Consider the following 57,671-nt stretch of genomic DNA (forward strand, 5'->3'; position numbering starts at 1 on the left):
AATGCTTCGCCCTAATTCCAGAAGAAACCGGGTTTCTGTGAAAATATATGCTTTATACCGAGAAATTGATGAAGAAACCCGGTTTCTGAAAAACCGAAATTTTATCCCGGAATGCTTCGCCCTAATTCCATTGGTATATCTGTAGGGGCGCAAGCATTCCGGCGAATAATTTATGGGTAAAAACCCGAAATTTTATCCCGGAATGCTTCGCCCTACGGTGGTTCAGTGATCAGAAAACCGCTGTAACTGCCGGTAAGGGCGAAGCATTCGGATATAAATATTTACTGTCAAAACCCAGAATTAACTGCCCGTAGGCGAAGCCTTCTCGAAGAGTATGCTTCGCCCCTACATACAGACAGCCTGCCCCCGTGAAGACGGGGGCAGGGAAAGGAAATTGTTGATTTTCTCCAGAAATTTTGCCCCGACTAACGCACCCTACCCACTAATCTATAATCAATTAAAATCTGCTGGCATTTATTGAAAATTCTAAGTGATTAGACTAGGATGTTGAAGACCAATTAACAGAAACAGGAATATCCCATCTTTCTAATGTACTTTCAATGCTAGGTACAGTGTATGGGTTACTGAACAAACGCCGGATTTCTTGTCTAATAAGACTATCTTCTTCTGAAGTTAATTTTTTTTGCTGGAGATAATGCTTTCCGATATGGTATAATCTATCAGTACCTAATCGCTTGGCTAAACAAATTGTTACTGCCACATTAAACCTAAGCTCTGAAGAATTGGAAGATATTTTACTCTGGTCGAACACCATAAAAAATATAGCTCCTATCGCTACCGAACAAAATTGCGATACTTCATCATTTTTATTGTAGCTAAACAAACCTTTTGGCATTTTACCCTCTGCTGAGTTTTGTGGTTAATCTAATAGTCGAAATGTCAAGGCTCAATGAAGCTAATGGTAATTGAAGCCCCCGGATAATCATTTAAAGCTTTTTGAAGACCCTGCTTCATCTCTTCTCGACCAATAGCCATATCAAGGTCACGCAGGAATGTATCATCACCAGCATTTTCTAATTGGCTACCAAGTCCGCTCAAGCTTAGGAATACACCGTTTTCAACTGCATACTTTTGGCGCTTCATTTGACGCAACATTTCTTGTGTTTCTGTTTTTTCAAGAAACTCAAGCGTTTCAAAAAAATCAGGATAAGATTCTAGAACCTTCGTTTTATCTTTGGCTGGCAATAAATCAAAAGCAGACTTTATTTTAGCTGGATCAAGTTCATATACATCCGCACAGCCCGCGCTAAGTATCTCATTATACAGGGCATCAGACTCTTGCTTATCTTTGTATTTTTGACAGGATTGGTAGAACTTATATGCCTTGGACCCGATATTTAAAATTTGCCAAACAGTTAAATGAACTTCCATAAAATTTTCTCCTATTATCAGTACCAAAATTTCAGGATACTACTATCACCCAACCGAGAGCGTCAAGATTGTTGTTGAAGCAAGGGACGAATTTATGCGGGGATAGGGACTATTGCGACTACATTAACTTTTTGCTAGGGTGGATCATTGCGGTGACAAAATTGGTATTTTTACGGATATTTACAAATCCCCGATGTTCGCACAATTTACAGACCTAAAAATGTGTCCGTATATGGAGATTGTTAACTTGAAATATAAATTAAAAATATAAATTTTGCTCCGCAAGGACTCAGCTTACCAACTAATACCAAATCCGGTTCTTCTAGTAGGGGCGAGCAAGCGAATCGCCCCTACGATAATCCCCTAAAACACTTGTGGATTCCCGCATTCGCGGGAATGACAGATGGCTTTATAAACGGGTTTTGGCAACCGTATTTGGTATAAAAGTCTTACTATAGCAAGAGTACATTAATCCCTTAACTTCTGTCAGTCGGAAAAATCGGGCATTTTTTTCCGACAACCGGATCGGAAATGTCGGAAATGTCGGTCAGGAAAGTGGATCCTATAGTACGGGGGGTTTATTCCCAGGCAAGATTTATCTGTAAAAATGAGGAAATGTCGGAAATGTCGGAAAAATCGGATATAATAGCCAAAACCGTTATCCTCATTGACCTATGGAAATTACGGAAGTGTTGAAGTTGGCAGATGATCTAGTTTTTACTCAGACGGGAAAGCATCTGGACTATCTGCAAGAAACGATACTGCAAGGCACTTTGAATGGTCAGACTTATTCGGAAATTGCAGAAGGGACTTATGCTGGTGAAGGTCATGTGAGAGATCGGGGGGCAGAACTTTGGAATATTCTCTCGAAAGGGTTGGGGAAAGAGGTTAGTAAGGCAAATTTTAAAGCGATATTAGAGAAAGTAAATTTTTGTACTTATTCAGCTATTCTAAGTGATAATGCAACAGTTACTAACTTAAATATTTGTTCAGAACATCATCAGCGATCATCGCCCACAAATTTCCCAAAACCCCAGGCAACTGAAAATGAACCGCATCTAGACTTAGATACAGCCCCAGAAATTTTCAACTTTTACGGCAGAACCATAGAACTCGCGAAGCTGGAAGAGTGGATTATTAAAGAACGTTCTCGTTTGGTGGCACTTTTCGGATTTGGTGGCATTGGTAAAACAACTTTGGCGCTACGTTTGGTTGAGCAAATTAAACCTCAGTTTGAATATGTCATCTATCGCAATCTGCATTTTTATGCTAATTTGAATGATATCCTGGTCAATTTGCTGACTATTTTTTCCCCGAATAGTCAGATGTGCGATCGCCCCGAAATGCAACTTTCACAACTGATTAAATATTTGCGTCAGTATCGCTGTTTGATTGTCATCGATGATTGGCAAATCCTGTTCCATAAGGGAAAAGTGGCCGGTGAAGATTGGTCGGTTTATGAACATTATCGGCTATTTTTCAAGACGATCGCGGATGTCACCCATCAAAGTTGTATCGTGGCGATCGCCAATGAAAAACCCTTGGCGATCGACTGTTGGGAAAAACAAAATTCTCCGGTGCGATCGCTGGTATTGTCAGGTTTAGGTGAAGCAGCCAAAGAAATATTACAAGCGCACAATTTATCGGATCCAGATAAGTGGGAAAAGTTAATTGATCTGTATCACGGAAATCCGCTGTGGCTAGAGTTAACCGCTACTGAAATCCGAGAATTATTTGCTGGTCGAGTAGCGGAATTTTTAGCATATCAAACTCCAATTTTATGGGAACCGTTGCAGGTGCAGTTAGACCAAGAGTTGCAAAATTTGACCTTAACCGAACAGTCGGTGATGTGCGAACTCGCTATGACCAGAGACCCGATAAATTTGCCAGAACTATTAAAGCTGACCAAATTATCCCCTGCGGATTTGTTGACTGCGATTAAATCCCTAGGTAGGCGCTTTTTTGTGGAAATTAAACCAGGAGACGAAACAACAGAATTTATCCTCAATCCGGTGTTAAGAGAATATGTGAAAAATAGGCAATGAGATAGAATAGAAACCCGGTTTTTTTCGCTAATAACACGGGCGTTACGCCCATGTCCTCACCTTTTGGTAGGGTGTGTTAGGCGGTGACAAAATTGGAATTTTTACCAAGATTTACCAATCCGCAGTAACGCACCTTTCTGTTTTTCAATGGTGCGTTACGGCGGAGCGGGTAATTGTTAATTGGAACCCTAAATTTTTATCCGCCTAACGCACCCTACCAAATTGCTGGGGACAAGAAACCGGGTTTCTTGGGTCAACCTTTGCCACCCCACCGGCCCCTACATAGAAACCCGGTTTCTAACCTCTCCAGGCTTCCCACCGCCCCAGGGACAAGAAACCGGGTAACTTCCACGAAACCCGGTTTCTGCCGATCGCCCAAAAGTAATAGATGGATGCAATATTGTTTTATTTTTTTGTTATAATCAAATACCCATAAATGGATCCAAAAACATCACTATAACTTGTTATTAGTTATTCGTTATTGGTTATTAGCCATTGGTTATTGATTTATCGTTAAATAACAAATAATCAATAATCAATAACAAAGCAACAACAGACAAAGGACAAAGGACAAAATGACTGAAGTACAAAAAACTACTAACGAGTTTCAGGGACAACGTTGGTTAGTCGAAGAACGAGATGCTTGTGGAGTGGGCTTTGTGGCTGACTCTAAAGGCGTGGCCAGCCATAATATTATTGTAGAAGCTTTGCCCGCCCTTGCTTGTATGGAACATCGCGGCGGTTGCAGTGCCGATCGCGACTCTGGAGATGGTTCGGGAATTCTCACGGCAATTCCTTGGGAACTGTTGGCCCAAGACACCGCTTTGACAGAAGAAACTCGTTCGCTGATTGCCAACCAACGGCAACATATCGGTGTGGGGATGGTATTTTTGCCCCTGGATAGTGCCGATCGCGCTTTGGCTGTTGATGTCACCGAGAAAGTTTTGGTCAAAGAAGGATTTCAGGTGCTTGGGTGGCGGGTGGTGCCCGTGAAACAAGAAGTGCTGGGAATCCAAGCCAGAGAAACCGAACCGATGATTTCTCAATTGCTGGTATTCCATCCCACGCAAACCGGGGATGAACTGGAACGGTCTTTATATTTAGCCCGTCGGGTGGTGGGCGATGCCTTAAATCAAACCGGGGTAATTTCTTGGGCGAATAACTATTATATGTGTTCGTTTTCCTGCCGCACGATTGTCTATAAAGGCATGGTACGCGGCGCGATCTTAGGCGAGTTTTATCAGGATTTGACCAATCCCGCTTATAAGAGTTCGTTTGCCGTATTCCACCGCCGCTTTAGCACCAACACAATGCCCCGCTGGCCCTTGGCGCAACCGATGCGCTTGTTGGGACATAATGGCGAAATCAATACCCTGCTGGGCAATATGAACTGGATGACCGCACGGCAGGCGAATTTGTCCCATGAATGTTGGGGCGATCGCATTTCTGATTTGATGCCATTTGTTCGCACCGATAATAGTGATTCGGCAAATTTAGATAATGTGTTTGAGTTGCTGGTGCGATCGCAACGTAGCCCTGCGGAAGCGATTATGATGCTGGTGCCCGAAGCGTTTCGGAATCAGCCCGACTTGGCCGATCACCCAGAAATTGTCGATTTTTATGATTACAATGCCGGGGTGATGGAAGCTTGGGATGGCCCGGCTTTGTTAGTGTTTAGCGATGGTAAGCAGGTAGGTGCCAGCTTAGACCGGAATGGTTTACGCCCTGCCCGATATGCGATTACTCGTTCTGGCTTGGTGGTGGTTTCCTCGGAAGCTGGGGTAGTGCCTTTGGTTGAGTCGGAAATTGTGGAAAAAGGACGCCTCGGCCCCGGTCAAATGATGGTGGTAGACCTGGAAAGTGGGGAAGTTCTCCATAATTGGGACATTAAGCAGCGCGTTGCCCAAGCCCGACCCTATAAGGAGTGGTTGCAAAGTCGCTTTGTGTTTGAACGTCATGGCCATTTACCAGCCCCTCAATTAGATGAGTCAACTTTGCTGCGATCGCAAGTTGCATTTGGCTATTCCACGGAAGATGTGGAAATGATGATTCAGGCAATGGCGGAAACCGGGAAAGAAGCCACATTTTGTATGGGCAATGATACCCCGTTGGCGGTTTTGTCCGATAAGCCTTATTTGCTTTACGACTATTTTAAGCAACGGTTTGCCCAAGTTACTAACCCGGCGATCGACCCATTGCGGGAAAGTTTGGTCATGTCCCTAGAAGTTTATCTAGGGGGACATCGCAATTTATTAGAAGAAGATGCCGCCCATGCCAAACAGTTGCAATTAATGTCACCAATTCTCAATGAACCGGAATTAGAAAATTTAATTTCTACCGGCAATGGGCATGGCATTAACGTGGCGCGGATATCGACTTTGTATGAGATCGTTACAGGTTCCGATGATTTAGCTAATGCTTTAGCAGCATTGAAAAAATCCGTTTCTGAAGCGGTAGCCGCCGGAACTAAGATTATCATTTTGAGCGATCGCCAGAAACCGGGTTTCTCTGAAAAACCCGGTTTCTCCGAAATCAGTGCCAATATTACATATATTCCGCCGTTGTTGGCAGTGGGCACCGTTCAATACCATTTAATCCGGGAAGGTTTACGCACTCAAGCTTCAATTGTGGTGGAAACTGCCCAATGTTGGACTACCCATCATTTTGCTTGTTTAATTGGTTATGGCGCATCCGCAGTTTGTCCTTATTTAGCATTAGAAACGGTGCGGCATTGGTGGTCTAATTCTAAGACCCAAAAGATGATGGAACGAGGCCAAATTGAGGCAATTTCCTTAGAAAAAGCTCAAGAAAATTATTGCAAAGCCGTAGAAGCTGGCTTATTAAAAATTCTCTCAAAAATGGGAATTTCTTTATTAGCCAGTTACAAAGGAGCGCAAATTTTCGAGGCAATTGGTATTGGCGAAGATTTGTTAAATATCGCCTTTGAAGGCACGGTTTCCCGCATTGGCGGCTTGTCTGTAGCTGATGTGGCACGGGAAGTTATGGCATTTCACGGCAAAGCTTTTCCTGAAACCCGGTTTCTTGGAGAAACCGGGTTTCTTGGAGAAACCGGGGCTCTCAAAAAACTGGAAAATTTTGGCTTTGTCCAACATCGTCCCAGTGGGGAATATCATGCCAATAATCCCGATTTAGCTAAGTTATTGCATCAGGCTGTTAAAACTAACGAATTTGACCATTATCAGCTTTATCAGGAATATCTGAAAAATAGTCCGATTGTGAATCTACGGGATTTGTTAGATTTGCAAGGCGATCGCCCATCTATTGATATTGCCGAAGTGGAACCCGTGGAAGAAATTGTCAAACGGTTCTGCACTGGGGGAATGTCTCTGGGGGCACTTTCTCCCGAAGCCCACGAAACTCTGGCGATCGCCATGAACCGGATGGGTGGTAAGTCCAACTCTGGGGAAGGAGGCGAAGATCCCTGGCGGTTTGGGGTGATTAATGATGTGGATGAAAACGGACAATCCCCTTCTCGGCCATATTTGCGGGGTCTACGCAACGGTGACACCGCCTCTTCTGCCATTAAACAAATCGCTTCCGGTCGCTTTGGGGTCACACCAGAATACCTGATGAGCGGTAAGCAACTGGAAATTAAAGTGGCTCAAGGGGCAAAACCGGGAGAAGGCGGTCAATTGCCCGGTAAAAAAGTCAGTCCCTATATCGCCATGTTGCGGAAATCTAAGCCCGGAGTGCCGTTGATTTCCCCACCGCCCCACCACGATATCTACAGTATTGAGGATTTGGCTCAGTTAATTTTTGACTTGCACCAAATTAATCCCCAAGCTAAGGTATCGGTGAAATTAGTGGCGGAAATTGGGATTGGCACGATCGCTGCTGGGGTGGCAAAAGCCAACGCAGATATTATTCAAATTTCCGGCCATGACGGAGGTACGGGCGCTTCGCCGTTGAGTTCCATCAAACACGCGGGGGTTCCCTGGGAGTTGGGCTTAACGGAAGTCCACCGGACCCTGATGCAGAATAAGCTGCGCGATCGCGTCCTATTGCGGGCTGACGGTGGCATGAAATGCGGCATGGATGTAATGATGGCCGCCTTAATGGGCGCTGAAGAATACGGCTTTGGGTCCATTGCCATGATTGCGGAAGGCTGCATTATGGCGCGGATTTGCCATATGAACTCTTGCCCGGTGGGTGTGACAACCCAGCAGGAGAAACTCCGCAAGCGGTTTAGTGGAATGCCCGAGCACGTGGTCAATTTCTTCTATTTTGTGGCGGAAGAAGTGCGGCAACTATTGGCGCGGTTGGGCTATCGTTCCTTAAATGAGGTCATCGGTCGCGCCGATCTCTTAACCCCCCGTCAAGGGTTGCAGTTAGCCAAGACTAAGACCATTAACCTGAATTCCCTGCTGAATTTGCCCGATACGCGGGAAAACCGCGATTGGTTAAATCATCCCGAAGTCCATACCAATGGGCCAGTGTTGGATGATGAGTTATTAGCCTGTCCAGAAATTTCCGAGGCGATATTGCATCCGCAACGCTTCGCGATCGCCAATCATGGCACTGCGGACAAAACCGTCAAAATTATCAACACCGATCGCTCTGTCGGCGCCCGCGTTTCCGGTCAAATTGCCAGCAAATACGGCAATACCGGCTTCAGCGGTCAAATTGTCCTCCGGTTTAGCGGGTCTGCGGGTCAAAGTTTTGGTGCCTTTAACATCTCTGGCATGACTTTAATCCTGGAAGGGGAAGCCAATGACTATGTGGGTAAAGGCATGAATGGCGGTGAAATCATCATCAAGCCCTCACCAGAAGCCACCTTTAATCCCTCAGAAAACGTGATTATCGGCAACACTTGCCTGTACGGGGCGACCGGCGGCACTTTATTCGCTTATGGTCAAGCGGGCGAACGGTTTGCGGTGCGGAATTCCCTGGGTAAAGCAGTCATTGAAGGGGCTGGCGACCACTGCTGTGAATATATGACCGGCGGTGTGATTGTTTGCTTGGGCAAAGTAGGTCGCAACGTGGGCGCTGGGATGACCGGCGGATTGGCCTATTTCTTTGATGAAGATGGTTCATTCCCGGAAAAAGTTAATCCAGAAATTGTCAAAATTCAACGGATTAGTTCTGTTGTTGGGGAACGACAATTAAAAGAATTAATTGAAGCCCACGCCCAACGGACTGGTTCCAAGTTAGCCCAGAAATTATTAGCAGATTGGGAAAATACCTTGGCTAAATTCTGGCAAGTAGTGCCTCCTTCTGAGGAAAATTCCCCAGAAGTGAATGCTCAAATTCAACCACAACCAGTAGAAATGGTCTAGGGTTGCATCTAGCAAAAAAGCCACGGGTGTCAACCCGTGGCTACTAGAACCAAGTCCGCTCAGAGGCGGCATAAACCAATCATAGAACCAACCGCTATAAATATATACTGAGATGCAGTTTTTTCTTATGGTGGCTGGTTTGTGCGTACCGCACTCCTGACGAGTTAGCCATAACAATTATTAATTAACAATTAACAATTGACAATTGACAATTGACAATTATTAATTAAACAAAATTATCAATTATCAATTGACAATTATCAATTATTCCCTCTTCTCTACACTCTACACCCTATTCTCCGCTCCTTAAAAAATATCTAACTGTTCGATCGGCAGTAATTCCTCCACCGGGACTTCTTTTTTTATCGCACCTTTGCGTAAACCTACGGCAATTTTATACCATTTACAAAAATTCATCCAACAGCCCCTAACATTCGTAGGGTGGGCAGTGGTAGGGTGTGTTAGGCGGCAAAAAGTTATCAAAAAAACCAACAATCTTTTTATCCGCAGTAACGCACCAATTTGATTTTTTATCCAGTGGGGCAGGCATGGGAACACTGCCCCTACAAATCTTTTCTTTTTTGCTGCCAAAACATCATCACTTGCACGAATAAAACCAAAAACCAAAGCACCATTAACCCCATTGATTGACCGGGGGGCGCTTCTGCTTGGCTAACTTGCGGCTGATAAGATTGAAAATGAGGGTCTAACCCCATTACCGTTTCAATCTTTTCAGTGGCATCTAAAATAACTCTATTTTTGCCGGTACTTTCATAGTTGTCTTGCGCGTTCATAATTTTCTGCCTTCTATTAACGCTTAAATTTATTCCTTGATTTCATCCTAAACAGGCAATCCAGAAACGCCAAGATGTACGAAAATAATTTTCCAAACATTTAATCACATAGTTTCACCCTAAATTGACAAAAAATTACAGCATATAATAGGTAATTACAGGAAATAACAACAAATAACAGCAAATGATAACCTTGCCAAAAGACTGGCCAATTTCCTATTTTTTGGGCTAACATATAAATTAACGGGTTTAGAGGCACATCAATGAGCTTACAGCAAGATTTTATGCAGTCAATCGCCGATACAGTTTTTGGCGAAACCTTTAAAGAAGAGAAACCCACGGAAAAACGCTGCTTTTTGCATCGGTTTGACCCAGAAAATCAGTTTAGTAAAAATAAAGAAATTGCCAAGTCAATCAAGGAAGATATGAAAGGTGGCTACTGCCTCGAGACAATGGCGAGGACGCTGCGAGAAACCATCAACGCCCTGGTTAATCAGTATGAAGCGGAAATAAAAACTGACGGAATTAATCCTGAAAGCTGGATAAACCGAAAGCCAGGAGAAAAAGGTGCATGGCCAGAAGTTTATGATTGGCTGTGGAATCATCAATATCTGCGATGGCTTGAGGCGAATAGCTGGCAAATTTTGCAAGACCAAGCTAAATCAACCGCGAATTGGCTCAATTTTAAAACAACTGAGGAAATCGCTGCTTTACCAGAAAATAAATGCCCCAGCTTGCGACTGCCACCACCGGAAACAAAACCCACGATTTCGGCCAATAAGCATTTATGGATGGTGGTTGATTTAGATTGTGCGAATGCTCAATTACTTTTATTGAATCGCAGCGAACAGGGGAAATGTTTACTTTGTCCTTCTTTTGGCTATGCGAAGAATGCGGCAATTCAAAAACCGCCGATTTTGCTGCCTCAAGAAGATTCTTGGGCGGGTCAAACGCAGCAAAAGTTTATATTTAACGAATTGGGACAGGAGGAATTTTTAGCCATTGTCTTGGATCAGCCGTTGGATTTACCGTGGTTGACTCCCCGCCAAGAGGAGGCGATTCCACAATGGACGGCTGAACGGATTAAAGAGTTATTTGAGAAGTTGGAACAGCAAGACAATTGGCAAGTGTTTTATCAAAGTTTTGAGGTGGTAAATGTAGAAGCTTGCGACTAGAAACCGGGTTTCTCGAAGAAACCCGGTTTCTGAAACTCACTATTATCATAAAAATATGAAAGAATCATAGTAAACAGCCATGAAATATCTGAACCTAGAGACAAACAATCCTGACCTCACGGCAATTATTGATGAAATTGCTGCTAACCAGTCTGAAGTGATTATTACTCGCAAGGGTTTGCCAGTTGCGCGGATTGTTCCCTATTCGATTTCTGAGACACCGAACAAAAATTATCCTTTGCGAGGTATGCCAATTAAAATTTCTGATGATTTTGATGAACCGATGCCGGAACTGTGGGATGCTTGCGATCGCCAGATATTCGCCGGGGAATAAATTCCCCTCAAAGCTGAAGTCGGTTAAAACCGACTGAAACCTGTCAAAAATTACAGTCCTCTTTAGAGGACTTTAGCTATTAGCCGGTGGTTTTGAACCACCGGCGGTTCCGGGAACATTAATCTTTTTATTTTTAGCAAGTTTAGTCAGAAATTTCTCAACATCGGGTTCCAGATAAATGGGATAATGGCCGTAGGGACACGGCATTGCCGTGTCCGACTCCGGGGCAAATTGGGAAAGATTATATTCTGATTTCATAAGTTCCTCTGTTGATAAGATTGTGTTTCGATGAACGCTAGATAGCAGGACACGGCAATGCCGTGTCCCTACAAAAATGATAATCGCAAAAAAGGAAGGAAAACAAAAATGGACGAAGAACGCATGGACGCTTATTACCAACTGATTCAAGAATGGCGAGACTCTTTTCCGGTGAAAATTCCGCAAATTTTCACCGCAAATTTAGAGTTACTCAACCCCGTACTGTTGGAAAGAATAATTGAAGTTGCCCAATTATTTAATAATATCCGCAACCAAAAAAATATATCTGACTTTTTAACTAACCTTGCGTTGCAACTGGGGGGATGGCTTGGGAGTGCGCCGCAGCCAATGGAAATCAGAAAACAGACAGCGGATATTTTATTCAATTGGGGCAATCAGCAATATAACATTAGCGAGTTTATTGTTGCTTTTCATTGCTGGTATCAATGTCTAATGATTTATCTAGTTATTCAAGACCGCAAAGGGGAAGCCGCTTGTCTGGGAAATTTAGGAAATGCCTACCACTCTTTAGGGCAATATGAACAAGCCATTACTTTCCACGAACAGTCTTTAGTCATTAGTCAGGAAATTAAAAATCGCGAATTAGAAGCCATTTGTCTGGAAAATTTAGGAAATGCCTACTATTTTCTGGGACAATATGAACGAGCTATTGATTTTTATCAACCGTCTTTAGCCATTAGTCGGGAAATTAAATTCCGCCTTGGGGAAGCCAATTCTCTGAAAAGTTTATGCTTGGCTTACCACTCATTGAGACAATATGAACAAGCCATTAATTTTCACCAACAGTATTTAGCCATTAGTCGGGAAATTAAAGACCGCCAAGGGGAAGCAAATGCTCTGAGCAATTTAGGCTTGGCTTACAAATTGTTAAAAAAATATGAACCGGCCATTGATTTTCACCAAAAGTCTTTAGCCATTAGTCGAGAAATTAAGGACCGCCGTGGAGAAGCGATGACTCTGGGAAATTTAGGCGAGACTTATCGCTATTTGGGACAATATGAACGAGCGATTGATTTTCAGCAACAGTCTTTAGCTATTAGTCGAGAAATTAAAGACCGTCAAGGAGAAGCGATTTCTCTGGGAAATTTAGGCAGTGCTTATGGCTCTTGGAGACAATATGAACGAGCCATTGAGTTTCACCAACAGCATTTAGCCATTAGTCAGGAAATTAAATATCGACTTGGGGAAGCGATTGCTCTGGGAAATTTAGGCAGTGCTTACTACTATTTGGAAAAATATGAACAAGCGATTGATTTTCAGCAACAGTCTTTAGAGATTAGCCGGAAAATTAAAGACCGAGAAGGAGAAGAGAATTCTTTGAGAACTTTAGGCGATGCTTACAATTCTCTAAAACAATATGAAAAAGCAATTGGCTTCTACGAACAGTGTTTAGTCATTAAACAAGAAAGTAAAGACCGCCGTGGAGAAGCGATTTTCTTGGGAAAGTTAGGCAGTGCTTACTCTTCTCTGAGACAATATGAAAAAGCAATTGGCTTCTACGAACAGTGTTTAGTCATTAAACAAGAAATTAAAGACCGCCGTGGAGAAGCGATTTTTTTGGGAAAGTTAGGCAGTGCTTACTCTTCTCTGAGACAATATGAACGAGCAATTAAATTCTACGAACAGTCTTTAGTCATTAGTCGGGAAATCAAAAACCGACAAGAGGAAATTGCTTCTCTTGGAAATTTAGGCAATGCTTACAACTATCTAGGACAATATGAACAAGCAATTGGCTTCTACGAACAGTCTTTAGTCATTGCTAAGGAACTCAAAAATGAGGAATGGAAAGCAAAATCTCTAGAAAGTTTAGGCAGTGCTTACAACTCTATTGGACAACATGAAAAAGCGATTGAAGTCTACAACAATTCTTTAGAAATTAGTCGAAATATTAAGAACAGAAAACAGGAAGTTTTTTCTCTACTAAATTTAGGCAGTGCTTACCTCGGTTTGAGAGAATATGACCAAGCCATCAAATTTTACACAGAGTCTTTAAAAATTAGTCGAGTTCTCAAATACCGCGACAGAGAAGCCAATTCTCTGGGAAATTTAGGCAGTGCTTACTCCTGTTTGGGACAACATGAAAAAGCGATCGCCTTGCAAGAAAAATCTTTAGTCATTAATCGGGAAATCAAAGACCGCAAAGAAGAAGCTGCTTGTCTGAACGGTTTAGGCAATGCCTACTATTCTCTAGACCAATATGAAAAAGCAATTGACTTCTACAAAAAGTCTTTAGTCATTACTCAGGAAATCAAAGACCCCCAAGGGGAAGCTGGTTCTCTAAATAACATCGGCAATGTTTACCGCGATTTGCAGCAACCAGAGAAAGCCATTGAAAATTATCGAGACTGCCTCAAAATTGCCACTCCCAAAACCATGCCAGAGGAATGTTCCACCACCGGTCGCAACCTGGGCGATATCGGCTTTTTCCAAGGCAACTGGCATCTCGCTTTAGAAGGATACGAACCTGCCTTAGAAGCCGTGGAACAACTCCGCAAAGGGTCAACCACCGACAAACGGCGCCAAGAAATTATTGCCGATGCTTTCTCGGTTTACGCCAATGCGGTGCAATGCTACATCAACCTGAAACAATACGACAAAGCCGTAGAAACCGCAGAACGTTCCCGTGCTCGCCACCTCGCGGACTTATTTGCCAGCAAAGACCTCTACCCCCAAGGCGAAATTCCCCCGGAAGTGGAGGAATACTATCGCTTGCAACAGCAAAGTAGCCGTTTGCAATCTTTTAATAATGACGACATGAACAATAATGACGACATGAAAGGATTTGCCCCCACTCTTCAACCTGCCCCCAACAGTGAGGCAACTTTGGAAAAAATTAAACAATTAGAAGCCAAAAAGCAACAAGCATGGCGGAAAATTCGCAGCCAAGACCCAGTTTTGGCCGGTCAATTGCAACCCAACCCCCTGAATTTTCAGGATATGCAAAAGTTAATTGACGATAGGGAAACCGCGATGCTCAATTTTTATACCACTCGCGAACATACCCACATTTTTATCTTGCGGCAAAATCAACCGCCCCAAGTCCATACTTGCGAAGGTGAAGGTCTGGAGACGTTGCAAAATTGGATAATTGAGAACTGGTTAAAACCTTATGTAAAAAATCGCCCGGTATGGCAACAGAAAATGAGCGAATTTCTGCCGCAACTTGCCCAACGCTTGCAAATTAACCACCTGATTTCTGAATATCTCGCGGACATTAAGGAACTAATTATCATCCCTCACTTGTCTCTGCATCAAATTCCCTTTGCTGCTTTACCTTTAAATAATGTGCCGATTCCCCAAAGTGAGAGAACTGCTGATAAAACACGGGGGTTATTCCTTGATTTGAATCAACCCTTAAACACCTCTGCCAAAACTCCACCCCCACAACCGGAATATCTCAGCGATAAATTCCGCATTCGCATCGTTCCCAGTAGCCAAATCCTGAATTATTGCCACCAACGGGGCAACCTGAAACCCGCGAAAATGGGCATCGTGGAAAATGCTACGGGCGACCTGGTTTTTACTGGCTACGAATGCGAAACTCTGGCAACCATGCACCATGTCGAGCCAAATTATCGCCTAAAATATCAGCAAGCCACTGTTAGCAACTATCAAACTTTACTCAATCAAGTGCAAGTGCTGCATTCCAGCCATCATGCCAGTTATCAACTAGATAATTCCCTGGAGTCAAAGCTGCTATTATTCGATGGCAATATTACTCTCGGTCGCCTGTTTACCTGGAGATTTAAGCAACTTTCGGAAATATTCCTTTCTTGCTGCGAAACCAATTTAACCCTAACCCAAATTACCGATGACCCTCTGAGTATTGCCAGTGGCTTTCTCTGTGCCGGGGCGCGAAATGTGGTCAGTACCTTGTGGGCAGTGGATGATTTGGCTACGGCTTTATTTTGTATTTTATATTATGAGGAAAAACAGCATCATAGCCGGTCAGAAGCACTGCGCCAAGCTCAATTTAAATTACGCACCATGACCGGGAATGAATTAAAGGCTAATTATCAGGAGAAGTTAGAGGCTTATTTGGAACGGCAACAATGGGGTGAAGATAAAGCGGAAAAGGTGAATCAGCGGCGATTGCGATTAGATTTGCTTTGCCGGGAAACTTTGCCGTTTGTCAGTCCCCATTATTGGTCGGGGTTTGTGTCTCAGGGTATGGCGTAGGAGAAGTGTAGGGTGTGTTAGGCGCGAAACAATCTTCAACTTAAAACGACGATTTTAAATCGCGCCGTAACGCACCAAATCACATCAGTTTAAACTGATTTGTGGATATTTTTATGCCGATAATTTGGTGCGTTACGGCGGACTTAGAGATTGTTTTTTTTGACGAAATATTATCGCCGCCTAACACACCCAAGAAAGCAACCAAGAAACCGGGTTTCTATGACAATGTTGGTGGGGTGGCAGAGATGGTATAAAGAAACCCGGTTTCTAAATCCCAAGGTGTAGGGTCTGTTAGGCGCGAAACAATATTCAACTTAAAACGACGATTTTAAATCGCGCCGTAACGCACCAAATCACATCAGTTTAAACTGATTTGTGGATATTTTTATGCCGATAATTTGGTGCGTTACGGCGGACTTAGAGATTGTTTGTTTTTTACGAAATATTATCGCCGCCTAACACACCCTACCAATCAAAAATTTTTCCAGTAGTTTTATCTATCATCCACCGTTATCTTGTTTAGAGGAAAATGGTGCGATCGATAAAACATCTATAGTTAATTAGGACAGGGCAATGCCTTTAATTAGGACACGGCATTGCCGTGTCCCTACGGGCTTTACCAATTAAAAAATATCCAACTGTTCGAGCGGCGGTAATTCCTCCACCGGGACTTCTTTTTTTATCGCCCCTTTGCGTAAACCTACGGCAATTTTACTATGTTTTTCAATTTGCCCCATGACTTGTCGGGAACAAGTAATTTTCTCATTACCTAATTAGTAGGGGCGAACGGCCGTTCGCCCCTACTTAAGGATTTCTATATTTCTAGGAACTGGAAGGGGCTTGCCATCTTGACGATATTCTTCTACTAAAAGCTCCAGAACCTCTTGAGCATTTTTCAATGCTTCTTCATAAGTTTCCCCATGAGTATGAAATTTTTGAGAGGGAAATTCAGGCAAACTAACTAGATAGCAATTATCTTCATCAGACCATTGAATTACAATCGTGTAAGGTAAATTCATTTGTAGGGTGTAGGGTGTAGGGTGTAGGGTGTAGGGTGTAGGGAGCGGGGGAGCAGGGGAGCAGGGGAGCGGGGGAAAGTGAAAAGTGATGCATTCGTAGGGGCGAATGGCCATTCGCCCCTACAAGTTAAAAAAATATCACTATTCACTATTCACTATTCACTATTCACTATTCACTCTCCCCTCTGCCGACGGCGGGCCCCTCTGCCCCTCTGCCGACGGCGGGTCCCCCGCACCAGAAGCTCCGCTCCTTAAAAAATATCCAACTGTTCGAGCGGCGGTAATTCCTCCACCGGGACTTCTTTTTTTATCGCCCCTTTGCGTAAACCTACGGCAATTTTACTATGTTTTTCAATTTGCCCCATGACTTGTCGGGCACGGGAGATAACCGAAGCAGGTAAACCCGCTAACCGGGCCGCTTCAATCCCATAAGAACGGTCTGCCCCACCAGGATGAACTTGGTGTAAGAATACTATTTTATCCGCTAATTCTTTCACCGTGACTTGATAGTTAGCCACATTGGGTAAAATTGAAGCCAGTTCGTTTAATTCATGGTAATGGGTGGCAAAAATTGTCCGCGATCCAATGTCATTTGCCAGATATTCTGCCACTGCCCAAGCAATCGAAAGTCCGTCAAAGGTGGCGGTGCCTCGGCCAATTTCATCTAATAAAACTAAGGAGGTTTCTGTGGCATGGTTGAGAATGTTGGCGGTTTCATTCATTTCTACCATAAAGGTAGATTGTCCCGTGGCTAAATCATCCACAGCCCCAACACGGGTAAATATGCGATCGCATATTCCTAATTTAGCATAACTAGCGGGGACAAAACTGCCCACTTGGGCTAACAATTGAATTAATCCCACCTGGCGTAAATAACAACTTTTTCCGCTGGCATTCGGGCCAGTTAAAATAATCAAATCTGGGCGATTAAATCGGGTTTCAGACTTTCCCGCTTCTGGGACATCTGACCCTAAACGGGCAGAATTGGGGACAAAGAAACCAGCGGGAAGACTTTTTTCAACTACGGGATGTCGGCCATCAATAATAGTCAATTCTCGCCCGGTAATCATTTCTGGACGGCAATATCCTTGTTCTTGGGCAATTTGAGCAAAACCACATAAAACATCGATCGCTGCCACTGCTTTGGCTACTTTTATAATTAAATGAGTATGTGCGGAAACTTCCGATCGCAGCCCCACAAAAATATCATATTCTAACTGATTTAAATCATCACGGGCGGTGAGAATTCTCGCCTCTCGTTCTTTTAATTCAGGGGTAATATAACGCTCTTCATTGGTGAGGGTTTGCCGCCGAATATAATTATTCGGGGCTTGGTCAGTTTTAGCCTTAGAAATACTGATATAATAGCCAAAGGTTTTATTAAAACCGACTTTTAAAGTAGGAATTCCCGTGCGTTCTCGTTCTGATACTTCTAAATTGGCAATCCATTGTTGATCGCCCTCTGCCTGCGATCGCATATTATCCAATTCAGGATTTACCCCCGCACGAATTAACCCCCCTTCCTTAATATGAATTGGGGGCGACTCCACCAAATGAGTCCGCAGTCTTTCCGCCAAAGTTTCTAACTCTTGGGGGACTTCTTGTAATGTCCGCAAATAAGCACTACGACCTTTAGCCGCTAACTGCGCGATCGCTGGTAATTTTGACAAAGAATCCGCCAAAGAGATCAACTCACGAGCATTTGCTGTCCCGGAACCAGCCCGCACCGTTAATCGTTCTAAATCGTAAATATAGCGTAACTGTTCTTGCAATGTTTCCCGCAATTCTCGCTTTTCAATTAACTCTTGAATCGTCTCTTGGCGGGCATGAATTCCTTTTAATTGCAGCAATGGTTGCAATACCCAACGGCGCAAAGCCCGCCCCCCCATTGCGGTGACGGTTTGATCGATCGCCCATAACAAAGACCCATGAAAAGTCGCATCTCTAACCGTTTGAGTAATTTCTAAATTGCGGCGACTTTGACTATCTAAAATTAGATAATCGGTGATAGTATAAGTTCTAACGGGTTGCAGGGGGATGGAATTTTTTTGAGTCTTATCCCCAGAATCATACTCAAAAGTATTTTCCAAATATTCCAACAATCCCCCCGCAGCGCGAACCGCCAACGGCAAATTTTCACAGCCCAATCCTTCTAAACTTTTTAAATAAAACCGCTGCATCAATTTCTGTCTGGCTTCGTGAATGCCAAAAGCTTTCTGCGATCGCAAAGAATAGCAAAACGACGAAGGCAAACCGGGGGGCAAATGTTCCGACCTTTCTCCCGGACGCAACAACACCCCAATATCCGGGGCATTAGTGGGAACTAATATTTCCGACGGTTGCAAACGCATCAATTCCTGATACAAATTATCCTGATTATCCCCTTGGGTGGTAAAGAATTCCCCCGTAGAAATATCCGCATAAGCCAGACCCCAGTTCTTTTTCACAATCACCACCGCCGCCAAAAAATTATTTCGACGGGCATGAAGCATCCCTTCTTCCACCAAAGTGCCCGGAGTCAAAACGCGGGTAATTTGTCGTTCCACCAACCGCCGACCATCAGCCACCGCGTCTGCCGCATCTTCTACTTGGTCGCAAACCGCCACCGCAAACCCTTTTTCTACCAGCATTTGGGCATAACGTTCCAAAGCATGATGGGGCACCCCGGTCATGGGCACCCGACCAATATCCCCCGCTTGCTTACTGGTCAGCACCAGTTCCAGTTGTTCGGAAATCGTAATCGCATCCTGAAAAAAGGTTTCAAAAAAATCGCCCACCCGATACAGCAACAAAGCATGGGGATATTTATCCTTCATTTCCACATAATGCAGATACATCTGACTTAACTTGCTGCGATCGACTTCGCGATAATCTGCATTCGCGGGCATTTTTCTGTCCGAAGGGTTGGCTTTGCTGTCATTGGGCTTGCTGGGGATAGATGCAGTCATGGATATTTTACTGATACTTACTGATACTGATTTTCCTTAAAAGACTTTACCGCACTTTTCCTCTGTACAGACGTAGCAACACCTGATATATTACCAGGACTTACGGATAAACCCTAAATCTGTGGGGTTTATTCGCGCTCTCTACCGTACATAGAGGGCTTGATATTAAATAATGCGTAAGTCCTGATTACGTCTCTACATACTCTAATGTAGAGGTTAACAGGGGTTGGCCTCTACAAGTCTGCATTTTTATTAGACCTATTGTTTTGATCAATCCATTACCACTTGTTAGTTTTTACTATTTCAACACTTGGACAAATGGATAATTCACAATCTTAGAATCTACCGTCAATAAGGGACATTTATGAATCTGGGCAGTAGCCACAATAATTTGGTCGGCTGGGTCATTATGAAATCCTTTTAACTGCGTTGCCTGCACGACAATGGGTAAGGTTAATTCTAGTAGTTGAACTCCCGGATAAGCTAATGCCATATTCAGCCATTCATCCAAAGAATAAGCCAATTTTAAACGATTTTTTTCGACTAATTTAGCGACTTCCCAGCAAGAAAAAATACTCACCCCTAGTCCATCCGGTTGATGAGTAATGATGATCTGTCGCAGTTGGTCTGTGAGATGCGAGTTATTGTCTACCAACCAGATCCAAATATGAGTATCTAAAACAATCATTTCAACACTTCCCAATCTTCAGTAGGTACAGCCGGTTCAAATGGATCGTCATATTGAAGCACTGTCCCTTCTAATGGGTACTCATATTTTTCTGACTGGGATAATTTTTGCTCTTTTGGTTGTTTTAAGACAATGATTTCCACCTTGTCCCCAGCGTGAAAGGGTAAACCCGTCAGGACGAGTTTGCCATCTTCGGTAAATGTTGCAGCTAATTTATGAGCATTCATGGGTTATCTTTGATAATTTACTGGAAATTACGAATTAAGTCTTGTCGTTGAATTGATCCAAATGGGAGCATTACTTTATAGAAGTGCGAAATTTCCATCTACCTCTATTCTAAAGGGCGATCGCTCAGTTCAGGGGGGAAATTATCCCACCAGATGCGGTAGGGTGTGTTAGCGGGTCAACAAACGTGCCAAAGCCCGCCCCCGTGAAGACAGAGATCCAGTTCAATATTGCTGCCCCGTAACGCACCAAGAACTTTTAATTCTGCGATCGCCACTGTCTCTTCAGAATTAAAAGTTCTTGGTTGCGCTGCCGAAGGCGATCGCCTGCCTCTAAGCGGTCAGGGCGGCGTTGCATTCGCGTTTTTATCCGATCGACTGCTTTATCAACATTGTTGCGCGAATGCTTCGCCCCTACAGTCATTTCTCCGCAAAAAAACATAAATTCTTTGTGTCCTCTGTGCCTCTGTGGTAAAAATTTACATAACAATCATTCCTTCAATTAGAGTTAATTGCGATCGCACATAAAGTCAGGAGTAAAGCGATCGAGATTATCCCACCAGTCCGAGCCAATATTTTTGCTGGTTGTTGTCGGTGGTTCTGGTTGTGGGCGACGTTGAATAAAACAGATAAAGTCTAAGGCTTCTTTCATCAGTTCTTCGGGAAGGGTTTCCAGTTCTTGAATCAGTTGATCTTTAGTAGTCATCATGGCAAGGGATAGTTAAAGGAATCATTTGTTAATTATTTTAACCGGCACCCCCGCACAAGAAGCGCCTCTTACCCTGACCCCTGAGCCTGTGGAATGGCCGAAAGGCCAGCACCCCCGCACAAGAAGCTCCTCTGCATCATTTAGGCGATCGCGAAAAATTTTGTGCAATAATCAAAAATCTATATCAATTCATCACTTTATATCTATGGAAGCAAAAGTCAAGCCAGACTGGGCTGGTGAAGATTTACTCTCTCGGTTTGTCAATCTCCTGATTCAAATTAAACCCATTTACGGTCTGATGAAACAGCAAGCCAGACAGGTACTCATTAAAACAGCGGAGAAAAAGGGTATTCCCTGGCGAGAAAATTGCCAAAAGCTAGATAACTCAGAGACTAAGGCACTTTTAGAGCAAATCACCAATCCAGAGATTAGCTATCCCGACTATTACCAGGTGCCATTTCATGCTTACGATCGAGGCAACCTCTGCTGGCAAGCGGCTTTTGAGGCGACTTCCGCTACCCAGTCAATGGCTTTGCGAGTTTGGCCAGAAGAAAATATCTCTTGGCAAACAGCCCAAGAACGATTACGCTCTAGTTTCCACCAGGTTTTGGGACAATATAGCCCCAACCATGTCCAAGATGTCTTAGATATTGGTTGTTCCGTTGGAATGTCTACTTTGCCCCTGCACCGTTATTTTTGCCAACAACAAAACCAGAAAATTAGAACAGTGGGGTTAGATTTATCTCCTTATATGTTGTCCGTGGCAAAAATCCAGGATTCTCAGGGAGAAATTGCCGAATGGATACATGGTCTAGCGGAAAAAACCCCGTTTGGCGATAATTCCTTTGATGTGGTGACACTCCAATTTGTTTTGCATGAACTGCCCGGTCATGCGACTGAGGAAATTTTCCGGGAAGTATTGCGAATTTTGCGACCGGGTGGCTGTTTGGGCATTGTCGATAATAATCCGCGATCGCCAGTCATTCAAAACTTACCTCCAGCCCTATTTGTCTTGATGAAAAGCACCGAACCTTGGAGTGATGACTATTACACCTTTGATGTAGAAGCTGCCCTGCAAAAAGTCGGCTTTGACTACAAAACCACCGTCGCCACGGATCCACGTCATCGCACCATCATTGGCATCAAGCCAATGAGCCCATAGGGGCTTTTGCCGCAGGGGAGCGGAGGAGCGGAGGGGATGAGGTTCGGGAGAAGCTTTTGGTGATGAGGAGCTTTTGGTGATGTAGGGGCGCAATGCTTGCGCCCCAGCCCCCCAGCCCCCCAGCACCAGAAGCTCCCCCACTCCCCCGCACCAGAAGCTCCCCCGCACCAGAAGCTCCCCCCGCTCCCCCCGCTCCCCCACATCATTGAGTCGGTGATAAAATAAAATATCTTTAGGAGATGCAGAAATTTTGATACAATAATTTATAATTGTTTAATAATTGATATGAAAATCTTTAGAAGAATTGTCACCTCTAAAGTATTTTCTATGAATTCCTATCAGTGCTGGTGACAACAGCCACACTGATCGTCTCTGAAGCCCACTTGAGAGATAACCCTTATGGGTTGTAACACCTAGTTTAAATTATGAAGAAAGACCTCGCTCGTTACCGAAATATCGGCATTTTTGCCCACGTTGATGCTGGCAAGACCACGACAACTGAACGCATCCTGAAACTCACTGGAAAAATTCACAAAATTGGTGAGGTGCATGAAGGTGCTGCTACCACAGACTTTATGGAACAGGAGCAAGAGCGGGGAATTACCATTCAGTCTGCTGCCACCAGTTGCTTCTGGAAGGATCATCAACTGAATGTTATTGATACTCCAGGTCACGTTGATTTCACCATTGAAGTGTATCGCTCGCTGAAAGTGCTTGATGGTGGGATTGGTGTGTTCTGCGGCTCTGGTGGTGTGGAACCTCAGTCCGAAACGAACTGGCGCTATGCTAATGATTCTAAAGTTGCTCGGATTATTTATGTCAATAAGCTAGATCGTACCGGGGCTGACTTCTTCAATGTAGTCAAACAGGTTAAAGATATTCTGAAGGCTACACCGTTAGTGATGGTACTCCCCATTGGTGTTGAAACTGAATTTAAAGGGGTTGTGGATCTGCTGACTCGGAAAGCTTGGATTTGGGATGATTCTGGCGATCCGATGAACTACACCATCGAAGATGTGCCAGCGGATATGGTGGATGATGTGGAAGCTTACCGCGAACAGTTGATTGAAAAAGCGGTTGAGCAAGACGATGCCCTGATGGAAAAATATCTCGAAGGAGAAGAATTATCCATCGAAGAAATTAAGTCATGTATCCGTAAAGGCACTCACGACATGGCCTTTTTCCCCACCTATTGCGGCTCTTCTTTTAAAAATAAAGGGGTGCAGTTGGTGCTCGATGCTGTGGTTGACTATTTGCCTGCTCCCAATGAAGTGAAGCCACAACCAGAAATGGATTTGGAAGGTCACGAAACCGGAAAATTCGCGATCGTCGATCCAGACAAACCATTGCGGGCTTTGGCTTTCAAAATCATGGACGATCGCTATGGCGCCTTAACCTTTACTCGGATCTATTCCGGTACGTTAAGCAAGGGCATGACTGTGCTGAATACTGCCACCGGCAAGACTGAGCGGATCGGACGGTTGGTGGAAATGCACGCCAATGACCGCGAAGAAATTGAATCAGCCCAAGCTGGGGATATTGTGGCGATCGTCGGCATGAAGAATGTGCAGACAGGTCATACCCTTTGCGATCCCAAAGATCCCGCTACCTTAGAACCAATGGTTTTCCCTGATCCGGTGATCTCCATCGCCGTTAAACCCAAGCAAAAAGGTGGGGATGAAAAAATGATCGCGGCACTGACCAGACTGGTGCAAGAAGACCCCTCATTCCATGTGGAAACGGATCAAGACAGCGGTGAAACCATTATTAAAGGAATGGGAGAACTGCACCTGGATATTAAGGTTGATATCCTGAAGCGGACTTATGGGGTTGAGGTGGAAGTTGGTAAGCCTCAAGTGGCTTATCGTGAATCCATTACTAAGATGATTCAAGATAGCTACACCCACAAGAAACAGTCCGGCGGTTCCGGTCAGTTCGGCAGAATTGATTATGTGATTGAACCGGGTGAACCGGGCAGCGGCTTCCAGTTTGAGTCCAAAGTCACAGGTGGCAGTGTTCCCAGAGAATATTGGCCTGCTGTGGAAAAAGGATTTAAACAAAGCATTGATAAAGGTGTCTTGGCTGGGTTCCCCTGTGTGGATCTCAAAGTCAGTTTGACTGATGGTGGATATCACCCAGTTGACTCCTCGGCGATCGCCTTTGAAATTGCGGCGAAAGCTGGCTATCGTCAATCGATTCCCAAAGCAGGCCCACAGTTGCTTGAGCCCATTATGAATGTGGACGTATTTACTCCCGAAGATAATATGGGCGACGTGATTGGGGATTTGAACCGGCGTCGGGGCATCATTAAGTCTCAGACTAAATCCCTCATGGGTGTTCGCGTCAAAGCGGATATTCCTTTGAGTGAAATGTTTGGTTATATCGGGGACTTACGGACGATGACTTCCGGTCGCGGTCAGTTCTCGATGGAATTTTCTCACTATGCTCCTTGTCCTAATAATATTGCGGAGCAAGTGATTAAGGAAACTAAAGAACGCGAACTGGCTATGGCCAAGTAGCAATTAGTTTTCGCCTAAGAAAAGACACGGGCTTTCGCCGTGTCTTTTTTTTGTTTTAGAATCCCGCGTCGAACTAAATAAAAATCGACGAAAACAAAAGAATAAAAGACACAGAAACCCAGAAAACCAAAACTCCGCGATCGCGATCGCCTTTCACAGGTGACGCGGATCATCCCCACCCGCGCTCAAATTGTTAATCTAGAAGGTGAGCAAAAATACTTAACTAAATCATCCCTGCTTCAGCGATATGAAATATCACATCACTGAGACAGGGATAGAGCAGAGATAGGAATAATTTCTACCAAATTTAGCCCAAAAAATTCGGCAAATTGCTGGACTAATGATGATATCTAGTGGTTTTATGATTTGGGCTTTTTTGTTGGATAGATAGTTAGATATATAAGTTATTATGGCCGATTTATTTGTCAATATGGCCAGAAAGGAAGTTTGTATGAAACGATATGTGCTGCGAGGATTAAAGGCGATCGCGCAACTGTTAGGTTATAGCTATTGTGGCTTGCTGATTGCCTATTTTATCCTGAGAGGTTTATTTTGGGATCGCCTTTGGATTGTCGCTTTCCTGAGTAGCTTAATTCCTTGGCTATTCTTGCCCATATTCCTCCTGCCATTAGTGGGATTTATCCCCCGCAAACAAAAATGGTTTTCTATTGGCTCATCCATTGCTTGCCTAATATTAATTGGTTGGCTGCATCATCATTATTTTTCCCCAGAATCAGCCCAATTCAAGTCAAATAGCTATGATGCACTGAGGATTAAAGTTTTATCCCTCAACGCCACTTGGTATCATACCACAAAAGAGGCTTTAGGTGAATTAATTTACCGGGAAATACCTGATATTATTTGTTTACAAGAAACCGTTTCCGAAAATACTAAAAAATTATTTCCCTATATCCAATCATCCTATCCCTATAATTTTTTTTCACCTCACTTAGCGATATTTAGTCGCTATCCTATTGAGACTAAAGAAAAAATTAACTTAGCTAATCATAAAGAATTTCAGCAACGGGTGATTTTGAACATAAACCAACAACCTGTGGTGTTATATAATATGCAAACCACCGCCCCTTGGATTCGTCCTCAGAAGATTTGGCCGGGGCTGAATATTCCGGTTTATCAATATGGCGATCGCACCGCCCAAATCCAAGATTTTATCCAACGCATCGAAACAGAAACTCTGCCGGTAATTGCAGCCGGAGACTTTAATTTTACCGACCAATCTCAAGACTATTCCTTAGTAGCCAGCGGACTGAAAGATGCTTTTAACATCTCTGGTTTTAGCTTTGGATTTACCTGGCCGCACGGTTGGCCATTAAGTGATTTAATTAAAGTCACCAACTGGAAATTAACGGTTCCTTTATTCCGCATAGATTATATTTGGTATTCTCCCCATTGGCAATCTCATTCTAGCCATGTGTTAAAACCTGTGGGTTCAGAACATCTGCCCATTGCCACTAAGCTAACTTTACTCACTCCCAGAGAAATCTCGAAAAAATCATAAATAACCAAGTAACCAAAGACTATGAACAATAAACGTGAAATATTAGATTACCTATTCCAAACGGGTCAAATTGACATTAAACGAAGCAAAATATTTCACCTAGATTTATCTCCCATGCCTCCATCTTTTTTTGACTTTGACCGAGTTGAAGGGATGATGTTAGGGTTGGCGATCGGCGATGCTTTGGGTGTGACCACAGAAGGAATGCTGCCCCGATATCGCCACACGATTTCCGGTTCCTTTCAACGCACCCAACAACAAATTGATAAGTCTCATCAGAGAAATATTCGGGACTATGCTAACCAACCCTTGCAGAAACCAAATAATCATTATTGGGAAATTCGCGATTATTTGCCTAACAAATATGCGAATAATCAGTGTATTGGTATACCATCAGATGATACCCAAATGGCTTTCTGGACTTTGGAACAAGCGATCGCTGATGGGGGATTTAATCCAGAAAACCTCGCAGAACGATTTAACCAAAATCGCATCTTTGGCATCGGTTCTACGGTGAGAAAATTTCTGATTAATTACCAATGTCATCAACCTTGGTTTGAATGTGGGATTAAGTCCGCTGGCAATGGGGCTTTAATGCGGATTGCCCCGATGCTAATTCCCCATTTAAAATTCGGTAAATCTGACCTTTGGGTGGATACGGCATTGTCAGCGATGTTAACTCACAATGACTCTGGATCCATTGCGGCTTGCTTATCGTTTATCTATATGCTTTGGCAGCTTTTAACGATGAAAACCCCGCCTAAACCTGAGTGGTGGTTGAATACTTATATAGAAATTGCTCGTGATTTGGAAATTGACAGTAGTTATTGTTTCCGGGGCGGCGCTTTTCTGAATTATCAGGGGTCTATTTGGCAGTTCTTGGATGAACAAGTCCGCGAGGCTTATCGGCAAAATCTTTCGGTGATTGATGCTTGTAATCAATGGTATTCTGGGGCTTATCTCCTGGAAACTGTTCCCACGGTTATTTATATTTTAATGAAACATGGGGATAATCCAGAAGAAGCGATTGTGAGAGCGGTGAATGATACTGTTGATAATGATACGGTAGCGGCAATTGTTGGGGCAGCAGTTGGGGCTTTACACGGGAAAGATCGACTGCCGCAACGGTGGATCGCTAATTTATCCGGTCGGACTAAAGAAAATGATGATGGGCGGGTCTTTGAGTTGTTAAAAATGGCGCGAAAAGTTTGGTGGGATTCGACGATCCCAAATCCGTCGATGAATGTGTTAGTCAAGACGGCTCAACTTCTAGCAGCAAAACCCTCTAAATTATCAGAAAAAACCCCGGAAGTTCAGCCGCCATTATCCCAGGATTTAACGGCGAAAGCGCCGGAAAAAACTATCTCAGAATCAGCCCAAAATACCGAGGATGCGGCGTTAGGTTGTTTCCTCGGCGCGGTGGTTGGGGATGCTGCCGGTGGAGTGTTGGAATTTATCAATCGGTCAGCGACCCCAGAAGAAGTTGATCGGGCGATGAGAATGTGTGGCGGTGGTATTTGGAACCTCACCCCAGGACAAGTTACAGATGATACGGAATTAGCGATTTGTTTAGCGCGGGCTTTGTGCCTTAGTCCGACTTTTGACCGAGAAAATATTGCCCGCAGTTATGCGAAATGGATCGAGTCTGAGCCCTTTGATATGGGTTTAACCACTTATCGGTCTTTGGGCTGTTTTGCTCAAAGTCCTACCTGGCGAGAAATTTGCCAAAAACAAGGTTATGCAGCGGGAATGAGTCAGGCAGCAGCTAAGTTTTGTATGGAGTCAAAAGCGAATGGCAGTTTGATGAGAATTGCCCCTTTGGGGATTTGGGGATATCGATTAGATGATGCAGAATTAGCCCAGTATGCTCAAGAAGATTGTCGGTTATCTCATCCTCATCCAACTTGTTGTGATGCGGTGGCTTGTTATACGATCGCGATCGCTTCTTTAATCCGCGAACCAGGCGATCGGCAAACTGCTTTTGAACGGGCAGAACGTTGGGCGATTTCTTATGCGAATGCGGAGGTACGCGGTTGGTTAGAAAAAGCCCGTTTAAACTTGCCAGTTCTCTATTATCCTCAAGCGGGTTTTGTGAAAATTGCCTTTAGTCATGCTTTCCGACATTTAATTAAAGGCAGTAGTTTTGTGGAGGCGATCGCAGAAACCCTATTTGGTGGAGGAGATACGGATACAAATGCCTGTATTGTTGGCGGTTTACTGGGGGCAGCTTGTGGGGCTGGTTCTATTCCTAAAACGGCGATCGCTCCGGTTTTAAATTGCGATACGGAACAAGGAATTCATCCTCGACCGGCGTTTGTTCATCCCCGTCAAGTTCCTGAATTGGTGACATATTTATTGCGCGATCGCGCATCCGCGCCGCTACGCGATCGCTCTACCACAATAAATTAAAAGAGAATATCCAATTTTTCATAAAAGCCGATCGCCCCTGGAATACCTGAGTCAGGAATAGGGGCGATCGCTCCTTATTTTCTCTTGAGGACTCTCTTGAAGACGATGTGGTATAGTATAATGGGTCTGGGTCTGAACTAAGATCGCCTTAATTACGAAATCATTAAATTATGATTTAGGCCAATCCATGAAAAATACAACTACTTTTAAATAAATTGCTGCTGAAGTGCAATTGTTTAATGATATAGAACAAAAGGAAAAATTTATTTTTGTCGTTGGGGCTTTAGCCTCTCGATTAATTAGTCTTGATAAAGCAGCAGAAATCATGGAGATGGAACCGGAAATATTATTGAATATTTTAGATATGATGGGCATAGATTTTTCTGATCTTACCCCTGAAGATATCGCGATGGAAAAAAATTGGTAAATAAACAGGTTAGCGTTGCTGACTACCTTCGCCGCAACTTCTCACATATTCCCGAAAAACGGGAGACAAATTAAACCGGACTTTTTCCCCGGTAATTTTCCTGACTAAATACCGTTTTTGCAAAGATTGCAACCCCTGAATCAATTCCATTGAGGACAAATCTAAAGCTTGAATTAAATCTTCTCTGGTGACAGGTTGGTCAAATTTACTCAAGGCTAAAATAACTTGCTTTTCTATGGGGGATAATCGGTTGAATAATTGCGGCAAAGGCATATCCTGAGTAATCAATAAGTGATTTTCCCCTAAAAAATCTGCCACCTGACCATCAAAAATATTTTTAATTAAACCCACCACATTTTTTAAATAAACCGGATTTCCTTCATATAACTTGATTAAGTTTAACCAACTTTCCTCATTTTTTAACCCTGTACCTTTCAGCAGTTCCACATCATTTAAACCGGATAAGTCTAAAGACTTAATCGGATATAATTCCCGATCCCAACATTCCATTTCGGCACATTGTTCTTGACTGATTAAAATCAGGGTGCTTTGATGTTCAATTTCGGTGATGAGTTTGAAAAAGTTTTGATAATCTTGATATTTAGGTTGATATTGTCCGGCAAATTCCCCCGGCAAAAAGATATTTTGCACGTCATCCAGGACAATTAAACATTTTTTCTCCGTGAGTAGATCCAGTAGTTGTTTTAGGCGATCGTCAATGGTTGATTTTGCTTCTACTTGGCAAACTTGCAATAAATCTTTAGTCAGTAATTCTAATGATTTGGGGTATTTTAAGCTTTTCCAGATGATGATTTCAAAGTTAGATAAGGTGCGATCAATCAGCCGCTTCACGAGAGTGGTTTTGCCAATTCCACTAACTCCTAATACGGCAACTAAACGAGTCTTTTGATTAAATATCCAATCATCCAGGGTTTTCAGGTCAGAGTCTCTGCTATAAAAATTAATCACTTGCGGCGCTAGGGTTAAATCTAGAAGCGGGGATTTAGATTTAGGATTGCTATCACTTTCCTGGAGATGGTTTGTTGGACTGCCTTGATTTAATGTGGGTGGATTATACAAATTATTATTACTGTTATTACTGTTATTACTCTCATAAATATTAGAATTATTGCATGAATTAATATATATTCTTTCTATCGTAGAAATAAAATTAGTTTTTTTTATATCTTCACCTAATGCTTTTGATAAAACTTGCCATAATTCAGACCCCACATCAGCGACATAATTTTTACTGACATGGCATTTTTCGGCGATTTGATCGTAACTTTGTCTATCCCATGTACCCTCAACAATAGCCTTTTGAACATGATCTAAATGCTTACTTGTTTGTTTTACTACTAGGCGATCGACCAATTGTAACACTTCGTTTACATCCATAAAACCTATACCGGATCGGAATTTCAGCCATTATAGCGTATCTCGATCCTAACTTTTCCGATTTTTTCCGATTTTTTCCGATTTTTTGCTTAATATTTTGTTACAAAACTGCCGATTTTTTCCGATTTTTTCCGAGAGACTAAATGCTTAAAGCTTTGGCATAGTAGTGACAGACAAAGCGGCATTATCAAAAAAGTTTTTTTGATATACAGATTCATTTAACCAGGTTCCGTATTTTTACGCAAATAACTAAGTATGGTACTACAAGATACACAAGTTAATAGCTGTCGGGTGTTTGCTTACCACCCCAAACACATCGGAAACAACATTGTGTTAATGTCTCCATCAATGTATAACCAGCTACGTGAAACCAGTGGTAATGAATATTTCTTTGTGGAAATTACCCCTATCAATGGCGAAAATAAAGCTTACGGTTTTGCTTGGTATGAGGATAATGAAAAGTTTCAAAGTGATTCAACTTATATTGGGTTGGAATCACCGTTGATGGATACCTGTTTGGTCAACGTTGATGATGTAGTTACCATGAGAGTTTTGCCATCTAGGGAAATTGAAACAGCCGCCAGCGTTGAGTTACAAGTTATTGGAGATAGTGTCACCAAAATTCATACAGAAGATGATCTGCAAAAGCTGAAAAATAGAATTGCCGGGGGTGACGTTGTTTTAGGGCAAAACACCCGCTTTCTGGTTCCCTTTTCTGATATTGGGGCAACTTATTGGATTAGCTTACGGGTTGTTAATACGGAACCGGCTAACGTACCTGTTAAATGTAATGAAAAAACAACAATTACCTTTGATGGAGTCTCAGTTAAACCAAGACAGGCAGACGTTAGTTTTGAAGATGTCGGTGGGTTAAAAAAACAAATTGACTTGCTGCGGGAGGTAATTCAATTACCTTTAGAACATCCAGAAATTTTTCCTCAGCTAGGTATTCATCCCCCCAGAGGCATTTTGCTCTATGGGCCGCCGGGTAATGGTAAGACTATGTTAGCTAGGGCTTTAGCCAATGCAATTCAAGCTAATTTTTATACCGTTAACGGCCCAGAATTAATGTCTAAGTTCGTGGGGGAAGGTGAGAAAAAAATTAGGCAGGTGTTTGAAAAGGCTAAACAAAACGCTCCGAGTATTATTTTCTTTGATGAAATAGATTCATTTGCTGGTAAAAGGGACTCTTTTACCGCTGAGTTTGAAGTGCGGATTGTGGGTCAATTGCTTTCCATGATGGATGGATTAGCAGACCGGGGTAATGTGATTATTATCGCGGCAACGAATCGTCCGAATGCGATCGATCCAGCTTTACGGCGACCGGGAAGATTTGACAGAGAAATCGAAGTAGGTTTACCTTCAGAATCGGATCGATTAGATATTCTCTCAAAATATGTTAAACAAATGAATCTTACCCCCGATGTTGATTTAGCATCCTGGGCGAAAAAAACATCGGGATATGTGGGGGCTGATTTAGCCGCTTTAGCGAGAGAAGCTGTAATTCGTTGCTTACGGCGAGTTTTTGCGCTCTCATCAGAAGGTCATTATCAACAATCTGCACCAATCGTTGTTACTAATGCGGATTTTTATGACGCATTTAAGGAACTACAACCGACCACCTTAAGGGATGTCAATCATCAATTTAATCTTTTGAGTTGGGATGAACTCTTGGGAGTAGATACTCTGAAAGAAAGATTGCTCAACTTAGTTGAGACACCCCTGAAATATCCAGATAAATTAAAAGCGATGGGGCTGACACCCCCCACAGGGATTATTTTAGTAGGTTCGTCTCAATCGGGGAAAAAATCCTTGGCTTTAGGGTTAGCACAAAAACTGGGGATTCAGTGTATTTCTGTCAGGGCTTTAGATTTTATTTATCAAGAGTCTAGTCAAGCGGGCAAAACATTAGGGGAAATTTTTCGTAAAGCCAGATTATCTTCACCGTCAGTGCTTTTGATTGACAAAATTGATTTGGCGTTTTCTTCTCAGTTAAGAAATACTACCGAAAGTTTCTTATTTGCGGAAAATCTCGTTGATGAGATTCGTCGCAACCGACTCTATGAGAATGTTTTTGTCATTGCTACAGCCAGAAGTCTGGAAAATTTACCGCAAATTTTACTGGATTCTTCAGTGTTTGGACATTTGATTAATATGCCAACTATTTCCAATCAAGATTTTGAATTGCTAATTAAGTCCAAACTGAAAAATTACATTGACTCAGAGGTAAGTTATCCGGTTTTAGCTCAGTCCGTAGAAGGTTTATCTATTGGGGAGGTGATTTATGTTTGTGAAGAATGTCTGAGAATGTCTCTGACTCATGGCGAAATCACACCTAGCCATTTTCACCAGGCAGTCGCCACTGTTAAAACCAGTAAAAACAACTGATTATCGTATTGAAACAAAAGGAGAAAATTATCATGGCTGAATTACCTAATGTTGGACGAGGAAATCAAAGCCAAAGACTCAATAACCCAGCACAAAAGCAAACACAAACACAACTGCAATTTAACTTGCAAATTTGTGATGATACCTGGGAACGCTTGCTTTGTGCCTTAGAACGACTGGAATATGTAGCTGAATATAAGGCTAATTATGCTATTCCTAGTGCTGTGGCGACTCGATTAGATCGCCATAAAGACAAGGGAAATATTCAAGAATCTCAAATCGAAGTTGAATTGGAAGTTCAACTGCAAATTCAGGCTTTCAAATATATTGTCAAAACAGTACAGAGTGAAGCCGAGACCTGGTTGTTACAAGACTTTATTTCTTGGTTAGCTGGACGTGAACGCAAAAATATCAAACCTGAGCCTTTACCTTTAAGTATTGTTGATGACTATGCAATTCCTGTTTTGCAATGTATTTTAGGTGAGTCATTTAATTTACCAAAAATACCACCTGTTCCAGTTAATCAACAAGACGTTTTAGGCGCTGTTACACAATTAGGATCCGATCAAATAGAAACTGATAATATTCTAAAACGTTTTCAAGACGATCCTACTCTGAAAGCTACCCAAAATTATCATCCTCGCGGTGAATTTAAAGATGGGATGGAACGATTACAAGCGATCGCAGAAACCCTCAAACAAAAACCTTGGTTTGAACGTTTTGTGAAGGAACAGCGTTGGCAAAATCGCTAAAAATTTTGTTGAAACCATGACAACTTACTACGATCTTTTCATTCGTTGTCCCGCCTGTATTTATCGGGGCAAAACAGGCGGTATTCCTTCTTATTGGTATCACAGTGATTGCGGAGGAAGACTAGAAGTTGGTGATAATGCTTGCTATCGCTGTTCGTGGTGTGGTTACACCAGTCATATCAAAAACTGGCGATATGCTTGTAAATCTCATCAAGGTAGTTATTGGGATACTAATGCTGACCAATTTGCTAGTGCATCTGCTATGGCGGCTCAGGTGATGAATATTGGGGGACGACAATGGCTTCTTAATCTCCTCTGTAATTTAGGGGACTGGTAATGACTTACTCTATTAATTTAAGGATGAACTAAAAATGGCTACTTACTATGATCTTAAAATTCGCTGTCCAGCCTGCATTGCCGATGGAGAGTCTGGAGGGGCAGTATCTCAATGGTATCACAATAACTGTGGTGGTAAAATTCAAATTGGAGATGATGCAAACTATAAATGTATTAAATGTAACTATTCCTCTCATATCAAAAATTGGCGATATGCTCATGAAGGTTATCATACTGATTATCGTCCCACCACTTCTGCCCACTTTGCTAATGCTATTTCTACAGCGGGTCAGGTGGCAAGTGTCGCAGGCAAACAATGGCTTATAACCTTGCTGGAAAACTTAGGAGATGATTGGTAAATCATGTCATCAATTATTACTTTCAGGAGTGATTAAACATGGCAACTTACCATGATTTAGTCATACAGTGTCCTGCTTGTGCTAGCGAGAGAGGTTATGATTGTAAACCACCACGTCAATGGTATCACGCCTCTTGTGGAGGAGCAATTCTAATAGGCGAGAATGCTTATTACAGATGTGTCGGCTGTGGTCATTCATCTCATGTTAAACATTGGCGTTATGCTTGTCACATAAATGTAATGGATGATCGACCGATTAGAGATGAACGTTCTGCTTCATCGGCTTACTTGGCTAATGTATTTTGTATATCTGGGAAATTGACAAGTCGGGCAGGCAACCAATGGCTTATAACCTTGATGGAAAACTTAGGAGATTGGTAAATGATTTATTTCAATTATTCTGTTTATTGCAAAAATCAGGAGAATTATTACCACCATGTCTGAAGAACCAAACATACAAATCCATAACTTAATTGCTCGTCATCCTGATGAATTTTCATTAGCACCTTATCAATGGCTACATCATCAATGTGAAGGTAATCTTCAAATCAGTAATGATGGCACAATTAGCTGTGAAAAGTGCGGCGTCAAACAACCTGCATCAACTTGGTGTATTACCGACAATAAGCATTTATCTGAGTCACCACCAGAAGTTAAGCCCCTTGATTTTCCAGCATTATCAGCCTTAGCTGGTCAATTAGCAAGTACCGCTGGTCCTCAATGGTTAAAGGAATTTTTAAGCAATATTGAAGATTAATACTTGCGATGATATTTTACCTGTGGATTCCCGCATTCGCGGGAATGACAGGTTTAAGGATGTATCTGATGGTAATAACAGGTTTAAGGGTTTACCTAGTATAGTTATGCAACCATTATTATCATTGATAGCGATCGCTGCATTCCAGTTTTGTCAGGGCGGCGTTTTGCATAAAGCCCCTACAGGATGCAAATATGGGATGCTTCTATAGCGATCGCCTTTCCCATTTCTTCCCATGATTGTCAGGAAAGGCGATCGATCAATAATAATAATTCATCTCATTAATGCTTGAAACCCAGCTTGAACAAAATGCTTATCAAAAGTTAAAGCCCGACTCACTTTATTTTTTTTCATCACCACAAAAGAAACACAATCAACTAACCCATAAGATTTATCTTGATACTGTTTGTATAAACTTAATGCCTCTTCAAATAGATCGGGAGTTAAACGGATTACTTCAACATCATCAGAATCCAAAAAAGCCTCAATCAGTTCAACGGCCTCATATTTGTGATTGCTCGATAAAGCGTTACCAACCTCTAATAAAACTGCATCAGTTGTAATCAGGGGATAAGTTTCAAAGGCTTTAGCCAGTTCTAAAGCCTTTTGATGGTATTGATCTCGTTGATTAATCGAAGCAACAATAAACAATGTATCAACAAAAATCTTATCCCTCACTGACATCTCTCCCTAAACTCGCGCCGACTTGAATCGAGAAATTTTCCGAAGCATCAATTTTCACCTGGGTTAATTTTGACATTAAACTAGGTGGTTTAACCGAATCTTGATTGCCTGTCAATTCTTCGATCGCTTGATTGATTTGATTCAGTTGTTCTTCAGTTAAATTTTCTAGTCGTTCTTTAATCATTTGTTTTGTTGTCATAGTAATTTACCTCAATTAACTTTTATACTGCTAAGATAGAAACCATCTTATCACAAGTAAGCGATTCCAGCCGCCCTCCGTTTGAGAACAGGCTGAGGGGCGATCGCTTTTATCTGTCCCCATTACTGTTTTGACTGAAGTTTTTCCGAAAACACAACTTGCATCTCCTCCATAGGCAGGTCTGATGAGTATTTCGGGGCATTTTCATTTCTACGACTCATCAGAACCTTCAGGGCTTCGTGAAAAGCGGATTCATCATTACGATTCGCTTTAATATAAGCTTTTAATTCGCTATTTGTCATAGAATATTTTGGTTCATTCCACAAACTCCCAGATTCCTGATTCATTAATGATGATGGCAAATTCATCGGGAAATTTTTTACCTCAGCTATTTCATTTTAAATGTACGATTGGGTATCGCCGTGACAAAGTTACTCCACTTTTCCTAAAATTATAGCCGCGATCGCTGCATTCCTGTTTTGTCAGGACGGCTTTTTGCATAAAGCCTCTACAAGATGCAAATATGGGATGCTTATATAGCGATCGCTAATTTCAGTCTTTCGGAATCGGCAGATGAATAATTTGGTCTTGATATTCCGTTTCAAAAGAACATTCTGCAATCAATATGAGTTCATCTAAGGTTTCTCCGATACTCATCCCAGTATTTAGAATAAAAATTCCAGGGATGTGACGGTTTTCCTTTAAATGGTCTATTAAATTAACTGGCATAGAGGTACGATTATTCGTCACCAGAATAAAATTATTCACCTCACACCAAATTAAAATATCTGGATCTAAGGTTCCTTTTAACGGGGTACTGGGTTCTCCAACTGCCCAGACCACTAAATCCGGTTTTCGTCTTCTTAATTGCTTAAAATAAACCGGATCTACATTTTCATCCATAAGGTACTTCAAAGTCATAGACTTAGGGATTTTTGTGCCGCAGATCGTTCCGCTTTAATTTTCATCAACTTCTGCACCACTGGGGAAGGATTTTTATGTTGTTCTTCTCGCATCTTTCTGCCCCACTCCAACCAATCAGCCATATATTGACTGACTGATTCTCGTTCGTGTAAATAATACAAAATTGTGGCATAAACTTGTTCCAGGGTTAAAGAGGAATAAGTTTGGGCAATTTCTTCAGGAGTTCTGGATTTATAAATAAAATCATAAAGGATGGTTTCAATTCCCACCCTGGTGCCTTTTAGTCGAATATCATTCTGAGCCAAAAAGTTAAAATAGTCTGTCAATTGCATGATCGAGTCTCCCATCAGTCAAAAACTGATTTGTAATCCAAATTTTGCTCTAACTTGTTCAACAGACATGACTCTTCCGGCTTCCCGATCGCGTAAGCCGGATTCAATGGCCTGCCTAACATAGATTTCGTACATTAAATCATCCCAAGTTGAATTCTCAGGCAATTTATCAATTAATCGTCGGGCAACTTCAAAAATGTTTGTTGTTTCCATGACATTGGCGATCGCTTAAGTAGACGGGCAGAAATAAATGCACCACAGACCCAATGAGAAAAAAACTGTCATTCCCGCGCAGGCGGGAATCCACAGCCTATCGGCGGGGAAAGAAAAGTGCAATTAATTATGTTCACCTACTTACTTCTGTTAAATATTATATCGCGGTTATGGCAGCACTGGCCAACTCCCAAAAATTTCTAAGTTTCTGGTAACTCCCATTCCATAATTTCTCTTAAAAGTTCAATTGCTTCTTCATCGCTTACTTTTGGCAACCGATTCGTAAAATAATTCTCCGTAATTCCCATAGCTTCCGCATAGGCTGGATCCATACCATCAAGCAATTGAGGCCAATCGGTGACAAAAAACCAATCTCGATCCCACAAAATTATATCTGCTAGACAATCGACGGCAAATTGCCACTCACTCAGATCCGTTGACTTATATTTTTGCTCGTAAAATAAGTTAACGGAATCTTCTTGATCATATTCTTCCTCTTCTTCTTCCTCATATTCAAGTAAATCGGGCAAGATCATTTTTTCAAAAGCATCCCAAGCGATTTGGCGATAAAAATAATTGTATTCGTCAGGTTCAGGTTCATTTTCTATCTCTGCCCAATGCAATTCCTGAGATATTTCTTCATCAATCATTTGGGACAAATAAGCAAAGGGATAGAAGGCAGCAGCTTCTAAAATATGATCTAATTCAGGCATGGGAACATCGGGCTTTAGTAAAGCTTTTAGGCAGAAATTTATCAAATAAATTTGTTGATTAAAACTAGCCCGGTGAAAAAAATTATTACCTGTATTAGCCCAAAGCTGAAAATCTTTGAGATCATTTCTTTCCTCCTCGAATACAAATATATCCCAATCGGTTAGAAACGAAGTTTGCAATACTTTTAAATAAAATTCGGCTTCATATCCCTCAAGAACCCGATCGCCTGATTGCATATGCCAAGTCATATTTAATAGCCTCCAAGTTTTTTAGTGATTTCCTGAAACAAGAATAAACCCATGATTATTTGAGATTTATCACAAGTTATTCAGGCGATCGCGATCGCCCAGGTATTTTACATTATAACCGGAGTGGCGATTTTCCGATCTAGTCCCCCGCCCTGGAAATCATATATAATAGAAGCGATCGCAATTTCCCCTATTAATAGGTTGAACTTACAACTAGACCCCACCACTGAATCTTATCTGGTGGATATTTTAGCCAAAGAAAAAACCACAACCGATGAACTCCTCAAGCGTTTACTCTATCAGCATTGGCTGAGTTTACAACCTCGCAAAACCCTAGTAGAAAGACGAGGAGGTCATCCGCAGCATTTGCTCGAAGATGCCCCGGCTGATTTATCCTTACGAGAAAATCGTAAACGAGTTGTAGCCGAGTATATTGCTAAACGCCATTATCCCAAACCAATCGGAAAAAGCGCGGAAATCACTCACATATAACTCACACAAAATAAAGGCGCAACCGGGGTTACGCCTTAAGGATAAAAAATCCGTTAATTCACTCGATCGCCTTAGACTTTTTCTAACATCAACTTAGAACGTTTCAGGGCATCGGGGACACCAATTGGATAATCTCCAGTAAAGCAAGCAGAACAGAAATGATTGGTATTTTCTCCCGTGGCTTCTAGCATTCCTTCCCAACTTAGGTAAGCCAAAGAATCTACCCCAATTTGTTCTTTAATTTGTGCCACAGATTTCGTGGCAGCAATCAATTGGTCTTGGTTGTCCGTGTCGATACCATAGAAGCAAGGGTGAGTCACGGGTGGGGAGGAAATCCGCATATGCACCTCCGTTGCCCCCGCATCTCGCAGGGCTTTGACAATTTTTCGGCTGGTCGTGCCCCGCACAATGGAATCATCGACCATCACTACCCGTTTGCCCGTCAACACATCTTTCAAGGGGTTAAGCTTCATCCGAATTCCCGACTCGCGCATCGATTGAGTGGGCTGGATGAAGGTACGACCCACATAGCGATTTTTAATCAGTCCTTCGGCGTAAGGAATATCCGATTCTTGGGAAAAGCCGATCGCCGCCGGAATGCCAGAGTCAGGAACGCCGATGATAATATCCACATCTGCCGGGGCTTCGCGGGCAAGTTGGCGACCCAGACGCAAGCGATAGCTGTACAAGGTTTCGTCGTGAACCAAGCTATCGGGACGGGCAAAGTAAATCATTTCAAAGATGCAGAGTTTTCGCTCCGGTTTTGCCCAATGATAGGAAGATAGACCTGCTTCGGTAATCCAAACTAATTCCCCAGGTTCCACATCTCTGAGATATTCCGCGCCGATAATGTCCAAAGCGCAGGTTTCCGAAGCGAGGACGTAACGCTGCGGTTGGCTGGGGATGATGCCAATCACCAGGGGTCGAATCCCGTGGGGGTCACGAGTTCCCATGATGCCTTCCGGGGTGCCAATGGTGAGACTGAAGGCGCCGATGCATTGCTGGAAAGCCGCGATCGCCCCTGACAACCAGTCTTTACCACTATTCACTTCTTCAGCGATCGCATGAACGATCATCTCTGAATCAGTGGTGGTGACTAGATTACAATCTTTTTCCAGCAACTTTTCTCTCAGTTGACTGGTATTCACCAAGTTGCCGTTATGGGCTAAAGCAACCGGGCCTAAGCGGGTTTCCAAGACCGCAGGTTGGGCATTGACCACATGACTCGATCCGGTGGTCGAGTAGCGATTATGACCAATGGCAATATTGCCCTTTAGCTGTTGCAGGATGGTTTCATTGAAGACTTGGGAGACTAATCCCATTTCTTTATGAACGTGAATTTGCCCATCGTCAAAAATCGCGATACCTGCGGATTCTTGACCGCGATGTTGTAAAGCAAAAAGGCCAAAGTAGGTGAGTTTGGCCACATCTTCACCGGGAGCATAGATGCCAAAAACGCCACAAGCCTCTTCGGGCTTATCTGGGCGTTCGATTTCGTCTAAATTTTCCTGATTTTCCTGAGAAAGAGATTTCTCAGGAGGCTGTTCAGCCTCATTCACCTGGTAAGAAACGGAAGAGTTGGGAATCATGGATAGAAATGTGCCTTGGTTTGGGGTCGTTAGTTATCGTTAGTTAAAAGATTTTGGATCGATGCTGCATTTCAGGTTAGAAACGCTGTTGCTTCAATTAACCGGGTTTCTCGGATACAGTTAACTAATCTTAATACTTTCTTAACATTTATGAAACTTGGGGCCGAGAAACCGGGTTTCTGGGAGTGAATATCAGAGTTAACTGTGGGATGCAACCAAGAAACCCGGTTTCTGGGGGTTCTGCAACCAAGAAACCCTGCAACAAAGAAACCCGGTTTCTGGGAGTGAATATCAGAGTTAACGGTGAGATCCAACCAAGAAACCCGGTTTCTGGGGTTCTGCAACCAAGAAACCCGGTTTCTGGGGTTAGATTAATGCATCCGCCTTTCGATCGCCTGATACCAGCGATCGCTCATCTCCTTAATACTTACCGCGATTAAGGGCTGGTTAACATCCGTGAAAATTCGTAAATCTCCACCAACCGCCCCTACAGTGCCTAATTTTTGCCAGTTATTCGCCAATTTTTCTGTCAAATAGGATTCCCAAGCAGAAATATGTGCCGCATCCACAGATACGATAATGCGTCCACCACCTTCGGCAAATAACAATTCATCCCAACGTTTAGGACTGTTGGCCACAGTAAAAGGCAGATGAATTTCCGCGCCCAAGTTGCCGCTGATGCAAGATTCAGCCAGGGCTACGGCAAAGCCGCCCTCCGCGCTATCATGGGCCGATCGCACCCAACCCTCGCGAATACCCGTCCGACAAGCGGTTTGCACGCGGCGTTCTAGGTCAAAATCCACCTTGGGCGTTTTCCCGGCAACCACCCCATGAATGGCGGCGAGATATTCTGAAGCCCCCAGAGTGAGGCGAACGCTTGTCGGGTGGTCTAAAGCTAATCCCAGCAGATAAATCACATCCCCAGAGTGTTGAAAACCTTGGCCACAAATTTGCTGCAAATCGCGGATTAATCCCACCATCCCAATTACCGGAGTCGGATAAATTGGCGTCGGATTGCCTTGTGAATCCAGGGTTTCGTTATACAGCGAAACATTTCCCCCGGTCACAGGGGTGCCGAATTCCTCACAAGCTTCGGCAATACCGCGACAAGCGGAAGCTAATTGCCAATAGCCGATGGGTTTTTCGGGACTACCAAAATTCAAGTTATCCGTAATCGCCAAAGGTTCAGCCCCGACACAGCTTAAATTCCGGGCAGCTTCCGCCATCACCGCTTTTGCCCCTTCGTAGGGGTCGAGATAGACATAACGGGGATTGCAATCTACCACACCCGCTACAGCCCGATTAAACTGTCCAGATGTTTCCAGTTGCGGACGCAAGCGCACCACCCCCGCATCAGCCCCTCCGGGCAGCAACACGGTGTTATTTTGCACTTGATGGTCATACTGCCGATATACCCAATGTTTAGAAGCGATGCTGGGAGTATCGAGGAGTTGCAAGAGGATATCTTGCCAAGAATGCTGCTTGCCGTTGAGTTCTATCCCTTCACGGGTACAACTGGGTAAATCATTCACAGACCATTCCCAAGCTTTTTGGGCATATTCTGGCGGTTCGCTGAGAAGTTGGCGATCGTAAATCGGCGTATCATCGGCCAAAGCACTGGCGGGAATTTCTGCCGCTACACCGCCTCGGAATAAAATCCGCACGATCGGTTCTTCTAGGACAGTTCCGGCAACCACCGCATGAAGTCCCCAACGGTGGAAAATATCAATTAATTCCTGTTCCCGTCCTTTTTGGGCAACCATCAGCATCCGTTCTTGGGATTCGGACAGCAGATATTCATACGGAATCATCCCCGCTTCCCGTACTGGAATTTTATCTAAATCCAGTTCAATGCCCAAACCACCTTTGGCCGCCATTTCTGAGGTGGAACAAGTAATCCCGGCTGCCCCCATATCTTGGGCGGCAACTACTGCACCAGTTTTAAAGGCTTCCAGGCAAGCTTCAATCAGGGATTTTTCCAGGAAAGGGTCGCCTACTTGGACTGCGGGGCGATCGTCCATTGATTTATCGCTCAATTCCACACTGGCAAATGCCGCGCCCCCCATACCATCCCGTCCGGTGGTGGAACCCACATAGAGCACGGGGTTGCCCACTCCAGAGGCACCGGCTTTGACAATTTCCGGGGTTTCCATGATGCCCAAAGCCATGACATTGACCAAGGGGTTGCCAGTGTAAGCGGGGTCAAAGTAAACATCACCGCCCACGGTGGGTACGCCGACGCAGTTACCATAGTGTGAGATCCCATCAACGACCCCCGCAAATAAGCGCCGAGTCCGGGCATCATCGAGGGAACCAAAACGCAGGGCATTGAAAAGGGCGATCGGTCGAGCACCCATTGTAAAGATGTCCCGCAGAATACCGCCAACCCCAGTGGCAGCCCCTTGGAAGGGTTCGATCGCACTTGGGTGGTTATGGGACTCAATTTTAAACGCCAGTCGTAAACCGTCGCCCAGGTCTACCACTCCGGCATTTTCCCCCGGCCCAACTAAAATTCTCGGACCTTGAGTGGGAAATTGGCTCAGGAGGGGTTTGGAGTTCTTGTAGCAGCAGTGTTCCGACCACATGACGCCAAACATCCCCAGTTCGGCTTTGTTGGGGTGGCGTCTGAGACGCTTACAGATTTCTTCATATTCCGCAGGAGTAATACCTTCGGAGGCGATTTCTTCGGGGGAAAAGGGAGATTCGGAGATTGCAGACATGAGGAGGCAATTGCACCGTTATTACAGCAGACTTATTTTATCTGGATTTTCGGGATTAACCGGGAATTCTATATTTTTTTGTCATAATTTGCCTAAATTTGCCCTGGAAAGATGTTTTTCCCTCTGCCGCGTCCCCCGAAAGCTCCTCTGCTGGCGATCGCATTCGGGCAAAATGTTCTCACAAATGTTCTCACAATAGACTTAGAGCGGGGTTGAGTTGGCAAAATACCACTGTAGTCAACTCCAACGCCGATGTACTAGCGGTGGCAGCAAAAAAGTGGCATATATATATGGTAGCTTTTGATGAATCAAGGCTGATGCCTATATCATCGGAAACCTTGGGTCTGAAACCCCGCCCTTTTAGGGCGGCTTTAATTTAAATATTAGCACTTTCACAAAATATATATGTGCTAGAAGGTAAGACCTGATAATAGGTGAGCAAAATCCTCATCATTACTTGCTATATTTTGCTAAATCTGGTAAAATGTAGCAATTTACAATTCATGCCCGGAAACAGTTCGGGTAGGGATTCTATTAGCTGCCAGGTGAAGTAAGCTTGGATCTCAGCACTACCCTTCTGAGAACAATTCTTCTGTTGTAAAAGGAGAAGAAAGGTAATAACGCGCTAATTCTTTAAGTTCTTTAAGGATTAGCTTTGATGGCAGCATCCTTCACCATTGTTGGTGATGCCATACTATTCTCAGTTTTGTTCAGCTATGAACAGACTTGAGAAGGTTAAATGCTGCACGAGATACCCTGGTAGTCGTACCTATGTAAGAGGTCAGCGTAGGTAGGAGCGGCTGGGCCGTGAAAGTGGCACGTTCCGTTCTGAATGGGAGGTGGGAGAAGTGATTCTCCCATCGCCCCCTAATTGAACTTTATTAGGTAAGCATAATTCAGTTCTGTAGAACCAATAAATTAGGTTTTTGATTTGTATGTTAGAATTACTGCCCCTGTTTCAAAATGTTCAACCTTGACCAAATCGAAATTGGTTTCCTTTGGATAGTTTGGAAATAATCTTATTCCACTCCCAATAACGATCGGAATTATGCAAAGAATCATTTCATCAATTGCGCCGAGATTGAGAAGTTCAGAAATTATTTGTCCGCCCCCAACGACATAAATATCTTTCTGACTTTCGGTTCTGATTTTATCAATAGTCTTTTGGTCTAGTTGTCGGATAACTTCTGTATTTTCGGTCTGTGGTTGATAGTTATTGTTGGTTGTTATAATGTACACTCTACAGTTACTAGAAGCCCATTTTCCTCCCATATTGATGCTTGCGTATTTTAGGTCTTCCTCATAGGTTTTTCTTCCAATGATAACCGTGTCGATGCCTGATAAGAATTGGAAATATCCGTGGTCAATTCCTTTGGGATTGGGGAATTTAAGAAGCCAATCCAAAGAATCATTTTTTCTGGCAATGTATCCGTCAATTGTTGTCCCGATGTAAACTTTGATTCTGCTCTTATTCATGGTGATGTTGTAGATTCGTCATTCAGTATCTTGTTTCAGACTATATCACTCACAAGACGATTAGTAGTGAAGCTAGGTTTGAAGATAGAGCAACTAGAGCAGCACCTCAAAGAATTACAAGCATCTGCAAGAACTCTCATCGCCCTCCCGCCTCAGACTCTCCCAACGTCGAGAAGGTCAAGAAAAAAAGCCAACGGGAAAAAAGCGAGGCGGGCAACCAGGACACGCAGGTCATAGCCGTCCCCTGTATCCAGTAGAAGAGTGTGAGCGCGTAACCGACCACTAAGTCCTATTCAAACTATGATAACAGAATTGGGTCACATCGGATATCCGGGAATATGTCACCCGCCGCAAAATCAATGGTGGGACTCGTTTCGTATAATATATCCCACAGGACTGAATCTATTCAGTCCCTACAAATTTTTTCCCTTACCTAACACTTACATAAACTTAAGATGAAATACAACCAATTATGTGATAGCGATCTACGAGTTTCTGAGATTTGCCTAGGAACAATGACTTATGGATATCAGAACACCAAAGAAGAGGCTCACCAACTCTTAGATTATGCGGTTTCTCAAGGGGTTAACTTTATTGACACCTCCGAAACATATCCTTTTCCCAATCCAACAAAAACCCAGGGTATGACGGAGGAATATATTGGCGATTGGTTAATTAAACAGCCACGTTCCCAGTTAATAATTGCCACTAAAATTGCCGGAGTTAGTCCTCAATTAATTTGGATTAGAAACGGTAAAAATCGTATTGACAAAGCCAATGTCACCGAGGCAATTGAAGGCAGTCTTAAACGTTTAAAAACCGATTATATTGACTTATATCAAATTCATTGGCCCGATCGCTATGTTCCTCTTTTCGGTCAGCCTGACTATGATCCTCAATGGGAAAGGGAAACTATACCTATTGCTGAACAATTAGAAGTTTTTGCCACTCTGATTAAAGCGGGTAAAATTCGTTATTTAGGAGTCAGTAACGAAACCGCTTGGGGAGTTTGTGAATTTTGTCATATCGCCAAACAATTGAATTTACCTAAAATTGTGTCTATTCAAAATGGCTTTAGTCTTTTGAACCGTCTATTTCATGTCAATTTAGCCGAAGCCTGTCGGTTAAATCATGTTGGATTATTAGCATATAACCCTTTAGCTTTTGGATTTTTAACCGGCAAATATCTAACGGATATTCCCCAAAAATCTCGATTAGACTTATTTAAAGAAATCTATTCCCATTACGATCAAAAATCTATAATGGAAGCCACCAAACTTTATGTCAATTTAGCCCATGAAAACGGGATGACACCCGCCCAATTAGCCTTAGCTTATGTGAGAAATCGTTGGTTTGTTACTAGCACGATTGTTGGAGCAACAAAAATTGAACAACTGCAAGAAAATCTGGAGAGTGTTAACATTGAATTAGATGAGATTATTTTGGCTAATATCGATCAAATTCATCGTGCTTACCCGAATCCAGCGGCATAGAGACTGTTGATAAATAAAATCTTAAGACGGTCAGGTGAGCCCGCTCGGAGAGTTATTTGAAGTCACTATATCTCTGAAACCTTTGTGCTATTTGGTTTTTAAATGATCGCTCGCTCGCTCGATCTTATTGGTGATTTTTTTAATTAATTATTTGAGTCGAAGCAACTGACAAAATTATGTTATAATGGTGGAGAATATTTGGGTTTAAATTTTATGAGTGATTTAACTAATAAAGAAATTGTGGCTGTTTTTTTTGAAATATATAACAATAAAGATTACCAAGCGATGTATAGGTATTTTGTGCCTAACTATTACGATCATAGTTTACCCCAAGTTAGAAGTATTGAAGATGCGATCGCCATTTTAAAGAAAACTCATGCCAGTTTCCCCGATATTCAGGTACGCATTGACGATCTGATTGAAGAAGATAATAAAGTGGTCTTTCGCGGTCGTTTTACCGGGACGCAGTTGGGGGAATTTGCGGGTTTCCCCCCGAGTGGATTACGAGTGGAATTTGAAGCTTTAGAGATTTTCAAATTGGAAAATCAGAAAATTACAGCATCTTGGGGTTATTGGCCGATGACTGAAATTATTCGTCAAATTAATCAGCCTAGTGTATAATCCTTAAACGAGCGTTAGTGATTCATTAACGACTGGTGAATATGTTGGTTTTTTGTCTAAATGAAGGAAAATATCATGGGAATGATTCTGCAAATTGAGCCCTGGATTGATCAAGCTGAGTTAGAAGCCGTCAAGCGTGTCATAGACTCTACATACTTGACCGAGAACCAAATTACTGCTGAGTTTGAAGCCGGAGTGCAAAAAATAACCGGGGCGAAACACGCGATCGCGACATCTAATGGCACAACGGCTCTGTATTGTGGGTTGAAAGCCCTAAATATCGGTTATGGCGATGAAGTTATTGTTCCCAATTTAACCTTTGTGGCTTCTTCTAATGCGGTGATTATGGCGGGAGCAAAACCTATTTTTTGCGAAATTAAAGCCGATACTTTATGTATTGATGTCGAAGCGGCGGAAAAACTGGTCACGGAGAAAACCAAGGCGATTATGCCTGTGCATTTGTACGGACAAAGTGCAGATTTAACGGCAGTTTTGGAATTTGCCGCTCAATATAATCTGAAAGTTATTGAGGATGCGGCCCAGGCGATCGGGGTGAAATTTAAGGGTGAACACGTTGGTTTACAGGGCGATGTCAGCGCGATTTCTTTCTATGGCAATAAGACGATTACCTGTGGAGAAGGGGGGATTATTTTGACCCAAAATGATGAGATTGCCCTAGCTTGTCGTCGTCTGAAAAATCATGGACGCGATCGCCGAGGGACCTTTGTCCATGAGCATATTGGTTTTAATTTTTCCATTACGGAATTACAATCAGCGATCGGGGTGGCTCAATTAGAAAAATTACCGGCGATTATCCAAAAGAAACAGGAAATTTATGACAAGTATGATCGAGAATTGGCTGATATTCCTCAGTTACAAATTTTAACCATTGATCGACGCTGTTCCCCTGTCCATTGGTTTACCTCTTTTTATAGTGAAAATCGGGCTGAACTGGAAACCTATTTACTCAATGAAAGCATTCAAACTCGTCGCTTTTTCTGTCCTTTGCATCAGCAACCTTGCTATCGGGATATGGTAGATCAGAGTCAAACCTATCCGATTAGTGAAAATGCCTACGAAAAAGGGATTTCTCTACCGTCTTCCTATAGTTTAACAACAGAAGAACAGGATTTTGTGATTGATAAAATTCTCGAATTTTATCAAAATAATTAAATCTTAAATTTTTGACAATAATAATAAAGTAGATCAATGCAAAACTATGAATTTAATACTATTTTAGAGCAAATTTGCCAGAGAGTTTTATCACTACCTAAAGGCGATCGCTTCATCAAATCTTTACAGCAAAATCAAGACTATATTGTGCTTTTAGATCATCAGGAAATCGGCGCAATTAAGGCTATTTCTGCCTGTTATGGTGAAGCTCCTCAAAATTGGCAAGGTGAACCGATTTCAACTCGGTTTAAAGATTATCTTCAGCAAGTTATTCAACCCCAAATTGACCAGGGAGAAATTACTGATGGTCGTAATCCAGGGGATTATGATGAGCGTAAATTGCGATGGTCAGGGGCCGGAGTTACAGGCCATTGGTTTGTTGAAAATCAAGTTTTATTTTTAGAAACGGGGCCAACGACTTACCCCCGTTACGCTCAGGATTTACATCGCAGTAAAACCGATGCTTTGAAATTAATGCTTAAAGGACTACAAAATTATCAAGATCCCTACGCCTATTTTGCTAAGGCGATCGCTGTAACTGTTGTTCCCATTTCTCAAGAGGGTTATGTTTATATTGGAGAGCGATCGGGCAATGTGGATAATCCGGGTTTACTCAATTTTGTTGCCGGTTTAGCGACCTTTAGAGAAGACCTAGCAAAAGTTAATTTTTATGCAGATGCTCAACAGGAATTAGCGGAAGAAGTCGGGATTCATTCAACCTTAAATCCTGAGAATACCAAATTAATTGGAATTGCGGGTAATCCCTTTACCAGTGAAACTGACCTAGTTTTTGTCACTCAAACTGGGCAACCTGATAGCTATTTTCAAACCGTTGCTCTGAGCGAACATTTGCGATTAGTCCCTCTCCATAATCAAGATGAAGTCAATCAACTACTTCATCGGGGAATGTTACCACAATGTTCGTCCCAAAAGGCAGTTGCCTACGGTTCGAGAATGGCATTAGAATATCTCGCTAAATATCATTTTTGAGTCTTAAACTTAGGCTTGAAGCCTCATCTTGATGATAATTACCAAGTGGAACAGGTATCACCTGCCCATCTCATCAATATATTTGGCTACGAATTCAAATGGAACCCAACGGATGGCATGGGTAAATATACAGGTGACATTAATTTTTGGCTGTGCTGTCATCATCGTTAGTGAAGTCGTTGTTTTTGTACGGGCAATTTATTTGGTATGGTAGATCGTACCAAAAAATGTACAACCGACTTTGTAGGAGCGTGATCTTGACCGCATTCAATCCCAGCTTATAACCATCGAACTTCTGCGGTCTATGCGCGGCGCGCCGGCTGCGCCAACGCCCCTACCTACCGATATATTTGCCAATTCGGGATGCTTCCACGGACAGTAAGCCTGAGAAAAAATGTCTGTTGGAACGAAGGATATGCCATAATAGACTTCCATGTAATCTAAATCATTTTCCATTGTTTTTACTTACTCATACCAGAAATGTCTCATTCTCCTTGGTGGAAGTCTTCTGTTATTTATCAAACTTATCTACGCAGTTTTCAGGACTCAAATGGTGACGGCATCGGAGATATCCCCGGCATTATCCAGAGACTCGATTATTTAGAATGGCTGGGGATAGATGCCATTTGGGTGACACCATTCTATCCTTCTCCTATGGCCGATTTTGGTTATGATGTTAGCGATCATAAGAATGTTGATCCTATCTTTGGCAACCTTTCAGAACTAGATACCTTGATCCGATCTTGCCATGAGCGCAATCTCAAGATTGTGATTGACTTTGTGGCTGCCCATACTTCTGATCGCCATTCATGGTTTATTGAATCCCGCAGTTCTCGGACTAATCCCAAGCGAGATTGGTATATATGGAAAGATCCAGGGCCAAACGGTGAATTTCCTAATAATTGGCTTGGACGTTTTGACGGACTTTCGGCTTGGGAATGGGATGAACAAACAGAACAATATTATTTACACTCTTTTTTGAAGGAGCAACCCGATCTGAATTGGCGTAGTTCTGGTGCTAAACAAGCCATGTTAGATGTCCTCCATTTTTGGCTACAGCGAGGGGTTGATGGTATCCGCGTTGATGCGGCTTATCGTGCCTTCAAAGATTCGCAGTTTCGAGATAATCCCGTGAATCCCAACTGGCATCCTGGCATGGAACCATCCGATCGCTTGATTGAAGTTTTTAGCAAGAACATACCAGAAATTCACGATTTTAATCGCCTGCTACGAAGGCTTGTCGATCAGTATGGCGATCGCGTTTTGATTGGTGAACTATATAAATCCCTAGAAGAAATTATTAAGCACTATGGAGCCAATGATGAACTGCATTTACCCCTCAATTCAGAATTGATGTCCTCTGACTTTCAATGGAGTGCCGAATCCGCCAGAGAAACTGTTGAGCGTTACGAGAGATTACTGCCAGTCGGTGCATGGCCAAATTGGTCCTTGGGCAATCATGATAAGCATCGCGTCGCTAGCAGAATTGGACTTGCTCAAGCCAAAATCGGCATGATGCTATTGCTTACTCTTCGGGGTACACCAACGATTTACTACGGAGATGAACTGGGTATGGAAGATGGCTGGATTCCCTCCGAGCATATCCAAGATCCTTGGGAAATAAAAGCTCCGGGTATTGGGGTGGGGCGCGATCCTGAACGCACTCCGATGCTCTGGGATAACTCGGCTAATGGGGGTTTTTGTGGGGAATCAGTCCAGCCTTGGCTACCGATCACCCATGACTACAGCAGTATCAATGTCAAGGCACAGAAGCATAACTCCCGATCATTTCTGGCACTGACGCGATCGCTGTTACGCTTACGTCGGCAACAATCCGCCCTGCAACTTGGTGAATACCTTTCTTTATATTCACCTCCAGAGCTTTTCTGCTACCAACGCTTTAACGAGACATCAGATATCATTGTAGCTTTAAACTTCAGTTCTCAATACCAGGAATGGATATTACCGACAGACTTTCGTAACCAGTCAACAGTTCTCCTTTCTACATTCATGGATCGGCAGGGGGGACAATTGGGAAACACTGTTGATCTACGAGGAAATGAAGGTCTAATTATCCAGCATATCGATCCATCATCATCACCTCACGCTAACGGGAGATAAATATTAATGTATAATCACGAAAGCTTTGTAAAATCTATCTTATTGAACCCTTCCTAAACTTTACTATTGCCATGACTACTGAACGCACAATCGTTTTCTCCACCAAGCATCAAGTGACTATGATAGATCCAGTCACGCCCGATATTGATAAAGATCCCGTGTTTATGGATTTATATCAGCAGGTAATGCCTTACACCATGACGAGTAAAGAGGCCGTTTTTGCCCTTTATACATCAGTTAACTATGTACTTGATCGGAATATACCCGGTGATATTGTGGAATGCGGCGTTTGGAGAGGCGGAAGCTCTTTACTGGCAGCCTTAATTATGAAAGCCCGAAACATCCGCGATCGTAAACTATATCTATATGACACATTTCGGGGTATGCCAACCCCCACCGAATTTGATGTGGACAAACGGGGAAATACTGGCTTTGAAATGATGGAGAAATATGGGGATGAAATTGGCTGGTGTTACGCCTTATTAGATGACGTTAAAGCAGCTTTCTCCGCCTATAATTTTGATTTTGAAATTAATTTTATTGAAGGAGATGTTATCGAAACCTTGCCAAAAATCAAGCCAGAAACCATCTCAGTTTTGCGCTTAGATACCGATTGGTATGAATCCACCGCCCTAGAATTTGATCTACTCTATCCTCGACTCTCAACCGGAGGCGTTCTCATTGTTGATGACTATGGCTGTTGGGCAGGATCGCGCAAAGCCACGGATGATTATTTTAAGCAAGTACCCGGCCCCATGCTAACCCGCATTGATAAGGAAGTCCGTCTTGGCATCAAGATTTAGAGCTTTCTTGCTCCTTACGAAGCGCGAATATTGATCTCAAAAAATCTATTCTTACTGAATTTTTTCGACTTGCCACAGTTCTATTCGTGGTTCGTCAATTAAATTGAGGGAATAGGTTTTATCTTCCTTAAATCGAGTAATCAAGTTGTTGCTATTGGCCATCATAATCGAATCATCAAACAAAAATATATTATCAGTTTCAGGCAAAAGTATTGGCAAATAACCATCCTCTATCATCAGTATGTTGGTACTCGAATCTAACATATGACTTAAGATTAGTAACTCGCCGATATTTGGCATATAATTGCTAGTTAAATATAAAGGTTTCTCAAATTTATTGATATATTTAGCCGTTGCGAGAACACCTTTATTGCCAATTTGTATCCACCAAGTATCAGCTTTAAATAAGGACACATCCGAGATCAGTCCAGCCACCAAAAATCCAATCATTACACATTGCCAAATTCTTTTATGCCAGCACTTCTCCGAGAAGATATAGATACTTAAAGTATAAGCAACAGCAATTTGGAGACTAAGATATAAAGGCAACTGATATCGAAAAATAGTTGAGCGAACCCCCCCTAAAATCATATCTGGTAACAGCAAGCTGATAGATGGTATCACTCCCCAAAAAATTAGGAACAAATAAATTTGATTTATCCCTTTTTTCAGAAGTACATAAAAGATATACAAGATTAAAAATAAGGAAAAAATACCAGATATAATGCTATAATTTATAGGCTCTATTTCCCAAAATGATTGATTTACACCAGGAGTATAACTACTAAAGTTAATATCAAAAAATATTCGAGATATCTGAGTCAGTAAAATCGCAATTAAATCAACAGGATTATCTAATTTGAAGAATGATACATGAGACGTAAGTTTTTTCGCTAGGCTGATATGAGTGATTAATACAACTATCCAGGGACTAAACATAAATAATGCTGCGATCGTTGCCAGCAGATAATTACCAAGCGTTTTGTTAAGGCGAAAGCGTTGTTGAAAAACTATGTAAATACCATGAGCTATTGCCACTAAAACGGTAAATAAGTGGGTATATAATCCAGCAACCAGGGTCAGGGAATAGATTGTCCAATTCAATAATGTTTCCCTTCGGATATTCCTCAACAAAGCAGCACTGCTTACCAAAATTGTCACCATCCACAAACCATACTGGCGTGCATCTTGACCAAAGAAAATCTCCAAAGGAGAAATAGCCATTAGACCCATTGCGACCCACCCAACAACTGGAGACTCAAACAATTCTAAACACAGCCAATACACACTGGGAAATATCAACAGACTGATCACTGCTGATAAACTTCTCACTCCAGTGGCAGAATCCCCAAATAGTTGCGCCCACAATCTTGCCAATACATAATACAAAGGTGGATGCTGGGGATCGGATGTTATTAAATAGCGAACAGTATCATTAACACCTCGATCTGGGTTAATGTGTTGATATTTATCCAAAGCTACAATAGAAACTATGCCATTATTAGAAACTTCTTGCCCCACTTCTGTGACAGTATGACCAGAAATCGCCAGGAAGGTAAAAGCTTCGTCAAACCAGATTGCTTTGTTATCTAAATGTCCAAAGCGAAAAAATATCCCTAGCCCAATCATAAAAATAACTGATATTTTTAACCAAATTGGTAGATTTTGTTTGTTTTTCAAAAAAAAGTTGTTCATTTCATTTTCTGAGGGTGATATCTTCATAATTAACCGCCGCTGTTTTTAGAAAGCGATATATAAAGTCGTATTGAAGCAATGTAACCCTCCTCGGATATCTACTTAAGGACACCGATCGGAATTTTTGGGAAAGATCCACATTGGTACTAATCGGAGTTTATTGGTATAATTTGGACTTCGCTGCTATCTGCCTTTTTGATAGGCTCTAAATTTTTGTTGTCTTTTGAAGCTCATGCACATAAAATTCTTCCAGACGTTGTATGTGATTCTTGATGTCATATTGTTGGGCGCACTGAAAAGCATTGTTAATGATCTTTTCTCTGAGGGAAGAATCACTTAAAAGTTCTATTATTCCCTGAGCAATTTGGTCACTATTCTTGTAATCAACAACCCAGGCATTTTCTTGATGAACCCCATGGTCTAAAGCACATCCGGCCAGCGTAATCACAGATGGAACTCTTGACAGCATTGCTTCTACATAGACTAAGCCAAATGTCTCCTGATAGGGATGAATGGGTACATGAACAAACACATCAAATAATCTAAACAGGGCAAAGAGATCCTCCTCAAATGGGATTTCAATATAGCTATGCTCAGGTAATTCTGACAACTTATCTGTGATGCTAATAATATCCTGGTATTGAGGTGCAACGATGTTGTCTTCATGGGCATTACGCATCTTTTCCTCTAGATCGACACGATTTGTATGTGTCCCTGAAAGAACTAAAATTGCATTGGGATAAGTTTCGAGAACCTTCTTGTGTGCTTCAATAAGGTATTCAACTCCTTTTGACTTGACATATCTCGAAGCAGCACCAATAACAGGGCCATTATGTTTTGGTAGATATTTAGATCGCAATTTCTCAATGCGAAAATAATCTACATTCTCAAATTCATTAATATCAAATCCCAATGGTAGAAGCGTGATTTTATGCTCCGGGACACCATCTTCTATCATGCCATGCTTGCATGAATTGCTTGCACCAATAATATTGGTTGCACAATCCCATATTAAGCGGTGCTTGCTTGGTGCATGGCGTGTATAGTATTTAATCGAAGGATGTTCCCTGTAGAAAATTCGCACTGGAACATGGGCATAGTAAGCAGCTTGCATTCCAGCCAAGCTTCCCGCAAACCAATGAGTCTGAACAATATCGGTTTTATTCTTGATCAAGTGTTCATAGATAAATTTAACAACCTCTGGAGTATTGCTGTAATCTCTATAGGATGTGACAGTATAAGAGATATTAAGCTCATTTAAAAATGAAATAATCGGGTCATCTTCATTGAGAATCACATAGTCAATTGCGAACCGACTCTTGTCGATGTATTTGGCGACTAATTCAAAGAAAACCCAACGAATATGGTGGGTAAATATGTAGGTAACTTTAATCTTCTGCTGCATTGTAACCATAACTAAAAAAACTAACAATAGATTCAGATAATTTATGAGAAATCATTAGACCCGGTTGCTCAACAAAAATGTAAAAAACATTAGCCATCATATATGTGAACAAGATGACAATAGAACAAGCCAAGACAGCAGCACCATTATAATCTATGAAGCTATAAGCTTTGCTAAAAGCAAAAACTCCAATAGTAGAGATAATAGGCAAATGAATTAGATACACAGAGAAAGATAGTTTTCCCATAACAATGAACATTCTCTTACTGAAGAGGTCACTCAACCTCTCATTTAAGATAATTGAGTAAACAACAAGTATGCCAGACAAAAAATTGCATATTGTATATGTTTTATTGCCCAAGATGAATATTAGCCATGAATAGGAGAAACTGTCGTTGTGTGCTCCAGCTAAATATATACCTATTAAAAAAATAGCTATTGAAAGTCCTGGTACAATCCTTATTTTAGCACAGTAGAGTAGCTGCCCAGCCATAAATGCTATTAATCCCAATCCGATTTGTTCATTAGTGAACAAAGCCATGCCAGTTAAACATATAATGAGACCCGAATGCAGTACGAATAATCCTCTAATGTTGAACAAATTAAACTTCTCTAAAAAGCACAAACCAAAAATAAAAAAAGATCCAATTAGCTCAATATGTATAGTCCACAGCACAGGATTATATGCACTTTTCCCAATGATGAAACTTTCAATCACTCCGTTGTAAACAGCACCAATAAAAGTATAGTTAAAGTCACCATATTCTCTAATCCAATCAGTAAGCATTGTTTTACAAGATAAAAATGGAGTATTAAATGCTACATAAGCAAGGACACATGAAATAGTCGCGGGAATCATTAATCTAGGGTATCTTTTTAAGAACATAACAGCAAATTCATAGAAGTTTTTTTTCGAGGCAACATGAGTTAAAATATAACCACTCAAGACAAAAAATACATAAACGGCAAATGTTCCTGAATAACTAAAAGCAAATGGGGAATTATGTAAAATATTTTGGATGTAATATTGTGAATCTGGAGAAACCTCAAAGGAATGAAGGTAGGGAAAAAAAGTTAAGCTTAAATGAGAAAGAAGGACGATAAATGCTGCTACCCCTCTAGTGCCTTCTATTGAACCAATTTTAGTACCACTTGTTATCATCTTACTTACTTTCCTGCTTTATTTTCACAAATAACTGCAAATGTTGAATTATATATAGGAATCGGCGAAAATTTGACTGGCAGCATAAAATCATATGTCTGTTCTAATTGCTGTTATGCTCATAGCATCAGATACACAATAGTCTCAATCTCTTAAAAGTGCTAACATTGACTCAGTAATTTTTGCAAGATCACCAAAAATGAAACTGATTATCAGCCGTCATGGTGAATGTGAGTGGAATATACAGGATAGGGCTATGAGTCAATGGGATTGTCCTTTGACACCCAAAGGAATCCGACAAGCTTATGCCCTGGGTGATAGGTTGCGTCGTCTATGGGTAAGTTGCCATGAAGCGATAAGCGCAGTGTATCGACTTGGGGACTACCTGCATCGCAAATAGTCAGGAATACGGGTTCTTTTGTCATACTCAAATCGGATATTTTTTTCATAAAATTGAAAATTTGCTTTTACCATATATATCACTTTCTTGAAAAATTGGCAAGCTAGACAACTAGGGGTACTTAGACCACAAAAAACAGGAAAAAAGGGCTAAAAGCATTTTTTAGTATGGGTTTTACCTCGAAAATAGTTACATCGGCGCTTGTATGGGTTTCAGGTCATTTTACCCCCTTTGACGTATTTTTCTTGCCGAAGCTTGGGTTTTAACCCTATTAAGGGCGAAAATTTTTTTAAGTCCCGCAAGGATAACTAATTTTCTGCTAAACTAATCATTGCTAGGCTATAATAAACCGTCAGGAGTTATGAAAGCGGTAGGGGTAGCGCCAGAGTGCCTACCCCGATCTCACTGGGCAACCACGGGGGATTGCCCCTACCTTAATCTACAACTCATTTAGACGCGCTATATCTGACATTTTTTCAAGGAAATCTAACATTGTTTCAATACGACTTTCTCAATCGCTTTCTCAAAACTGCTACTGTTAACATAGTATCAAATATTACGATACCCCTGTCAGGAGCAATCAGTGTAGCTTTCCTAGGACACCTATCAAATATTAGTTATTTAGAGGGAGTCGCCTTGGGATCTATTGTGTTGAGTTTTCTCTACGAAAGTTGTTCTTTTATTAAGTCAGGAACAACTGTGATTACATCTCAAGCGGTTGGACGAAATGACCGAGAAGCAATACTCCTAGCCGGCATACAAAATGTTTTAATTGCTTTGGCCTTGGGGCTGCTTTTTTTGCTACTACAATACCCTTTGAAACAGTTAGGCTTTCTGTTGTTGAATGCGACGACTGAAGTAAAACTTGCCAGTATTGCTTATTTTAATACCGGAATTTGGGGGGCTCCAGCAGTTTTAAGCAACTTAGCATTAATTGGGTGGTTGCTTGGGCGCGAACAAAATCACAAAGTTCTTTTACTCACCATTGTTGGGAATGTGAGTAATGTTGCACTAAATTATCTTTACATTGTCCTTTGGGATTGGTCAAGTATGGGAGCCGGATTGTCCCAAGCTATTAGTCAATATCTAACCTTATTGCTAGGAATTTT

The 57,671-nt window shown here is 42.3% G+C and carries 49 protein-coding genes (1 of these 49 running past the window's edge); 25 read left to right on the top strand and 24 right to left on the bottom strand.

Going from position 1 to position 57,671, the window contains the following annotated elements:
• Window positions 1-499: 499 nt before the first annotated feature.
• Together AM228_RS04050 and AM228_RS04055 are read right to left on the bottom strand one after the other, a co-directional pair.
• On the bottom strand, window positions 500-856 hold the full coding sequence (locus tag AM228_RS04050) for a hypothetical protein (protein WP_054464823.1): 357 nt from the start codon (window positions 854-856) through the stop codon (window positions 500-502).
• Window positions 857-900: 44 nt separating this feature from the next.
• Window positions 901-1,392 (bottom strand): hypothetical protein, encoded by a 492-nt coding sequence (locus tag AM228_RS04055; protein ID WP_054464824.1) that lies wholly within the window; start codon window positions 1,390-1,392, stop codon window positions 901-903.
• 674 nt (window positions 1,393-2,066) lie between these two features.
• On the opposite strand from AM228_RS04055, the gene AM228_RS04060 reads away from it, so the two are divergent.
• Both AM228_RS04060 and gltB read left to right on the top strand, forming a co-directional pair.
• A complete protein-coding gene (locus tag AM228_RS04060; RefSeq protein WP_054464825.1) occupies window positions 2,067-3,437 on the top strand; it encodes an AAA family ATPase in 1,371 nt (456 codons plus the stop codon).
• A gap of 575 nt (window positions 3,438-4,012) precedes the next feature.
• Complete coding sequence (gene gltB, locus AM228_RS04065; protein WP_054464826.1) at window positions 4,013-8,734, top strand: glutamate synthase large subunit; 4,722 nt, start codon at window positions 4,013-4,015, stop codon at window positions 8,732-8,734.
• 563 nt (window positions 8,735-9,297) lie between these two features.
• Here gltB and AM228_RS04070 read toward each other — a convergent pair.
• Window positions 9,298-9,528 (bottom strand): hypothetical protein, encoded by a 231-nt coding sequence (locus AM228_RS04070; RefSeq protein ID WP_054464827.1) that lies wholly within the window; start codon window positions 9,526-9,528, stop codon window positions 9,298-9,300.
• 263 nt (window positions 9,529-9,791) lie between these two features.
• On the opposite strand from AM228_RS04070, the gene AM228_RS04075 reads away from it, so the two are divergent.
• Both AM228_RS04075 and AM228_RS04080 read left to right on the top strand, forming a co-directional pair.
• Window positions 9,792-10,703, top strand: coding sequence for a hypothetical protein (locus AM228_RS04075; RefSeq protein ID WP_156331520.1), 912 nt, complete (start codon window positions 9,792-9,794; stop codon window positions 10,701-10,703).
• Between the two features lie 79 nt (window positions 10,704-10,782).
• Window positions 10,783-11,037 (top strand): type II toxin-antitoxin system Phd/YefM family antitoxin, encoded by a 255-nt coding sequence (locus tag AM228_RS04080; RefSeq protein ID WP_054464829.1) that lies wholly within the window; start codon window positions 10,783-10,785, stop codon window positions 11,035-11,037.
• A gap of 72 nt (window positions 11,038-11,109) precedes the next feature.
• Here the strand turns inward: AM228_RS04080 and AM228_RS04085 are convergent, their stop codons facing one another.
• Window positions 11,110-11,295, bottom strand: coding sequence for a hypothetical protein (locus AM228_RS04085; RefSeq protein WP_054464830.1), 186 nt, complete (start codon window positions 11,293-11,295; stop codon window positions 11,110-11,112).
• A gap of 108 nt (window positions 11,296-11,403) precedes the next feature.
• Here AM228_RS04085 and AM228_RS04090 point away from each other — a divergent pair, with 108 nt between their 5' ends.
• Entirely contained in the window at window positions 11,404-15,495 is a 4,092-nt protein-coding gene (locus tag AM228_RS04090) for a tetratricopeptide repeat protein (RefSeq protein ID WP_054464831.1), read from the top strand.
• Window positions 15,496-16,295: 800 nt separating this feature from the next.
• Here the strand turns inward: AM228_RS04090 and AM228_RS04095 are convergent.
• The 6 genes from AM228_RS04095 to AM228_RS04115 all read right to left on the bottom strand — a co-directional run bounded on the left by AM228_RS04095 (window position 16,296) and on the right by AM228_RS04115 (window position 21,083).
• The gene (locus tag AM228_RS04095) at window positions 16,296-16,514 is read right to left on the bottom strand and encodes a type II toxin-antitoxin system HicB family antitoxin (protein WP_054464901.1); all 219 of its coding nucleotides are present in this window, start codon (window positions 16,512-16,514) and stop codon (window positions 16,296-16,298) included.
• A gap of 251 nt (window positions 16,515-16,765) precedes the next feature.
• A complete protein-coding gene (gene mutS / locus AM228_RS04100) occupies window positions 16,766-19,462 on the bottom strand; it encodes a DNA mismatch repair protein MutS (RefSeq protein ID WP_054464832.1) in 2,697 nt (898 codons plus the stop codon).
• A 298-nt stretch (window positions 19,463-19,760) separates the two neighbouring features.
• Window positions 19,761-20,150, bottom strand: a complete 390-nt coding sequence (locus tag AM228_RS04105) for a type II toxin-antitoxin system VapC family toxin (RefSeq protein WP_054464833.1) — start codon at window positions 20,148-20,150, stop codon at window positions 19,761-19,763.
• Window positions 20,147-20,377, bottom strand: a complete 231-nt coding sequence (locus AM228_RS04110) for a hypothetical protein (RefSeq protein WP_054464834.1) — start codon at window positions 20,375-20,377, stop codon at window positions 20,147-20,149. The genes AM228_RS04105 and AM228_RS04110 overlap by 4 nt, the downstream gene beginning before the upstream one ends.
• Window positions 20,378-20,633: 256 nt before the next feature.
• Window positions 20,634-20,816, bottom strand: coding sequence for a hypothetical protein (locus tag AM228_RS31795; RefSeq protein WP_156331521.1), 183 nt, complete (start codon window positions 20,814-20,816; stop codon window positions 20,634-20,636).
• Window positions 20,817-20,882: 66 nt separating this feature from the next.
• The gene (locus tag AM228_RS04115; RefSeq protein ID WP_156331522.1) at window positions 20,883-21,083 is read right to left on the bottom strand and encodes a hypothetical protein; all 201 of its coding nucleotides are present in this window, start codon (window positions 21,081-21,083) and stop codon (window positions 20,883-20,885) included.
• A gap of 205 nt (window positions 21,084-21,288) precedes the next feature.
• Between AM228_RS04115 and AM228_RS04120 the strand changes: the two genes are divergently transcribed.
• From AM228_RS04120 to AM228_RS04140, 5 genes are all read left to right on the top strand, one after another.
• Entirely contained in the window at window positions 21,289-22,245 is a 957-nt protein-coding gene (locus AM228_RS04120) for a class I SAM-dependent methyltransferase (protein WP_054464836.1), read from the top strand.
• Between the two features lie 425 nt (window positions 22,246-22,670).
• Window positions 22,671-24,764: an elongation factor G gene (fusA, locus tag AM228_RS04125; RefSeq protein ID WP_054464837.1), complete on the top strand. Its 2,094-nt coding sequence runs from the start codon at window positions 22,671-22,673 to the stop codon at window positions 24,762-24,764.
• Window positions 24,765-25,173: 409 nt separating this feature from the next.
• Window positions 25,174-26,283, top strand: coding sequence for an endonuclease/exonuclease/phosphatase family protein (locus tag AM228_RS04130; protein WP_231636596.1), 1,110 nt, complete (start codon window positions 25,174-25,176; stop codon window positions 26,281-26,283).
• Window positions 26,284-26,304: 21 nt separating this feature from the next.
• Window positions 26,305-28,692: an ADP-ribosylglycohydrolase family protein gene (locus AM228_RS33965; RefSeq protein ID WP_072160642.1), complete on the top strand. Its 2,388-nt coding sequence runs from the start codon at window positions 26,305-26,307 to the stop codon at window positions 28,690-28,692.
• A gap of 226 nt (window positions 28,693-28,918) precedes the next feature.
• The gene (locus AM228_RS04140; RefSeq protein WP_231636598.1) at window positions 28,919-29,119 is read left to right on the top strand and encodes a hypothetical protein; all 201 of its coding nucleotides are present in this window, start codon (window positions 28,919-28,921) and stop codon (window positions 29,117-29,119) included.
• 9 nt (window positions 29,120-29,128) lie between these two features.
• On the opposite strand, the gene AM228_RS04145 is transcribed toward AM228_RS04140, so the two are convergent.
• Window positions 29,129-30,517: an NB-ARC domain-containing protein gene (locus AM228_RS04145; RefSeq protein WP_054464838.1), complete on the bottom strand. Its 1,389-nt coding sequence runs from the start codon at window positions 30,515-30,517 to the stop codon at window positions 29,129-29,131.
• A 255-nt stretch (window positions 30,518-30,772) separates the two neighbouring features.
• Between AM228_RS04145 and AM228_RS04150 the strand changes: the two genes are divergently transcribed.
• The 5 genes from AM228_RS04150 to AM228_RS04170 all read left to right on the top strand — a co-directional run bounded on the left by AM228_RS04150 (window position 30,773) and on the right by AM228_RS04170 (window position 35,108).
• On the top strand, window positions 30,773-32,905 hold the full coding sequence (locus AM228_RS04150) for an AAA family ATPase (protein WP_082348738.1): 2,133 nt from the start codon (window positions 30,773-30,775) through the stop codon (window positions 32,903-32,905).
• 32 nt (window positions 32,906-32,937) lie between these two features.
• Complete coding sequence (locus AM228_RS04155; RefSeq protein WP_054464840.1) at window positions 32,938-33,657, top strand: hypothetical protein; 720 nt, start codon at window positions 32,938-32,940, stop codon at window positions 33,655-33,657.
• Window positions 33,658-33,673: 16 nt separating this feature from the next.
• The gene (locus AM228_RS04160) at window positions 33,674-33,994 is read left to right on the top strand and encodes a hypothetical protein (protein ID WP_054464841.1); all 321 of its coding nucleotides are present in this window, start codon (window positions 33,674-33,676) and stop codon (window positions 33,992-33,994) included.
• A 34-nt stretch (window positions 33,995-34,028) separates the two neighbouring features.
• Entirely contained in the window at window positions 34,029-34,352 is a 324-nt protein-coding gene (locus AM228_RS04165) for a hypothetical protein (protein ID WP_054464842.1), read from the top strand.
• A 435-nt stretch (window positions 34,353-34,787) separates the two neighbouring features.
• Complete coding sequence (locus AM228_RS04170) at window positions 34,788-35,108, top strand: hypothetical protein (RefSeq protein ID WP_054464843.1); 321 nt, start codon at window positions 34,788-34,790, stop codon at window positions 35,106-35,108.
• 273 nt (window positions 35,109-35,381) lie between these two features.
• Here AM228_RS04170 and AM228_RS04180 read toward each other — a convergent pair whose 3' ends face one another.
• From AM228_RS04180 to AM228_RS04210, 7 genes are all read right to left on the bottom strand, one after another.
• Complete coding sequence (locus tag AM228_RS04180) at window positions 35,382-35,786, bottom strand: type II toxin-antitoxin system VapC family toxin (RefSeq protein WP_054464903.1); 405 nt, start codon at window positions 35,784-35,786, stop codon at window positions 35,382-35,384.
• The gene (locus AM228_RS04185; protein WP_156331523.1) at window positions 35,776-35,991 is read right to left on the bottom strand and encodes a hypothetical protein; all 216 of its coding nucleotides are present in this window, start codon (window positions 35,989-35,991) and stop codon (window positions 35,776-35,778) included. The genes AM228_RS04180 and AM228_RS04185 overlap by 11 nt, the downstream gene beginning before the upstream one ends.
• A 122-nt stretch (window positions 35,992-36,113) precedes the next feature.
• Complete coding sequence (locus tag AM228_RS04190; protein WP_231636600.1) at window positions 36,114-36,293, bottom strand: DUF6887 family protein; 180 nt, start codon at window positions 36,291-36,293, stop codon at window positions 36,114-36,116.
• A gap of 250 nt (window positions 36,294-36,543) precedes the next feature.
• A complete protein-coding gene (locus AM228_RS04195) occupies window positions 36,544-36,912 on the bottom strand; it encodes a DUF5615 family PIN-like protein (RefSeq protein ID WP_054464847.1) in 369 nt (122 codons plus the stop codon).
• Window positions 36,909-37,247 carry a DUF433 domain-containing protein gene (locus AM228_RS04200; RefSeq protein ID WP_054464904.1) on the bottom strand — a complete coding sequence of 113 codons (339 nt, stop codon included), beginning with the start codon at window positions 37,245-37,247 and terminating at the stop codon, window positions 36,909-36,911. The genes AM228_RS04195 and AM228_RS04200 overlap by 4 nt, the downstream gene beginning before the upstream one ends.
• Before the next feature lie 18 nt (window positions 37,248-37,265).
• A complete protein-coding gene (locus AM228_RS04205) occupies window positions 37,266-37,460 on the bottom strand; it encodes a hypothetical protein (protein WP_054464848.1) in 195 nt (64 codons plus the stop codon).
• Window positions 37,461-37,660: 200 nt separating this feature from the next.
• A complete protein-coding gene (locus tag AM228_RS04210) occupies window positions 37,661-38,422 on the bottom strand; it encodes a hypothetical protein (protein WP_054464849.1) in 762 nt (253 codons plus the stop codon).
• 123 nt (window positions 38,423-38,545) lie between these two features.
• On the opposite strand from AM228_RS04210, the gene AM228_RS04215 reads away from it, so the two are divergent.
• Window positions 38,546-38,914 (top strand): hypothetical protein, encoded by a 369-nt coding sequence (locus AM228_RS04215; RefSeq protein ID WP_231636602.1) that lies wholly within the window; start codon window positions 38,546-38,548, stop codon window positions 38,912-38,914.
• Between the two features lie 71 nt (window positions 38,915-38,985).
• On the opposite strand, the gene purF is transcribed toward AM228_RS04215, so the two are convergent.
• Together purF and purL are read right to left on the bottom strand one after the other, a co-directional pair.
• The gene (purF, locus tag AM228_RS04220) at window positions 38,986-40,503 is read right to left on the bottom strand and encodes an amidophosphoribosyltransferase (RefSeq protein WP_054464850.1); all 1,518 of its coding nucleotides are present in this window, start codon (window positions 40,501-40,503) and stop codon (window positions 38,986-38,988) included.
• A gap of 371 nt (window positions 40,504-40,874) precedes the next feature.
• Window positions 40,875-43,223: a phosphoribosylformylglycinamidine synthase subunit PurL gene (purL, locus tag AM228_RS04225; RefSeq protein ID WP_054464851.1), complete on the bottom strand. Its 2,349-nt coding sequence runs from the start codon at window positions 43,221-43,223 to the stop codon at window positions 40,875-40,877.
• Window positions 43,224-43,321: 98 nt separating this feature from the next.
• On the opposite strand from purL, the gene AM228_RS31800 reads away from it, so the two are divergent.
• Window positions 43,322-43,603, top strand: coding sequence for a hypothetical protein (locus AM228_RS31800; protein WP_156331524.1), 282 nt, complete (start codon window positions 43,322-43,324; stop codon window positions 43,601-43,603).
• A 538-nt stretch (window positions 43,604-44,141) separates the two neighbouring features.
• On the opposite strand, the gene AM228_RS04230 is transcribed toward AM228_RS31800, so the two are convergent.
• Complete coding sequence (locus AM228_RS04230) at window positions 44,142-44,699, bottom strand: dihydrofolate reductase family protein (RefSeq protein WP_054464852.1); 558 nt, start codon at window positions 44,697-44,699, stop codon at window positions 44,142-44,144.
• A 455-nt stretch (window positions 44,700-45,154) separates the two neighbouring features.
• On the opposite strand from AM228_RS04230, the gene AM228_RS04235 reads away from it, so the two are divergent.
• The 6 genes from AM228_RS04235 (at window position 45,155) to AM228_RS04260 (ending at window position 51,900) form a co-directional block, all read left to right on the top strand.
• A complete protein-coding gene (locus tag AM228_RS04235; protein ID WP_054464853.1) occupies window positions 45,155-46,192 on the top strand; it encodes an aldo/keto reductase in 1,038 nt (345 codons plus the stop codon).
• A 213-nt stretch (window positions 46,193-46,405) separates the two neighbouring features.
• On the top strand, window positions 46,406-46,813 hold the full coding sequence (locus AM228_RS04240; protein WP_054464854.1) for an ester cyclase: 408 nt from the start codon (window positions 46,406-46,408) through the stop codon (window positions 46,811-46,813).
• A 75-nt stretch (window positions 46,814-46,888) separates the two neighbouring features.
• Window positions 46,889-47,986 (top strand): DegT/DnrJ/EryC1/StrS aminotransferase family protein, encoded by a 1,098-nt coding sequence (locus tag AM228_RS04245; protein WP_054464855.1) that lies wholly within the window; start codon window positions 46,889-46,891, stop codon window positions 47,984-47,986.
• Between the two features lie 36 nt (window positions 47,987-48,022).
• Window positions 48,023-48,976 (top strand): NUDIX hydrolase, encoded by a 954-nt coding sequence (locus AM228_RS04250; protein WP_054464856.1) that lies wholly within the window; start codon window positions 48,023-48,025, stop codon window positions 48,974-48,976.
• A gap of 480 nt (window positions 48,977-49,456) precedes the next feature.
• The gene (locus AM228_RS04255) at window positions 49,457-51,097 is read left to right on the top strand and encodes an alpha-amylase family glycosyl hydrolase (protein ID WP_054464857.1); all 1,641 of its coding nucleotides are present in this window, start codon (window positions 49,457-49,459) and stop codon (window positions 51,095-51,097) included.
• 71 nt (window positions 51,098-51,168) lie between these two features.
• A complete protein-coding gene (locus AM228_RS04260; protein WP_072160644.1) occupies window positions 51,169-51,900 on the top strand; it encodes a TylF/MycF/NovP-related O-methyltransferase in 732 nt (243 codons plus the stop codon).
• Window positions 51,901-51,951: 51 nt separating this feature from the next.
• On the opposite strand, the gene AM228_RS04265 is transcribed toward AM228_RS04260, so the two are convergent.
• The 3 genes from AM228_RS04265 to AM228_RS04275 form a co-directional block, all read right to left on the bottom strand.
• Window positions 51,952-53,580 carry a glycosyltransferase family 39 protein gene (locus AM228_RS04265; protein ID WP_197285213.1) on the bottom strand — a complete coding sequence of 543 codons (1,629 nt, stop codon included), beginning with the start codon at window positions 53,578-53,580 and terminating at the stop codon, window positions 51,952-51,954.
• 220 nt (window positions 53,581-53,800) lie between these two features.
• Window positions 53,801-55,000, bottom strand: a complete 1,200-nt coding sequence (locus tag AM228_RS04270) for a glycosyltransferase family 4 protein (protein ID WP_190877171.1) — start codon at window positions 54,998-55,000, stop codon at window positions 53,801-53,803.
• The gene (locus AM228_RS04275; RefSeq protein WP_054464861.1) at window positions 54,984-56,162 is read right to left on the bottom strand and encodes an acyltransferase; all 1,179 of its coding nucleotides are present in this window, start codon (window positions 56,160-56,162) and stop codon (window positions 54,984-54,986) included. The genes AM228_RS04270 and AM228_RS04275 overlap by 17 nt, the downstream gene beginning before the upstream one ends.
• A 199-nt stretch (window positions 56,163-56,361) precedes the next feature.
• Here AM228_RS04275 and AM228_RS29160 point away from each other — a divergent pair, with 199 nt between their 5' ends.
• Together AM228_RS29160 and AM228_RS04280 are read left to right on the top strand one after the other, a co-directional pair.
• The gene (locus tag AM228_RS29160; RefSeq protein WP_072160645.1) at window positions 56,362-56,562 is read left to right on the top strand and encodes a histidine phosphatase family protein; all 201 of its coding nucleotides are present in this window, start codon (window positions 56,362-56,364) and stop codon (window positions 56,560-56,562) included.
• A gap of 492 nt (window positions 56,563-57,054) precedes the next feature.
• Window positions 57,055-57,671 carry the 5' portion of an MATE family efflux transporter gene (locus AM228_RS04280; RefSeq protein ID WP_190877173.1) on the top strand. Its footprint extends 730 nt past the window's final position, so only the first 617 of its 1,347 coding nucleotides appear in the window; its start codon is at window positions 57,055-57,057; its stop codon lies beyond the right edge, outside the window.

Source organism: Planktothricoides sp. SR001, from assembly GCF_001276715.1.
In the GTDB taxonomy this organism is placed as follows: Bacteria; Cyanobacteriota; Cyanobacteriia; order Cyanobacteriales; family Laspinemataceae; genus Planktothricoides; species Planktothricoides raciborskii.

Excerpts from the sequence above, each read along its gene's own strand:
- AM228_RS04050 (WP_054464823.1), bottom strand. The coding sequence starts at position 856 with ATGCCAAAAGGTTTGTTTAGCTACAATAAAAATGATGAAGTATCGCAA.
- AM228_RS04055 (WP_054464824.1), bottom strand. The coding sequence starts at position 1,392 with ATGGAAGTTCATTTAACTGTTTGGCAAATTTTAAATATCGGGTCCAAG.
- AM228_RS04060 (WP_054464825.1), top strand. The coding sequence starts at position 2,067 with ATGGAAATTACGGAAGTGTTGAAGTTGGCAGATGATCTAGTTTTTACT.
- gltB (WP_054464826.1), top strand. The coding sequence starts at position 4,013 with ATGACTGAAGTACAAAAAACTACTAACGAGTTTCAGGGACAACGTTGG.
- AM228_RS04070 (WP_054464827.1), bottom strand. The coding sequence starts at position 9,528 with ATGAACGCGCAAGACAACTATGAAAGTACCGGCAAAAATAGAGTTATT.
- AM228_RS04075 (WP_156331520.1), top strand. The coding sequence starts at position 9,792 with ATGAGCTTACAGCAAGATTTTATGCAGTCAATCGCCGATACAGTTTTT.
- AM228_RS04080 (WP_054464829.1), top strand. The coding sequence starts at position 10,783 with ATGAAATATCTGAACCTAGAGACAAACAATCCTGACCTCACGGCAATT.
- AM228_RS04085 (WP_054464830.1), bottom strand. The coding sequence starts at position 11,295 with ATGAAATCAGAATATAATCTTTCCCAATTTGCCCCGGAGTCGGACACG.
- AM228_RS04090 (WP_054464831.1), top strand. The coding sequence starts at position 11,404 with ATGGACGAAGAACGCATGGACGCTTATTACCAACTGATTCAAGAATGG.
- AM228_RS04095 (WP_054464901.1), bottom strand. The coding sequence starts at position 16,514 with ATGAATTTACCTTACACGATTGTAATTCAATGGTCTGATGAAGATAAT.
- mutS (WP_054464832.1), bottom strand. The coding sequence starts at position 19,462 with ATGACTGCATCTATCCCCAGCAAGCCCAATGACAGCAAAGCCAACCCT.
- AM228_RS04105 (WP_054464833.1), bottom strand. The coding sequence starts at position 20,150 with ATGATTGTTTTAGATACTCATATTTGGATCTGGTTGGTAGACAATAAC.
- AM228_RS04110 (WP_054464834.1), bottom strand. The coding sequence starts at position 20,377 with ATGAATGCTCATAAATTAGCTGCAACATTTACCGAAGATGGCAAACTC.
- AM228_RS31795 (WP_156331521.1), bottom strand. The coding sequence starts at position 20,816 with ATGTTTTTTTGCGGAGAAATGACTGTAGGGGCGAAGCATTCGCGCAAC.
- AM228_RS04115 (WP_156331522.1), bottom strand. The coding sequence starts at position 21,083 with ATGATGACTACTAAAGATCAACTGATTCAAGAACTGGAAACCCTTCCC.
- AM228_RS04120 (WP_054464836.1), top strand. The coding sequence starts at position 21,289 with ATGGAAGCAAAAGTCAAGCCAGACTGGGCTGGTGAAGATTTACTCTCT.
- fusA (WP_054464837.1), top strand. The coding sequence starts at position 22,671 with ATGAAGAAAGACCTCGCTCGTTACCGAAATATCGGCATTTTTGCCCAC.
- AM228_RS04130 (WP_231636596.1), top strand. The coding sequence starts at position 25,174 with ATGGCCGATTTATTTGTCAATATGGCCAGAAAGGAAGTTTGTATGAAA.
- AM228_RS33965 (WP_072160642.1), top strand. The coding sequence starts at position 26,305 with ATGAACAATAAACGTGAAATATTAGATTACCTATTCCAAACGGGTCAA.
- AM228_RS04145 (WP_054464838.1), bottom strand. The coding sequence starts at position 30,517 with ATGGATGTAAACGAAGTGTTACAATTGGTCGATCGCCTAGTAGTAAAA.
- AM228_RS04150 (WP_082348738.1), top strand. The coding sequence starts at position 30,773 with ATGGTACTACAAGATACACAAGTTAATAGCTGTCGGGTGTTTGCTTAC.
- AM228_RS04155 (WP_054464840.1), top strand. The coding sequence starts at position 32,938 with ATGGCTGAATTACCTAATGTTGGACGAGGAAATCAAAGCCAAAGACTC.
- AM228_RS04160 (WP_054464841.1), top strand. The coding sequence starts at position 33,674 with ATGACAACTTACTACGATCTTTTCATTCGTTGTCCCGCCTGTATTTAT.
- AM228_RS04165 (WP_054464842.1), top strand. The coding sequence starts at position 34,029 with ATGGCTACTTACTATGATCTTAAAATTCGCTGTCCAGCCTGCATTGCC.
- AM228_RS04170 (WP_054464843.1), top strand. The coding sequence starts at position 34,788 with ATGTCTGAAGAACCAAACATACAAATCCATAACTTAATTGCTCGTCAT.
- AM228_RS04185 (WP_156331523.1), bottom strand. The coding sequence starts at position 35,991 with ATGACAACAAAACAAATGATTAAAGAACGACTAGAAAATTTAACTGAA.
- AM228_RS04190 (WP_231636600.1), bottom strand. The coding sequence starts at position 36,293 with ATGACAAATAGCGAATTAAAAGCTTATATTAAAGCGAATCGTAATGAT.
- AM228_RS04195 (WP_054464847.1), bottom strand. The coding sequence starts at position 36,912 with ATGACTTTGAAGTACCTTATGGATGAAAATGTAGATCCGGTTTATTTT.
- AM228_RS04200 (WP_054464904.1), bottom strand. The coding sequence starts at position 37,247 with ATGCAATTGACAGACTATTTTAACTTTTTGGCTCAGAATGATATTCGA.
- AM228_RS04205 (WP_054464848.1), bottom strand. The coding sequence starts at position 37,460 with ATGGAAACAACAAACATTTTTGAAGTTGCCCGACGATTAATTGATAAA.
- AM228_RS04210 (WP_054464849.1), bottom strand. The coding sequence starts at position 38,422 with ATGACTTGGCATATGCAATCAGGCGATCGGGTTCTTGAGGGATATGAA.
- purF (WP_054464850.1), bottom strand. The coding sequence starts at position 40,503 with ATGATTCCCAACTCTTCCGTTTCTTACCAGGTGAATGAGGCTGAACAG.
- purL (WP_054464851.1), bottom strand. The coding sequence starts at position 43,223 with ATGTCTGCAATCTCCGAATCTCCCTTTTCCCCCGAAGAAATCGCCTCC.
- AM228_RS04230 (WP_054464852.1), bottom strand. The coding sequence starts at position 44,699 with ATGAATAAGAGCAGAATCAAAGTTTACATCGGGACAACAATTGACGGA.
- AM228_RS04235 (WP_054464853.1), top strand. The coding sequence starts at position 45,155 with ATGAAATACAACCAATTATGTGATAGCGATCTACGAGTTTCTGAGATT.
- AM228_RS04240 (WP_054464854.1), top strand. The coding sequence starts at position 46,406 with ATGAGTGATTTAACTAATAAAGAAATTGTGGCTGTTTTTTTTGAAATA.
- AM228_RS04245 (WP_054464855.1), top strand. The coding sequence starts at position 46,889 with ATGGGAATGATTCTGCAAATTGAGCCCTGGATTGATCAAGCTGAGTTA.
- AM228_RS04250 (WP_054464856.1), top strand. The coding sequence starts at position 48,023 with ATGCAAAACTATGAATTTAATACTATTTTAGAGCAAATTTGCCAGAGA.
- AM228_RS04255 (WP_054464857.1), top strand. The coding sequence starts at position 49,457 with ATGTCTCATTCTCCTTGGTGGAAGTCTTCTGTTATTTATCAAACTTAT.
- AM228_RS04260 (WP_072160644.1), top strand. The coding sequence starts at position 51,169 with ATGACTACTGAACGCACAATCGTTTTCTCCACCAAGCATCAAGTGACT.
- AM228_RS04270 (WP_190877171.1), bottom strand. The coding sequence starts at position 55,000 with ATGCAGCAGAAGATTAAAGTTACCTACATATTTACCCACCATATTCGT.
- AM228_RS04275 (WP_054464861.1), bottom strand. The coding sequence starts at position 56,162 with ATGATAACAAGTGGTACTAAAATTGGTTCAATAGAAGGCACTAGAGGG.
- AM228_RS29160 (WP_072160645.1), top strand. The coding sequence starts at position 56,362 with ATGAAACTGATTATCAGCCGTCATGGTGAATGTGAGTGGAATATACAG.